45 protein-coding genes, 6 tRNA genes and 1 pseudogene are annotated in these 55,146 nt (G+C 68.7%); 25 read left to right on the top strand and 27 right to left on the bottom strand.

The window, feature by feature from the left end; all coding sequences use genetic code 11:
* Positions 1 to 181 precede the first annotated feature (181 nt).
* Positions 182 to 772, top strand: a pseudogene (locus ACZYZ3_RS15980) (HNH endonuclease); the annotation flags it as partial.
* Positions 773 to 1,136: 364 nt separating this feature from the next.
* On the opposite strand, the gene ACZYZ3_RS15985 reads toward ACZYZ3_RS15980, so the two are convergent.
* Together ACZYZ3_RS15985 and ACZYZ3_RS15990 are read right to left on the bottom strand one after the other, a co-directional pair.
* Entirely contained in the window at positions 1,137 to 1,985 is an 849-nt protein-coding gene (locus ACZYZ3_RS15985) for a cytochrome (protein ID WP_463964797.1), read from the bottom strand.
* A 106-nt stretch (positions 1,986 to 2,091) separates the two neighbouring features.
* Positions 2,092 to 2,163, bottom strand: a tRNA-Val gene (locus ACZYZ3_RS15990).
* A gap of 316 nt (positions 2,164 to 2,479) precedes the next feature.
* On the opposite strand from ACZYZ3_RS15990, the gene ACZYZ3_RS15995 reads away from it, so the two are divergent.
* The 6 genes from ACZYZ3_RS15995 (at position 2,480) to ACZYZ3_RS16020 (ending at position 3,550) form a co-directional block, all read left to right on the top strand.
* A tRNA-Gly gene (locus ACZYZ3_RS15995) sits at positions 2,480 to 2,552 on the top strand.
* Between the two features lie 45 nt (positions 2,553 to 2,597).
* Positions 2,598 to 2,668, top strand: a tRNA-Cys gene (locus tag ACZYZ3_RS16000).
* A gap of 39 nt (positions 2,669 to 2,707) precedes the next feature.
* Positions 2,708 to 2,782: transfer RNA gene (locus ACZYZ3_RS16005), tRNA-Val, on the top strand.
* Positions 2,783 to 2,838: 56 nt separating this feature from the next.
* Positions 2,839 to 2,911: transfer RNA gene (locus tag ACZYZ3_RS16010), tRNA-Gly, on the top strand.
* Positions 2,912 to 2,981: 70 nt separating this feature from the next.
* Positions 2,982 to 3,056 (top strand) — tRNA-Val (locus ACZYZ3_RS16015).
* A 224-nt stretch (positions 3,057 to 3,280) separates the two neighbouring features.
* Positions 3,281 to 3,550, top strand: coding sequence for an antitoxin (locus tag ACZYZ3_RS16020; RefSeq protein WP_463964798.1), 270 nt, complete (start codon positions 3,281 to 3,283; stop codon positions 3,548 to 3,550).
* Between the two features lie 199 nt (positions 3,551 to 3,749).
* On the opposite strand, the gene zapE is transcribed toward ACZYZ3_RS16020, so the two are convergent.
* Positions 3,750 to 4,787, bottom strand: coding sequence for a cell division protein ZapE (gene zapE / locus ACZYZ3_RS16025; protein WP_463964799.1), 1,038 nt, complete (start codon positions 4,785 to 4,787; stop codon positions 3,750 to 3,752).
* Between the two features lie 229 nt (positions 4,788 to 5,016).
* Between zapE and ACZYZ3_RS16030 the strand changes: the two genes are divergently transcribed.
* From ACZYZ3_RS16030 to ybaK, 3 genes are all read left to right on the top strand, one after another.
* Positions 5,017 to 5,934: a sulfurtransferase gene (locus tag ACZYZ3_RS16030; protein WP_463964800.1), complete on the top strand. Its 918-nt coding sequence runs from the start codon at positions 5,017 to 5,019 to the stop codon at positions 5,932 to 5,934.
* Positions 5,935 to 6,000: 66 nt separating this feature from the next.
* Positions 6,001 to 6,459, top strand: coding sequence for a SufE family protein (locus tag ACZYZ3_RS16035; RefSeq protein WP_463964836.1), 459 nt, complete (start codon positions 6,001 to 6,003; stop codon positions 6,457 to 6,459).
* 73 nt (positions 6,460 to 6,532) lie between these two features.
* Entirely contained in the window at positions 6,533 to 7,030 is a 498-nt protein-coding gene (ybaK, locus tag ACZYZ3_RS16040; RefSeq protein WP_463964801.1) for a Cys-tRNA(Pro) deacylase, read from the top strand.
* On the opposite strand, the gene ACZYZ3_RS16045 is transcribed toward ybaK, so the two are convergent.
* Positions 7,027 to 8,349, bottom strand: a complete 1,323-nt coding sequence (locus ACZYZ3_RS16045; RefSeq protein WP_463964802.1) for an alpha/beta hydrolase family protein — start codon at positions 8,347 to 8,349, stop codon at positions 7,027 to 7,029. The two genes, ybaK and ACZYZ3_RS16045, sit on opposite strands and share 4 nt — an antisense overlap.
* 119 nt (positions 8,350 to 8,468) lie before the next feature.
* Here ACZYZ3_RS16045 and ACZYZ3_RS16050 point away from each other — a divergent pair, with 119 nt between their 5' ends.
* The 7 genes from ACZYZ3_RS16050 to ACZYZ3_RS16080 all read left to right on the top strand — a co-directional run bounded on the left by ACZYZ3_RS16050 (position 8,469) and on the right by ACZYZ3_RS16080 (position 15,255).
* A complete protein-coding gene (locus tag ACZYZ3_RS16050) occupies positions 8,469 to 8,957 on the top strand; it encodes a hypothetical protein (RefSeq protein ID WP_463964803.1) in 489 nt (162 codons plus the stop codon).
* A 14-nt stretch (positions 8,958 to 8,971) separates the two neighbouring features.
* Positions 8,972 to 9,469: a peptide-methionine (R)-S-oxide reductase MsrB gene (gene msrB / locus ACZYZ3_RS16055; RefSeq protein ID WP_463964804.1), complete on the top strand. Its 498-nt coding sequence runs from the start codon at positions 8,972 to 8,974 to the stop codon at positions 9,467 to 9,469.
* A gap of 242 nt (positions 9,470 to 9,711) precedes the next feature.
* The gene (locus ACZYZ3_RS16060) at positions 9,712 to 11,142 is read left to right on the top strand and encodes a DUF6421 family protein (RefSeq protein ID WP_463964805.1); all 1,431 of its coding nucleotides are present in this window, start codon (positions 9,712 to 9,714) and stop codon (positions 11,140 to 11,142) included.
* On the top strand, positions 11,139 to 11,897 hold the full coding sequence (locus ACZYZ3_RS16065; RefSeq protein WP_463964806.1) for an SDR family NAD(P)-dependent oxidoreductase: 759 nt from the start codon (positions 11,139 to 11,141) through the stop codon (positions 11,895 to 11,897). Before ACZYZ3_RS16060 ends, ACZYZ3_RS16065 begins: the two co-directional genes overlap by 4 nt.
* Positions 11,898 to 11,953: 56 nt before the next feature.
* On the top strand, positions 11,954 to 13,042 hold the full coding sequence (locus ACZYZ3_RS16070) for a threonine aldolase family protein (RefSeq protein WP_463964837.1): 1,089 nt from the start codon (positions 11,954 to 11,956) through the stop codon (positions 13,040 to 13,042).
* A gap of 102 nt (positions 13,043 to 13,144) precedes the next feature.
* The gene (locus tag ACZYZ3_RS16075; RefSeq protein WP_463964838.1) at positions 13,145 to 13,795 is read left to right on the top strand and encodes a DUF3000 domain-containing protein; all 651 of its coding nucleotides are present in this window, start codon (positions 13,145 to 13,147) and stop codon (positions 13,793 to 13,795) included.
* 86 nt (positions 13,796 to 13,881) lie between these two features.
* The gene (locus ACZYZ3_RS16080; RefSeq protein WP_463964807.1) at positions 13,882 to 15,255 is read left to right on the top strand and encodes an HRDC domain-containing protein; all 1,374 of its coding nucleotides are present in this window, start codon (positions 13,882 to 13,884) and stop codon (positions 15,253 to 15,255) included.
* Between the two features lie 32 nt (positions 15,256 to 15,287).
* On the opposite strand, the gene ACZYZ3_RS16085 is transcribed toward ACZYZ3_RS16080, so the two are convergent.
* The gene (locus tag ACZYZ3_RS16085; protein WP_463964808.1) at positions 15,288 to 16,055 is read right to left on the bottom strand and encodes a hypothetical protein; all 768 of its coding nucleotides are present in this window, start codon (positions 16,053 to 16,055) and stop codon (positions 15,288 to 15,290) included.
* Between the two features lie 603 nt (positions 16,056 to 16,658).
* Between ACZYZ3_RS16085 and ACZYZ3_RS16090 the strand changes: the two genes are divergently transcribed.
* Both ACZYZ3_RS16090 and ACZYZ3_RS16095 read left to right on the top strand, forming a co-directional pair.
* Positions 16,659 to 17,972 carry a thiolase family protein gene (locus ACZYZ3_RS16090; protein ID WP_463964809.1) on the top strand — a complete coding sequence of 438 codons (1,314 nt, stop codon included), beginning with the start codon at positions 16,659 to 16,661 and terminating at the stop codon, positions 17,970 to 17,972.
* Positions 17,969 to 20,149, top strand: a complete 2,181-nt coding sequence (locus ACZYZ3_RS16095; protein ID WP_463964810.1) for a 3-hydroxyacyl-CoA dehydrogenase NAD-binding domain-containing protein — start codon at positions 17,969 to 17,971, stop codon at positions 20,147 to 20,149. Before ACZYZ3_RS16090 ends, ACZYZ3_RS16095 begins: the two co-directional genes overlap by 4 nt.
* A 231-nt stretch (positions 20,150 to 20,380) precedes the next feature.
* Here the strand turns inward: ACZYZ3_RS16095 and ACZYZ3_RS16100 are convergent, their stop codons facing one another.
* From ACZYZ3_RS16100 to ACZYZ3_RS16155, 12 genes are all read right to left on the bottom strand, one after another.
* The gene (locus ACZYZ3_RS16100) at positions 20,381 to 21,907 is read right to left on the bottom strand and encodes an ABC transporter ATP-binding protein (protein WP_463964811.1); all 1,527 of its coding nucleotides are present in this window, start codon (positions 21,905 to 21,907) and stop codon (positions 20,381 to 20,383) included.
* Positions 21,904 to 22,662: an energy-coupling factor transporter transmembrane component T gene (locus tag ACZYZ3_RS16105; RefSeq protein ID WP_463964812.1), complete on the bottom strand. Its 759-nt coding sequence runs from the start codon at positions 22,660 to 22,662 to the stop codon at positions 21,904 to 21,906. Before ACZYZ3_RS16105 ends, ACZYZ3_RS16100 begins: the two co-directional genes overlap by 4 nt.
* Before the next feature lie 18 nt (positions 22,663 to 22,680).
* Positions 22,681 to 23,535 carry an ECF transporter S component gene (locus tag ACZYZ3_RS16110; protein ID WP_463964813.1) on the bottom strand — a complete coding sequence of 285 codons (855 nt, stop codon included), beginning with the start codon at positions 23,533 to 23,535 and terminating at the stop codon, positions 22,681 to 22,683.
* Positions 23,536 to 23,597: 62 nt separating this feature from the next.
* Positions 23,598 to 24,629, bottom strand: coding sequence for a nucleoside hydrolase (locus tag ACZYZ3_RS16115; protein ID WP_463964839.1), 1,032 nt, complete (start codon positions 24,627 to 24,629; stop codon positions 23,598 to 23,600).
* A gap of 72 nt (positions 24,630 to 24,701) precedes the next feature.
* Complete coding sequence (locus ACZYZ3_RS16120; protein ID WP_463964814.1) at positions 24,702 to 25,679, bottom strand: aldo/keto reductase; 978 nt, start codon at positions 25,677 to 25,679, stop codon at positions 24,702 to 24,704.
* Positions 25,680 to 25,741: 62 nt separating this feature from the next.
* Positions 25,742 to 25,960 (bottom strand): helix-hairpin-helix domain-containing protein, encoded by a 219-nt coding sequence (locus ACZYZ3_RS16125; protein ID WP_463964815.1) that lies wholly within the window; start codon positions 25,958 to 25,960, stop codon positions 25,742 to 25,744.
* 67 nt (positions 25,961 to 26,027) lie between these two features.
* Positions 26,028 to 26,585: a hypothetical protein gene (locus tag ACZYZ3_RS16130; protein ID WP_463964816.1), complete on the bottom strand. Its 558-nt coding sequence runs from the start codon at positions 26,583 to 26,585 to the stop codon at positions 26,028 to 26,030.
* On the bottom strand, positions 26,582 to 27,133 hold the full coding sequence (locus ACZYZ3_RS16135) for a DUF402 domain-containing protein (protein WP_463964840.1): 552 nt from the start codon (positions 27,131 to 27,133) through the stop codon (positions 26,582 to 26,584). The genes ACZYZ3_RS16130 and ACZYZ3_RS16135 overlap by 4 nt, the downstream gene beginning before the upstream one ends.
* Before the next feature lie 2 nt (positions 27,134 to 27,135).
* Entirely contained in the window at positions 27,136 to 29,109 is a 1,974-nt protein-coding gene (gene dxs, locus ACZYZ3_RS16140) for a 1-deoxy-D-xylulose-5-phosphate synthase (protein WP_463964817.1), read from the bottom strand.
* A gap of 160 nt (positions 29,110 to 29,269) precedes the next feature.
* The gene (locus tag ACZYZ3_RS16145) at positions 29,270 to 32,083 is read right to left on the bottom strand and encodes an aconitate hydratase (protein WP_463964818.1); all 2,814 of its coding nucleotides are present in this window, start codon (positions 32,081 to 32,083) and stop codon (positions 29,270 to 29,272) included.
* Positions 32,084 to 32,255: 172 nt separating this feature from the next.
* Complete coding sequence (locus ACZYZ3_RS16150; protein ID WP_463964819.1) at positions 32,256 to 33,617, bottom strand: class I SAM-dependent RNA methyltransferase; 1,362 nt, start codon at positions 33,615 to 33,617, stop codon at positions 32,256 to 32,258.
* A complete protein-coding gene (locus ACZYZ3_RS16155) occupies positions 33,614 to 35,590 on the bottom strand; it encodes an APC family permease (protein ID WP_463964820.1) in 1,977 nt (658 codons plus the stop codon). The genes ACZYZ3_RS16150 and ACZYZ3_RS16155 overlap by 4 nt, the downstream gene beginning before the upstream one ends.
* Before the next feature lie 224 nt (positions 35,591 to 35,814).
* Here ACZYZ3_RS16155 and ACZYZ3_RS16160 point away from each other — a divergent pair, with 224 nt between their 5' ends.
* Together ACZYZ3_RS16160 and ACZYZ3_RS16165 are read left to right on the top strand one after the other, a co-directional pair.
* Positions 35,815 to 36,486, top strand: a complete 672-nt coding sequence (locus ACZYZ3_RS16160) for a potassium channel family protein (RefSeq protein WP_463964821.1) — start codon at positions 35,815 to 35,817, stop codon at positions 36,484 to 36,486.
* Positions 36,487 to 37,248, top strand: coding sequence for a potassium channel family protein (locus ACZYZ3_RS16165; RefSeq protein WP_463964822.1), 762 nt, complete (start codon positions 36,487 to 36,489; stop codon positions 37,246 to 37,248).
* Between the two features lie 70 nt (positions 37,249 to 37,318).
* Here the strand turns inward: ACZYZ3_RS16165 and ACZYZ3_RS16170 are convergent, their stop codons facing one another.
* The 4 genes from ACZYZ3_RS16170 to dut all read right to left on the bottom strand — a co-directional run bounded on the left by ACZYZ3_RS16170 (position 37,319) and on the right by dut (position 40,087).
* On the bottom strand, positions 37,319 to 38,251 hold the full coding sequence (locus ACZYZ3_RS16170; RefSeq protein WP_463964823.1) for a DUF3159 domain-containing protein: 933 nt from the start codon (positions 38,249 to 38,251) through the stop codon (positions 37,319 to 37,321).
* Complete coding sequence (locus tag ACZYZ3_RS16175; RefSeq protein WP_463964824.1) at positions 38,248 to 38,682, bottom strand: single stranded DNA-binding domain-containing protein; 435 nt, start codon at positions 38,680 to 38,682, stop codon at positions 38,248 to 38,250. The genes ACZYZ3_RS16170 and ACZYZ3_RS16175 overlap by 4 nt, the downstream gene beginning before the upstream one ends.
* Positions 38,675 to 39,412, bottom strand: a complete 738-nt coding sequence (locus tag ACZYZ3_RS16180; RefSeq protein WP_463964825.1) for a DUF3710 domain-containing protein — start codon at positions 39,410 to 39,412, stop codon at positions 38,675 to 38,677. The genes ACZYZ3_RS16175 and ACZYZ3_RS16180 overlap by 8 nt, the downstream gene beginning before the upstream one ends.
* Before the next feature lie 168 nt (positions 39,413 to 39,580).
* Entirely contained in the window at positions 39,581 to 40,087 is a 507-nt protein-coding gene (dut, locus tag ACZYZ3_RS16185; protein WP_463964841.1) for a dUTP diphosphatase, read from the bottom strand.
* Between the two features lie 157 nt (positions 40,088 to 40,244).
* Here dut and ACZYZ3_RS16190 point away from each other — a divergent pair, with 157 nt between their 5' ends.
* Positions 40,245 to 40,727, top strand: a complete 483-nt coding sequence (locus tag ACZYZ3_RS16190) for a DUF3093 domain-containing protein (RefSeq protein WP_463964826.1) — start codon at positions 40,245 to 40,247, stop codon at positions 40,725 to 40,727.
* Here ACZYZ3_RS16190 and ACZYZ3_RS16195 read toward each other — a convergent pair.
* Positions 40,724 to 41,023, bottom strand: coding sequence for a DUF4193 domain-containing protein (locus ACZYZ3_RS16195; protein WP_463964827.1), 300 nt, complete (start codon positions 41,021 to 41,023; stop codon positions 40,724 to 40,726). The two genes, ACZYZ3_RS16190 and ACZYZ3_RS16195, sit on opposite strands and share 4 nt — an antisense overlap.
* 356 nt (positions 41,024 to 41,379) lie before the next feature.
* On the opposite strand from ACZYZ3_RS16195, the gene sepH reads away from it, so the two are divergent.
* A complete protein-coding gene (gene sepH / locus ACZYZ3_RS16200; protein ID WP_463964828.1) occupies positions 41,380 to 42,729 on the top strand; it encodes a septation protein SepH in 1,350 nt (449 codons plus the stop codon).
* Positions 42,730 to 42,782: 53 nt separating this feature from the next.
* Here sepH and ACZYZ3_RS16205 read toward each other — a convergent pair whose 3' ends face one another.
* The 3 genes from ACZYZ3_RS16205 to ACZYZ3_RS16215 form a co-directional block, all read right to left on the bottom strand.
* Complete coding sequence (locus tag ACZYZ3_RS16205) at positions 42,783 to 43,994, bottom strand: alkaline phosphatase family protein (RefSeq protein ID WP_463964829.1); 1,212 nt, start codon at positions 43,992 to 43,994, stop codon at positions 42,783 to 42,785.
* Between the two features lie 16 nt (positions 43,995 to 44,010).
* Entirely contained in the window at positions 44,011 to 44,757 is a 747-nt protein-coding gene (locus ACZYZ3_RS16210) for a DUF5998 family protein (RefSeq protein ID WP_463964830.1), read from the bottom strand.
* 152 nt (positions 44,758 to 44,909) lie between these two features.
* Positions 44,910 to 47,600 carry a bifunctional acetate--CoA ligase family protein/GNAT family N-acetyltransferase gene (locus tag ACZYZ3_RS16215; RefSeq protein WP_463964831.1) on the bottom strand — a complete coding sequence of 897 codons (2,691 nt, stop codon included), beginning with the start codon at positions 47,598 to 47,600 and terminating at the stop codon, positions 44,910 to 44,912.
* A gap of 67 nt (positions 47,601 to 47,667) precedes the next feature.
* Between ACZYZ3_RS16215 and ACZYZ3_RS16220 the strand changes: the two genes are divergently transcribed.
* Both ACZYZ3_RS16220 and ACZYZ3_RS16225 read left to right on the top strand, forming a co-directional pair.
* Positions 47,668 to 50,190: a DNA gyrase/topoisomerase IV subunit A gene (locus ACZYZ3_RS16220; RefSeq protein WP_463964832.1), complete on the top strand. Its 2,523-nt coding sequence runs from the start codon at positions 47,668 to 47,670 to the stop codon at positions 50,188 to 50,190.
* Between the two features lie 694 nt (positions 50,191 to 50,884).
* A complete protein-coding gene (locus tag ACZYZ3_RS16225) occupies positions 50,885 to 51,403 on the top strand; it encodes a DinB family protein (protein ID WP_463964833.1) in 519 nt (172 codons plus the stop codon).
* Here ACZYZ3_RS16225 and ACZYZ3_RS16230 read toward each other — a convergent pair whose 3' ends face one another.
* Together ACZYZ3_RS16230 and cydC are read right to left on the bottom strand one after the other, a co-directional pair.
* Positions 51,404 to 52,396 (bottom strand): GNAT family N-acetyltransferase, encoded by a 993-nt coding sequence (locus ACZYZ3_RS16230; protein ID WP_463964834.1) that lies wholly within the window; start codon positions 52,394 to 52,396, stop codon positions 51,404 to 51,406.
* A 21-nt stretch (positions 52,397 to 52,417) separates the two neighbouring features.
* On the bottom strand, positions 52,418 to 55,146 hold a 2,729-nt coding region (gene cydC / locus ACZYZ3_RS16235), incomplete at its 5' end, for a thiol reductant ABC exporter subunit CydC (protein WP_463964835.1).

Genomic DNA, 55,146 nt, shown 5'->3' on the forward strand with positions numbered 1-55,146 from the left:
CGCGGCCGTCGGTGCGGGGTCCGCGGGCGGGCCTGCCGCGGCGGCGGCCACCCACTCCGCCGGAGCCGCCACCGAAGCCAGCCCCTGGGCCAGCGGCGGCAAAAACAGCGGGAATGCCAGCGTGGACGTCCCGCTGGACCTGCGTTCACGCCCGCAGAAACTCCTCGACGGCCTCGTCGGCGCCGCCAAGGCCGCTCTCGCCGCCGGCACCCTGCCCGCCGCCGGAGGACTCCGGCCCCAGGTCATGGTCACCATCGACTACCGCGACCTNAACGACGGACACGGCGACGCAGGCCTGCAGGGCGTCGCAGGCGGTCCCTCCCACCCCGGCCAGGCGATGGAGCACCCCGGAAACCTGCTCTTCACCGGACCCGTCACCGCCTCCACGGTCCGGAAGATCGCCTGCGACGCGGACATCATCCCGGTCCTGCTCGGCAGCGAGGCCCGGATCCTGGACATCGGCCGGACCTCACGGGTGTTCCCGCCGCACATCCGCAAAGCCCTCACCGCCCGCGACCAGGGCTGCGCGTTCCCCGGCTGCACCATCCCCGCGCCCTGGTGCGAAGCGCACCACACCACCTACTGGTCCCGCGGCGGAACGACCGGCACAGAAAACGGCGTGCTTCTCTGCTCCCACCACCACCACGTGATCCACAAGGAACACTGGACCATCCAGGTCCGCACCGGCATCCCCTGGTTCATCCCGCCACCCCACATCGACCCACGCCAAAAACCCCGACGCAACTACTACTTCCGCCCCATCCTGGTTTAGATGCACGGCTCAAGGCTGTTTCTTGCTCTATCTACTGCAGTATTGGCCTATGGCCCGCAAAGAAATCTTTACCTTTTCACTCGAAGTTGAACTCGATGATGTCGAGGCGGCTCAGCAGTTCAATGAGCTATGGGAGGGCCGAAGCCGTGTGGTTGATGGACCCGGGGTCTCACCTCCGGATGTGCGGGAGGTCGCGTCGAGGGCATCCGCAAGACTAGTCGCCCAGGCGTTTACTGCGCAGCGCACGGCAACCGGCCTCAGCCTTCGCTCGCTACGAGTCTTGGACTAGTCCCGGCGCGGCTGTTGAGACTTTGCGTGGCCGTAAATGGAGCTATCGCAGTGCAACCCTCAGGCCGAGTGAGTCCTATCGGGTAGCGGGCGGCGGTGCCAGCGGGAGCAGCGCCGGTCCGGCGGCTGTGGTGTCCGCGGACATTTCCCAGACACGCCGCAGGGCGCAGAACTTCCACCAGTGGTGCTTCAGGACTTCCGGGTTGGCGCGCAACGGGCGGACTTCGGTCTCACCGATCGCCACCGCCAGCAGGATCGGGGATTCGCCGTGCTGCCAAGCTTCCCACTCCCCTGCAACCGGGTCCACGAGGCTTTCCTCGGCCTTCATGCCGGCCACGAGCTGCATGACTACTTTGTCATCCAGCGGTTTGACGGTGCCGTCGCGGCTGGTGCCCTTGGTCTTGTAGTCGATGAGGCAGGTCCGGCCGTTGATCTTGGCAACAAGGTCCAGCGTGCCGGCGTAGCCGACGGTCTTGTTCCAGACGGTAATTTCCGGGGCGATCGGCTCCACCTGAAAAAGTTCCCACCACTCGTCGAAGCGGGCCGCGAACCCTTCCTCACCGTTGGCGGCGAGGGCTTCGCGCGTCTCCTTCATCTGGTGCGGGCGGCCCAGGGCACGCAAGGCAACCTGCTCGCAGTAGTTGTGCACCCGGTCTCCGCGCTTCGCCGCGTCGTCGCGGTAGGCCTCCGCCGCCTTGGCCGCGCGGCTCACGGCCTGGCGTACCTTGGCAGGGCTGCCGAGAATGCCGGGCAGCGTCGGATCCTGGGCAAGGCTGTTGGCGCCCATGTACCCAAACCATCCGTCCAGGCCGTGGGGCTGCTGGCCGATCACCGTGGTGATGGACGGCACGGAGAACTGCTCCGAGGTGGAGCGCGCATACATCCGGCCATAGTCCGTGGCGTGGGCAAGAAGTGGGGCGGTCATGGCAGGACTCTTTCACGGGGCTCTGACAGTGAGGCAAACAGCGGCCCCAATGCAATAACAACAATGGTCCGCCCCGCTCGGTGAGCGGAACGGACCATTTCTTGGGTGGGCGATACTGGGTTCGAACCAGTGACCTCTTCGGTGTGAACGAAGCGCGCTACCACTGCGCCAATCGCCCCAATGCCATTGAATGCTAGCCCACCCCGGCGGAATTTAGAAATCGGAGCACAGCGTTCCGCCAAAGTCCCCGAATGAGTCCTCCGCCCGGGGGCCTGCGGGCCCCAACAGGCGGCCGGGGCCGCGCCGAGCCACCCGGAAAACCAGGGCGAATTACAAGGCTGTAATTAGCAAGAACCGCTAGAACTCAACGATGCAGCGCTCCCCGCGTCCGCCGTCGTCGTCTCGATTTGTAAGTTCCCTGAACCTCCTATAGAGTTCTTACTCGTTGGAACGCGAGGAATTGCCGATTGCGGCGGGGAATTGCAGACAATATTGCGGACGTAGCTCAGCTGGTAGAGCACCACCTTGCCAAGGTGGATGTCGCGAGTTCGAATCTCGTCGTCCGCTCGCAGGACACTGTCACGGTAAGGTTCTTTGGAATCCTATCTACACGGTGGGTTGGCCGAGAGGCGAGGCAGCGGCCTGCAAAGCCGTATACACGGGTTCGAATCCCGTACCCACCTCGGTGAAAACCCTGGTTTCCGGTTTCGACTGGATGCAAGGGGCGATTGGCGCAGCGGTAGCGCGCTTCCCTGACACGGAAGAGGTCACTGGTTCGATCCCAGTATCGCCCACCAAAGCAAGGCAACTTGCTTGATGCAGTACCACCGGCACAGCCGGCAGGGACTAAAATGCGGACGTAGCTCAGCTGGTAGAGCACCACCTTGCCAAGGTGGATGTCGCGAGTTCGAATCTCGTCGTCCGCTCTCTTCATGACTACTCCACTCCGGATCCTTCCGGTTGCGGGCGATTGGNACTCCGGATCCTTCCGGTTGCGGGCGATTGGCGCAGCGGTAGCGCGCTTCCCTGACACGGAAGAGGTCACTGGTTCGATCCCAGTATCGCCCACCACGAGAGCAGCTCCCCAGGGGCTGCTCTTTTTTGCGCCCTGATGCCCCGGGTCGCGGCTGGGGATCCACCACGACCCGGGTCCTCCGCCGTGGGGCCGTTATACCCTGTGCCGCTGGCCCGGCATCTTTTACCCTGTGGGCGGACACCCTTGGCACTCCCGCCACCTCCCGCTAGGGTAGAAATCGCAAGGAGCGATCTGGCTCCGCGACCGAAGGGAGGTGCCCGTGGGTTTACTTGACGATCTAAAGGGCAAGGCTCAGAAAGTAATTGGTGGCAACGAACAAGCCATCAAGGACGGCATCGAAAAAGCCGGCGATTTCGTCGACTCCAAGACCGGCGGAAAGCACGCCGGTAAAATCGATTCCGTGCAGCGAGGCGCTTCCGACTTCGTGGACAAGGCGAACAACCGGCCGAATACGCCGCCGGTCGCCGAGCAGAATCCCGTCGCCGGGGAGCCCCCCGTTGCCGGGGAACCCCGCCAGCCAGGCCTCTGACCCAGATACGTCAGCGAGGTGCCGGTCCCGCCGAGAGGTGGCGCCGGCACCTCCGGCGTTTAACCGCACCTAGCGGCGCTTGATGGCGTCCAGGGCGTCCACGGGTGTTCACGGGCGCATAACCCAGCAACGCGGGGTCACCTCTGGCCCATCCAGCGCGCCAGGATGGGCCGTAGGTGACCCCGCGTTGCTTTAGGCGTCAGGAGGGTTCGTGGTTCTGGCCTTCGCGGGCCAGGGCGGTGAGTCTCGAGACGGCGCGGAAGTACTTCTTCATGTACCCCCCGGTCATCATTTCCTCGGTGAAGAGCTGGTCGAACGGCACACCGCTGGCCAGGATGGGCACGTCCTTGTCGTAAAGCCGGTCCGCGAGCACCACAAAGCGCAGCGCGACGGCCTGCTCGGTGATGGTGTGGACGTTTTTCCAGACCACGCCCTCGATCCCGTCGAGCATCTGCCGGTACCGGCTCGGGTGGACGCCGGCCAGGTGGTTGATCAGCGTGCTGAACTCGTCACGGGCCACCGTCTTGCCGTGGAACTCCTGCTGCATGTGGTGCGTCAGCTGGTCGTTCGGCAGCGGCAGCGGCGCGGCGGGCAGGCCGCGGTGGCGGAAGTCCTCGCCGTCGATCCGGACGACATCGAACTGGTCCGCCAGCACCTGGATCTCCCGGGCGAAGTCGACGGCGGCAAAGCGGCCGTCGCCGAGGGACCCCGGCAGGGTGTTGGAGGTGGCCGCGAGCTTGACGCCGGCGTCGGCCAGCTCGCGCATGAGCCGGGACATCAGCACCGTGTCGCCCGGATCATCGAGCTCGAATTCGTCGATGCAGACCAGTTTGTAGTGGCTCAGGGCCTCGACCGTCTTGCGGAAGGACAGCGCCCCGACCAGGTTGGTGTATTCGACGAAGGTGCCAAAGGCCTTCGGCCCCGGGGCGGCGTGCCACAGCGAGGCGAGCAGGTGGGTCTTGCCGACGCCGAAGCCGCCGTCGAGGTAGATCCCGGCGCGGGACAGGTCCTTCTTGCCGAAGAGGCGCTTGAAGAGCCCGTCGCCGTCGCGCGCACCGACGTTGTCCGCAAATCCCGACAGCGCCCTGACCGCGGCGGCCTGGCTCGGCTGCGCCGGATCCGGCCGGTAGCTGGAAAACGAAACTTCACCGAAGCGCGGCGACGGATAAAACCCGTTGAGGAGCTCATCCACTGAAACTGCCGGGGTGCGGGCGGCGAGCTGTTCAATCTGTACCAAGGTGGTCCGTTCTGCTGGTCTCTTGTCCCCAGAAAGAATACCGGCAATGCGCGGGCTGCCGGTCGGCAGCCGTGGGACGGGCGGGCAGGGCGTGACGAAGGCCATATTTCCGAGTGTGAACCCTGTGGGGCAATCCCGGCGGGGCGTGGCTAGTGTTGGGGGAAGGCCCGGCGCCGCGCTCGATCCTTCTGGCCCGGCCTCCTGACCGTTTCAGTGAAAGGCCATTCCAATGCCCTACCCCGTTGAACAGAACGAGAAGTTCGCCGCCTACGCACACCCCGAGCGGCTCGTGTCCACCGAGTGGCTGGCCGCCGCCATCGATTCCGGTGCCCTCGCCGACGGAAAGCTCGTCGTGGTCGAGTCCGACGAGGATGTGCTGCTCTACGAGATGGGGCACATCCCCGGCGCGGTCAAGATCGACTGGCACACGGACCTCAATGACGAGGTCACCCGCGACTACGTCGACGGCGCAGCGTTCGCCGCCCTGGCCGCGGCCAAGGGAATCTCCCGCGACAGCACCGTCGTCATCTATGGCGACAAGTCCAACTGGTGGGCGGCCTACGCCCTCTGGGTCTTCGAGCTCTTCGGCCATGAGGACGTCCGGCTGCTCGACGGCGGCCGGGACAAGTGGATCGCCGAAGGCCGCGCCCTCACGACGGACAAGCCCGCGATCACCCCCGGCGGGTACCCCGTCGTCGAGCGCAACGACGCCCCGATCCGCGCCTTCAAGGACGACGTGCTGGCCCACTTCGGCAAGCCGCTCATCGACGTCCGGTCCACCGAGGAATACACCGGCCAGCGCACGCACATGCCCGCCTACCCCGAGGAAGGCGCCCTGCGCGGCGGACATATCCCCACCGCGGCCTCCATTCCGTGGGCCCGGGCGGCCGCCGAGGACGGCACCTACCGGACCCGTCCCGAACTGGAAGCGCTGTACCTCGGCGAGGCCGGGCTGAAGGAAGGCGACGACGTCGTGGCGTACTGCCGCATCGGCGAGCGTTCCAGCCACACCTGGTTCGCGCTCAAGTACCTGCTGGGCTTCGAGACGGTCCGCAATTACGACGGTTCCTGGACCGAATGGGGCAACGCCGTCCGCGTCCCGATCGTCAAGGGCAGCGAACGCGGCACGGTCCCGGCCACCAAGTAGCCGCCGTCAATGGACGCTGCGACCGCGACCGGGACGCAATCGCTGCGGGTGCGTAAGCTGGAAGAGATGAATACTGCTGCCCTCCCCACCGCACTGGCGGAAATTGTTGATGACTTCCAGGCCGTCACCGAACCCGAACGGCTCCAGCTGCTGCTCGAGTTCTCCCGTGAACTCCCGGAGCTCCCGGACCGGCTTAGGGACCACCCGGAATTGATGGAGCAGGTGGTCGAGTGCCAGTCTCCGCTCTTCCTGACCATCGAAACGGAAAAGTCCGACGGCGGCGCTGCCGACAGCGTCCGGCTCTACTTCAAGGCACCGCCCGAAGCCCCCACCACCCGCGGCTTCGCCAGCGTGCTGCACGAGGGCCTCGACGGGCTGAGCCCGGCGGAGATCCTGGCCGTTCCGGACGACATGCCGGAGCTGCTGGGCCTCACCCGGGCCATCACTCCGCTGCGGATGCGCGGGATGACAGCGATGCTGGGCCGGATCAAGCGCAAGGTCGCTGCCCTTCCGCAGCAGCCCTGAGCCACACACGGCCACGCAGGCACCAGCTGACGCAGGCAACAGCCACACAGACACCCAGGGAAACACCGACCGAATGGCACGCAAAAAGGCGTCACAGGGAACCCCGGCCACCGCAACACTGGCGGACGCCGGGGTTCCCTTCGTCGCCCACCCCTACAGCCATGACCCGGCGGCGACCAGCTACGGGCTGGAGGCCGCGGAGGTGCTCGGCGTCGATCCGGCCCGGGTGTTCAAGACTCTGATGGTCGACGTCGACGGCCGGCTTGCCGTCGGCGTCGTGCCCGTGAGCGGGAACCTGGACCTCAAAGCGATGGCGGCCGCGCTGGGCGGCAGGAAGGCAACCATGGCCGACCCGGCGGCCGCCGAGCGCCGCACCGGTTATGTGCTCGGGGGCATCTCGCCGCTGGGACAGCGGCAGCCCTCCCCCACGGTGGTCGACGACAGCGCCCTCGGCCTGGACACCATCCTGGTGTCGGGCGGGCGGCGCGGACTGGACATCGAACTGAGCCCCGCCGAACTGATCCGGCTCACCGGGGCGCACACGGCGCGGATCGGCACCGGCAGGAATTAACCGGGCGCAGGGGCCTCGGGATCCTGCTGGCCCGGATTCGGGCGGGGCGCAATTTGCTGCCCCAGCCAGGCGGCGACCAGCCGTTCCCAGCGCTCCGGATCCACGTTCCATTCCTTGGTGTGCCGGGCGCGGTCGAACATCTCGAAGGTGACCATCTCCGGGTTCTTCTCGGCCAGGGCAGCGGACGGGCCGTAGGGGACATATTCGTCATCGACGCTGTGGATGATCAGCGTCGGCGTGCGCAGTTCCACCGCACGGGACACCCAGTCCATTGCTTTCAGGTCCACGGGCGCGGCGAGGCCGGTCAGCCGGCGGCCCAGCTTGTGGCTCATCATCAACTGCCCGTACCGGCCCACCGCCGACGGTATCCGGTTGAGCTCGGCGTGGTGTGCCAGCACGTTCACCCAGTTGATGACCGGGGCGTCGAGCACCATGGCCCGGATCAGATGGTGATACCGGGACAAGTCGGCGGTCTGGAGGCAGATAGCGCCGCCCATGGACCAGCCAAAGAGCACCACTTCACAAGCGCCCTGTTCCAGGGCAAAGCCGATGGCTGCCTCGACGTCGCGCCACTCCGTGGAACCCAGCCCGTAGCGTCCGTCCTGCGCCGAGGGCGCCAGGCCGTCATTGCGGTAGGTGATCAGCAGGCTGGACATGCCCAGTTCACGTGCCGTCCGGACCGCCCGCAGGCACTCCTGCCGGCTCGCACCGCGGCCGTGCACCATGATCGCCCAGATGCCGGACTCCTGCGGTGCCCGGACCAGCCAGGCCGGGGCAGTCCCGCCCTCGACCTCGATGTCCACGTCTTCCGACGGCAGGCCGATGCTGGCAGGGTCCGGGTAGGCGGCTCCGCTCCAGTAGCCGCGGCGCGTCGTGCTGAGGTCGCCGCTGTAGACGGACTCGACTTCGCGCTGCACCGTGCGCTCCGCCGGCGAATAGGACACGATCCGGCCGATCCGGGCATGACCCCGGCCGCCGTCGAAGAACAAACCGTAGACCCCCTCGACCGTCGCCTCGGGCGTGGCGGCGAGGATGACCTGCAGCCGGTGCCCGCCGCGGATCACCGCCAGGACCTCCTGGTCCTCTTCGCGGACCCGGGCGGGGGTGATCACGCGGTGGGCGAAATATAGGGCAAGGGCGGAGGACCCGGCGGCGAGCAGTCCGGCCGCGGCGCTGCCGCCGATGATGCCGCCCAGTGCCCATTTGGCACTGCCCGGGACCGAAACTTCGCCGGCGGAGTCCGCGACGGCACGGGCAGCCTTTCCACGGACGGTGGAGATCAGCTGCGGGTCCGGCACGAGGTGTGGGGAGGAAGCCATGGCACCATTCTTACCGAACTCACCGTCTGGAGTGGCATCCGGGGGCGTCAGGGACCACCGGCGCGGGCATACGGGCTCCAATCCGTGCGGGCCCAGCGGGGCGCGGCTAGGCTGGGGGCATGAGTGATCCAATCGTCATCCTGACAGAAGAGCCCCTGGGCGCGGACGACCGCGTCAATATCGAAACCCTGCTCGCCGGGGGTGATGCACCGCTGGTTGTCCTTGTCCCGGCCAGCACGGAGCGGCACCTCCTGGTGGATTTCCTGGAGAACCTCTCCCTGCTGGAAATCTCCAAGGCCTTCCGTGAACTGACGGCACACTCCGACCCTGCCGGGGAACGCGCCGAAGCCGCCGAAACGCTGGCCGTCTCCCTCGCGGCCCTGGCCGGGCTCGGCAGCGGCGTGACCGGCGAAATCGTCGAGGGCAAGGCCGTCGACAGCATGGTTGCCAGGGTCAAGGAACTCGGCGCCGGGCAGGCCGTGGTGATCACCCGCCCGCACGCCGTCGCGGATACGTTCCACACTGACTGGGCCACCAAGGCCCAGGACAAGCTGGGCCTGCCGGTCCTGCATCTGTACGCCGGATCGGGATTTATCGGGGACTCCTAAGCGTTATTGAGGCTATGAGCATCTTTAGTAACAGGCCAAAAGTCACGCCCGTCGCCGCCCCCGCCGGGTCCGCTACCGACAGCGCCACAGAACGCAGCACCGCGCCGGCTGAAAAGACGGACGAGCAGTGGCGCCAGGAGCTGACGCCCGAGGAGTACCGTGTGCTCCGCCAGGCGGGAACAGAGCGGCCCTATACCGGCGAGTACTGGGATACCCACACCGCCGGCGTCTACCAGTGCCGCGCCTGCGGCTCGGAACTCTTCACGAGCCAGGAGAAGTTCGACTCACACTGCGGCTGGCCCTCCTTCTGGGCACCGCTCGCGGACGGCACGGTCAGGTACATCCACGACCGCACCCTGGGAATGGAACGCGTCGAGGTCCGCTGCGCCAACTGCGATTCGCACCTGGGCCATGTCTTCGAGGGCGAGGGCTACGGAACCCCGACCGACCAGCGCTTCTGCATCAATTCCGTCTCCCTGAAGCTGGTCTCAACGGACGACACCAAACAATAGCCTCGCCCGGGCCGGGTTACCGGGCCTCCCGTCTGGGGCCGCAGACGGCGGCTCCGGCGGGGGTCCTCCGCAGGGTGGGGCAGCCCCTCGGCCGCTGGAGCTGGCCCGGGCCGCGCAGCCCACTTGCCACAGACCTTCTTATGCTCAGGCCTATTTTGCATTAGGGCTCCTGTTTGCTTGCTACGCTCGTTTTAATCACTGACGAGCGACGCTCCCAGTCAACAGAAAGGCGCCCGCTGACGATGACTACCACCGCTATCACCACCACTGCCCCGATCTCCGCCAGCTCCCCGGAATGGCTGGAGCTCAAGGCTGCCGCCACCGCGTTGCAGGCACTGCAGGTTCAGGACGGCTCCGTTCCGGACACCGCGAACCACGAGGCGGCCGCGGGGCATGTCCGCACGATCACGGCGGCCATCGAGGCCCTGGCCCCGGCCTTTCCGCACGACGCCGGCTACCTCGTCCTCCTCGTGACGGACTTCGGCCGCTGGGCCGACGGCGGCTTCGGCGTGCCTGACTTCCTGGACTCCCTGCAGGCGTTCCGGCCGCAGCAGCACCGGGTCAACGGCCTGCGGCACCTCGTGGTCTTCCCGATGTACACGCAGAACGGCAGCAGCAACCGCCTGGTCGAGGCCGTGCTGATCGAAGTCATCTGGCCCGAGTTCATCGCCGGCCTGGAGGAGGGCGAATACTCCAATAAGCTCTTCGTCCCGATCCGCTTCCTGGACTTCACCCCCGGCTACAACACCAACTCCGCGGTGCTGTTCCCGGAAACCGTCGCGGTCCGCCAAACCCCTACCTTCACCTGGGGCGCCATCTTCGCCGACCGCGAGGCGGCGCGCTTCCGCCGCGTGCTCCGCGCCGCCGCGGACATCACCTCGCTGCAGCTGCCGGCGGACGCCGCCGGCCTGCTCGAGGACCAGGAGCTGACCCAGGAAACCTTCGTCATGTGGGACCTCATCCACGACCGCACCCACATGCGCGGCGACCTGCCCTTCGACCCGTTCATGATCAAGCAGCGCATGCCCTACTTCCTCTACTCCCTCGAGGAACTGCGCTGCGACCTGACCGCTTTCCGCGAATCCGTGAAGATCGAAAAGGACGAGGACGCCGATCCCGAGGCACGCCGGCACGCCAAGCTGGTGCAGTACGCCGTCATCTTCGACCGGATCTTCCGCTTCGCGATCACCGGCGGCCGGGTCCGCAACTACGACGGTCTCGGCGGCCAGCTGCTGTTCGCGTGGATGCACCAGCACCACGTCCTGCACTGGACCGACAGCAAACTCAGCATCGACTGGGACGCGGCGGCCGACGTCGTGGTTGAACTCGGCACCCGGATCGAGGAGCTCTACTGGCGTTCCATCGACCGCCCCAAGATGGCGCACTGGCTGGCTGCCTACGAGCTGATCTCCAGCACCGTCACGCCCAACCCGGCCTCCGTCTGGGCCAAGGGTCCGGACGCGCTGCCGCTGGCAGGCCCGCCGCGCGGCCTCACCGACCAGGTGCTCGACGACGAGTTCCCGCTCTCGATGTTCTACGAGGCCCTCGAGAAGAAGATGCGCCCGGTCATCGAGTCCACGGCCGGGATCATCGGCACTTCCGACACGGGCTCCTCCACGGGCCCCGCCGGCACAGCAGCCGAGACGGCAATGACCGTCCTGAACGCCGGATGAGCACCGGACGCCCCCTGAATGTCGTGGTCACGGGCGGCAGCGGCCCTTCGGGGATCGCCGCCGCCCGCGCCCTGCGCCACGCCGGGCACACCGTCTTCACCGTGGGCTCGGACGGCCCCCGCATTGAGGCAGCTGCCGCGGAAGCCGGCAGCGGGGTCACGCCGCTGGTGTGCGACCTCGCGGACCTCGCGGAGGTCCGGTCGCTGCACGCCGCGGTGCAGGCCCGGCTGGCAGAAACGGGCGGGTCCGTTGACGGCGTCATCCACCTGGTAGGCGGCTGGCGCGGCGCGAAGGGCATCACGGACCAGAGCGACGAGGACTGGGAGTTCCTCGAACGCGGCGCCATCACCACGCTCCGGAACGTCACGCGGGTCTTCTACGACGACCTCGCGGCCTCGGACGCGGGGCGCTTCGCCATGGTCTCCTCCACAGCCGCGGGCAAGCCGACAGCGGGCGGCGCCAGCTACGCCGCCGCCAAGGCCGCCGCCGAGGCCTGGACCCTGGCCGTCGCCGACGGCTTCCGCCGCGGCCAGTCGGGCCAGAAGGAAAATCCCACGGAACAGCGCAGCGCTGCGGTGGTCTTCGTGGTGAAGGCACTCGTGGACGCGGCCATGCGGGCGGCGTCCCCGGAACGCAGCTTCCCCGGATTCACCGACGTGGACGAACTGGCTGCTGCCGCCGCCGGGCTCTTCACCTCCCCCGCGGCGGGGCTGAACGGCCGGCGCCTGCTGCTGGTCCCGGAACCCGGGCCCTGAGCCCGGACGCTGAACTTAGCCCCGGACGTCCCTAGACTGAAAGCGTGAGCAAACCGATGACAAGCACAGTTGAAACTTCCCCTGCCAGCACCGCAGTGCGGCTCCACGATCCCTCGGTCCGCGGCTTTGCCTCGGACAACTACTCGGGCGTCCACCCCGAGGTGCTGGCCGCCCTGGCCGCCGCCAACGAGGGCCACCAGGTCTCCTACGGCGAGGACGACTACACCGCCCGGCTGCAGCAGCTGATGGAGGAGCACTTCGGCGAAGGAATCGAATGCTTCCCGGTCTTCAACGGCACCGGCGCCAACGTGCTGTCGCTGCAGTCCCTTCTGCCGCGCTGGGGCGCCGTCGTCTGTGCGTCGACCGCCCACATCAATATGGACGAGAACGGCGCACCGGAGCGGATCGGCGGCATCAAACTGCTCCAGGTCCCTACGGCTGACGGCAAGCTCACCCCCGAGCTGATCGACAGGGAAGCCTGGGGCTGGGGCGACGAGCACCGCGCCCAGCCGCTGGCCGTGTCCATCACGCAGACCACCGAGCTCGGCACCTGCTACACCCCCGAGGAAGTCCGGGCCATCGCGGAGCATGTCCATTCCAAGGGCATGAAGCTGCACATGGACGGCGCCCGGCTGGCCAACGCCGCCGCGCACCTGAACGTGCCGCTGCGGGCCTTCACCCGCGACGCCGGCGTGGACATCCTCTCCTTCGGCGGCACGAAGAACGGCCTGCTCTTCGGCGAGGTCGTCGTGGCACTGAACCCCGCCGCAGCCCAGGGGCTGATCTACCTGCGCAAGATGAACATGCAGCTGGCCTCCAAGATGCGGTTCATGTCCGCCCAGTTCATCGCCCTGCTCGAGGGCGACCTGTGGCTGCGCTCCGCCTCGCACGCCAACGCAATGGCAGCCCGGCTGCGTGCCGGCGTCGAGTCCATCCCCGGCGTCGAGCTGAGCCAGAAGACCGAGTCGAACGGCGTTTTCGCGATCCTGCCGGCCGGTGTTGCGGACCGGCTGCGCGAGTCCTTCCGTTTCTACGACTGGAACGAGGCGGCCCGCGAGGTCCGCTGGATGTGTTCCTTCGACACCACCGAGGGAGACGTTGATTCCTTCATCGCTGCCATCAAGCGCGAACTCGCTGCCGGCTGACCCTGGCGGCAGGAGCGCCGCCGCCGCCCGGCCCGGTGAAAGCCGGACGGGGCAGCGGCGGCGAGCCTGCCGGGCTTGGGGGCGCCCCTTGCATAATCTTCCATTGTGAACGCACTCGACCAGGTTCCGGCAGATTTTCTCTTTGCCTTGGGAACCCTTCGGCAGGCACGGACCCGCAATGAGCTGCGCCTGGAGGAGATCCCCGCGCCCGCGCGGCTGGCCCCGTTCTCCGTCGCCCTCGGGGCGGAAGTTGTCGCCCCCGGCGAAAGGGCGCCCTCCGGTGCGGTCCACGGCCCCGCGGCGGCGGCCCTGGCCCGTGCGTCCGGTGGCGACGACATCGAGCTTGCCACCGGCCGCTTCATCCTGCTGCACGATCCCGACGGCTCCGCGGTCTGGGAGGGCGAGTTCCGGGTGGTCACTTACATCCGCGCCCAGCTGGAGCCGGAAATGGGCAACGACGAAATGCTCGGCTCCGTCGCGTGGGCCTGGCTCGTCGAAGCCCTCGAAAACCATGCCGCACCGTACCGCTCGGCAGGCGGCACTGCGACGCGGGTGCTGTCCGAAAGCTTCGGCACCCTCGCGGACCGGCCCAATTCCATCGACATCGAGCTCCGCGCATCCTGGACTCCGGCCACCCCCGACATCACCTCCCACCTTGAGGCCTGGTCGGACATGGTCTGTACCTTCGCGGGCCTTCCCCCACTGCCCGAAGGCGTCACGCCGCTGCCGCACTGGCGCCGCGGACCGGCCTGAGATGCGGCCCGCACCAACGGCGAACCTGCTGCGTTTTGGCGGATGCGCGGCCGCCTGCACTGTGTTGTCGCTAAACTGAAGTCATCATGACCCCTCATAATCCGGAAATCACCACCGCGGGCGCGGCCGCCAACACACTTCACACCAAGACCGAGGCGGCTGACACCACAGCCCACATCGCGGTGGACGGCTTCGACAGCCTGGTCCCCGAGATCATCGACCTCGATGTACCCCGCGACGGCGTGCCGCTCGTCATTGAAACACAGTCCGGCCTGGAGCGCTGCGCCGCGGCCCTCGCCGCTGGCCACGGCCCGGCCGGGGTGGACGCCGAGCGGGCCTCCGGTTTCCGGTACGGCCAGCGCGCCTTCCTGGTCCAGATCCGCCGGGAGGGCTCCGGCACCTGGCTGATCGATCCCGAACCCTTCGGTGACCTTGCCATCGTCAACGACGCCCTGCGCGGCGTCGAATGGATCCTGCACGCGGCCAGCCAGGACCTGCCCTGCCTGGCCGAACTGGGCATGTGGCCGGACAAACTCTTTGACACCGAGCTCGCCGCCCGCCTCGCCGGGCTTCCCCGCGTGGGACTCGCCGCCGTGATCGAACAACTCCTCGGCTTTGGCCTCGCGAAGGAACACTCCGCGGCCGACTGGTCCACCCGACCGCTGCCGGAACCCTGGCTGCGCTACGCGGCGCTCGACGTCGAGGTCCTGACCGAACTGCGCGAGGAACTCATTGAGCTCCTGGTCGCCGACGGCAAGCTGGACTTCGCCGAGCAGGAATTCGCCGCCATCCTCGAGGCCGGGCAGGCGCCGCCCCGCATCGACCCGTGGCGCAAGACATCCGGGCTGCACCAGATCCGCGACCGGCGCCAGCTGGCCGCGGTCCGCGAACTGTGGCTTGAGCGCGACTCACTGGCGCAGAAGCGCGACGTCGCTCCCGGCCGGCTCATCCCCGACTCAGCCCTCGTCGCCGCAGCCAAGGCCATGCCCGCCACCGTGCCCCAGCTGCTGGGCACCAAAGGCTTCCACGGCCGCGCGGCCCAGCGCGAGGCGCCGCGGTGGCTCCGCTGTATCAGCACCGCCCGGACCCTGGAGGAACTCCCTCCCCTGCACCTGCCCACCAATGCTCCCCCGCCCCCGCGGGTCTGGGCCGACCGGGACCCGGAGGCCGCCGCGAGGCTCGCCACCGCCCGGCCGCTGCTGCAGGCCAAGGCGGAGGAGCTGAACATGCCGGTGGAGAACCTGCTGACGCCGGATTACCTCCGCCGCGTCTCCTGGCGTCCGCCGGTCGAGCCCAGCGAGGAAGGCATCGCCGAGGAACTGGCGAACCTCGGGGCCCGCCAGTGGCAGATCGAACTCATCGCTCCCCTCATCGCCGATGCCTTCCAAAACCCGCAGCCACTGCCCGACAAGGCACCCAAAACCGCTGCACCTGCGGACGCAGCTGATTCTGCCCAGTAGTTCCTACATCAGGGCTCACTTGTGGCCGGCCTTCACCCGGCCCCGCCCGCTGAAGGTGAAACCGTGCCCGGCGGGGCTGAACCCGAAGCTGCTCCCTGGCCGCCGGACTTTGCGGTTGCAACTTCGGCTGGGGCCGTCTTGGCATAGTCGGTCGGGTTCACTTGGTAGGCGTGCTGGTCAAGAAACAGCGCCTCCTCGTTGACGTCCTGCAACTGGGCGTCGGTAAGCTGCTCGGCCTTAACGAGATCCAGGGTCTCCTGATTGGTGCCACCAACCGCTGTCACCTTCACCAGGCCTGTGCCTGCTGAATAGAACTTCTGCTGGTGGCCGACTTCGGGTTCCAGCGGATTGTGTTCATCGACGATCAGCACATCTTCGTAACACCCGGTGGGAACGCACACCCGCTGGTTCGCCTGGACGACGGCACCGCAATCCAGGAAGTTCACTGCGGGCGCGTGCGCCTGAACGTAGCTCGGGGTGCCGACCCGGGGCTCGCCCGGCATCGCTATTCCCGCTTGGGATCCGGAGAGTCCGCTAAGGAACGTGTTGGGGGCGCCGATGAATTCACCGTTTTCGAATTCTTCCGGATACTCGCCGAACAGCCAGACGTCCCCACTGTCCGTCTGGGCAAAGAAGGCCAGTTCGGATTCCACCAGTTCTCCGTCGGAATAGTCCCGGTCCCACATCACCTGCGTCTTTACACCGTCGATCACCTTTGTCAGTCCGGTCACCGAGTGCGTCACCACGCGCTCGGTGGTGCCTTCTGCAGTCACGACCGTCCCCGTCGTGGTGTACTGCATGCCGGGCGTCAGCGGGAACCACTTATTGTCAACCCTGGGCGACGTTTGGAAGGCGCCGCGGTCGAAGCTGAGGACGGTCCCCGGCCCGCAGAGGTCTGCGGCCACGGGAGTGCCCTCCGGTGTTCGGGTCGGCGTCGCCGTGGGGGATGCAGTATCCGCCGCCGACGGCGTGGCCGCAGCCCCCGAGGAGGTGGCCGGTGCCGGCCCGGCGCCTGGCGGGGAACACGAGGTCACGAAGGACATCGTGAGAAACAGCAGAAACGCGGAACCCAATGACGTTCGAAAGCGGGGCTGGAACATGTTGTGGCCTTTCACCGTTGCAGTTTTGTGGCTTCCAGAAGCTGTCCTGATTCAGCCTCCTGTCCTCAATCTGGGGCCGTGGCCGGAACCGGCGGGTGTAGGACCATATGATGGCCCTGTGGGGGCTGTTTGTGAAGACGATTGCCAAATTTGCCGGCCCGGGGGATCGGACGGGTGCCCGGTATTTTTCTTGCCAGAGATGTTACTGACCAGTAACATAGTGCTTGATGCCGCCCGGACGCGATTCGCCTGTGCCATTCGGCGGCCGCAATCCGGCACCCATGTCTCGATGAGGAGTAGCACGTGAGCCAGCCCCCCAGCAGCGGAAAGCACAGCAGCGCCAATCCCCGCACCATCCGCGACGTCGTCTTCGTCGACGGCGTCCGCACCCCGTTCGGCCGCGCCGGCGAGAAGGGCATCTACGCCGGAACCCGCGCCGACGACCTCGTGGTCAAATGCATCCGCGAACTGATGCGCCGTAACCCGTCCCTGCCTGCGGAACGGATCGACGAAGTGGCCATTGCGGCCACGACGCAGACCGGCGACCAGGGCCTGACCATCGGCCGCACCGCCGCCCTGCTGGCCGGACTGCCGCGGACGGTGCCGGGCTTTGCGATCGACCGGATGTGCGCCGGCGCCATGACGGCCGTGACCACCACGGCGAGCGGCATCGGCTTCGGCGCCTATGACGTCGTCATTGCCGGCGGCGTCGAACACATGGGAAACCACCCGATGGGCGCCGGCGCGGAGCCCAACCCGCGCTTTATGTCCGAGCGCATCGTGGACCCGGCGGCCCTGAACATGGGCAACACCGCCGAGAACCTGCACGACCGCTTTCCCGCCATCACCAAGGACCGCACAGACGCCTACGCCGTCGCTTCCCAGGACAAACTGGCGGCCGCCTACGCCAGGGACCAGATCCAGCCGGACCTGGTGCCCGTCGCCACGATGAAACCGGGCCGGGGCTGGACCGTGAACACGGTGGACGAGCCGCCGCGGCCGGGCACCTCGGTGGACGACCTCGCCGCGCTCAAGACCCCGTTCCGCGCCCACGGCCGGGTCACCGCCGGCAACGCCGCCGGACTCAACGACGGCGCCACCGCCGCACTGCTGGCCTCCGCGGACGCCGCCGAGGAACTGGGCCTGCCCGTCAAAATGCGCCTCGTCAGCTACGCCTTCGCCGGCGTCGAACCCGAAGTCATGGGCATCGGCCCGGTCCCGGCCACGGAAAAGGCCCTCAAAAACGCCGGGCTGGGCATCGCGGACATTGGCCTGTTCGAAATCAACGAGGCCTTCGCCGTCCAGGTGCTCAGCTTCCTGGACCACTTTGGCATCGCCGACGACGACCCCCGGGTCAACCGCTACGGCGGGGCGATCGCCGTCGGGCACCCCCTCGCGTCCTCCGGCGTGCGGCTGATGAACCAGCTGGCCCGCCAGTTCGAGGAGGACCCCACGGTCCGCTTCGGCATGACGACGATGTGCATCGGCCTGGGCATGGGCGCCACCGTGATCTGGGAGAACCCGCACCACGCCGCCTACGGCCTCGCCATTGACGAGACGACCGCCCCCGCCACCACTGGCACCGCCACCACCACCGAGACTGGAGCCGCAGCATGAGCGCCGCCGATTTCCGCAAGCTTGCCGACCTCTTCCCGAATGAGACTCTCACCCACTCCTACGTCCAGGACATCGAACTGCCGGCGGTGGACGGCAAAAGCCCCGGCACCTTCGCCCTGGTCACGCTGGACAACGGCCTGGACCACTCCAAGCCCACCACGCTGGGCCCCAATACCCTGATCGAGCTGGGCACCGTCCTGGAAGGACTCAGGGAACGTGCCGCCCGCGGCGAGATCGTCGGCGCCGGCGTCACCGGCAAGCCCTACTTCCTGATCGCCGGCGCGGACCTGTCCACGGTCAAGTCCATCAGCGGCCGCGAACACGGCCTCTGGATGGCCCAGCTTGGCCACGACGTGTACGCCACGCTGGCGGACCTGGGTGTGCCCAGCTTCGCCTTCATCAACGGCCTCGCCCTCGGCGGCGGGCTGGAGATCGCCCTGCAGTCCACCTACCGCACTGTCTCCACCGGCGCCGGCGCGCTGGCCCTGCCCGAGGCGTTTATCGGGCTCATCCCCGGCTGGGGCGGGGTGTACATCCTGCCGCGGCTGATCGGGCCGGAAAACGCCGTCAAGGTGATGATCGAGAACCCGCTGAGCAACAACCGGACGCTGACCGGGCCGCAGGCGTTCAAGCTGGGCATGGCGGATGCCATGTTCGAGCCCGCCGACTTCGTCGAGCAGTCCGTCGCCTGGGCCGCGCGAGTCATCGCCGGTGCGGTGACCCCGGACCGCGCCAACGCCGTCGATCCCTCCACCCCGGAGGTCGCGGCCCGCTGGGCCGGCGCCATCGCCGCGGGCCGGTCGTTCGTGGAGGCCAAAACCTCCAACGCCTCCCCCGCGCCGGCCAAGGTCCTCGAGGTGATGGAAGCAAACCGCACGCTGACGCAGGCACAGTCCGCGGAACTGGAATGCGAAACCCTTGCCGACCTGATGCAGACCGACGAGTTCCGCTCCACCGTGTACGCCTTCCTGGACCTCGTGCAGCGCCGGTCCAAGCGCCCCGCCGGCGCCCCGGACCGCAAGCTGGCCCGTCCGGTGACCAAGATCGGCGTCGTGGGCGCCGGCCTGATGGCCGGCCAGCTCGCCCTGCTCTTTGCCCGCCAGCTCAAGGTGCCCGTGGTGATGACGGACATCGACCAGGCCCGGGTGGACAGGGGCGTGGGCTACGTGCACGCCGAGGTGGACAAACTGCTGCAGAAGGGCCGGATCAGCCCGGACGCCGCCAACCGGACCCGGGCGCTCGTCACCGGATCGGTGTCCAAGGAAGCGTTTGCCGACGCCGACTTCGTCATCGAGGCGGTGTTTGAGGAGCTCAACGTCAAGAAGCAGGTCTTCAAGGAAGTCGAGGCGATCGTTTCCGCCGAATGCATCCTCGCCACCAACACCTCCTCGCTGTCCGTCACCGCCATGGCCGAAGACCTGGAGCATCCGGAGCGACTGGTGGGCTTCCACTTCTTCAACCCCGTGGCCGTGATGCCCCTGCTGGAAATCGTCCGCGCCCCCAGGACCGACGACGCCGTGCTGGCCACCGCGTTCGAGCTCGCCAAGGGCCTCAAGAAGTCCGCCGTGCTCGTCAAAGACGCCCCGGCGTTTGTGGTCAACCGCCTCCTGCTGCGCCTCATGGGCGAAGTCACCGCCGCGTTCGACGAGGGCACCCCGGCCGAGGTGGCGGACAACGCGCTGCGCCCGATGGGCCTGCCGATGACGCCGTTCGTCCTCGGCGCCATGGTGGGGCTGCCCGTCGCGCAGCACGTCCAGGAATCCCTGCACACGGCATTCCCCGACCGCTTCACCGTCTCGGCGAACCTGCAGAAACTGATCGACAACGGCGTGAAGTCCATCTGGGCCTTGCAGAACGGGGCACCGCAAAAGGGACCGGACGGAAAGCCGTTCATCCCCGCCGAGACGCTGGCACTGATGTCCTTCGGCGAGACTCCGTCCACCGGCGCGGAGGTGCTGCGCCGCACGCAGGATGCCCTGGCCGAGGAAATCGGCCTGATGCTCGACGAAGGCGTGGTCGCCGGCCCGGAGGATATCGACCTCTGCATGATCCTCGGGGCGGGCTGGCCGATGTTCCTCGGCGGCATCACCCCGTACCTGGACCGGGTCGGAGCCTCCGAACGCGTCAACGGCAGGAAGTTCCTGGCGCCCGGCGTGGCGTCCGAACCGGCCGCGTGAGCCGCAACTGACCCGGACCTGTCCGGCACACCGGCGCCGCCGTCCGCACTGATAAGCCAGTGCGGACGGCGGCGCAGCCGTGAGGTATCCCACCCGAGAACCAGCCAGATTCCGGACGAAAGGCCAGGACGGCCGGTACCGCCGTGATGGTGGCGCTGCCTGCCGGGGCGCCCCTGGACCCATGCTCGGGTCCCCGGCGGTAACCCGGTAGGGCCCCAAGCGCCCAGCCGGTCAAACGTCCCGCAGGGACCCGCTGTCGAGCGCGAGGACGCGGTGCGCGGCGGCCCGGGCGTAGGCGGCATCGTGGGTGACCAGGAGGACGGCGGCGCCCCGCGCCGCCACGGCAGCCACGGCCCGGTCCAGCCGGTCGAGACCATGCCGGTCCAGGCCGACGGTCGGCTCGTCCAGGCCGAGCACGGCCGGGCTGCGGGCCAGGACGGCGGCCAGGGCGAGCAGCCGTTGCGCGGAGGCGGGCAGCTCCGCCGGGTGCGACCGGGCGGCCCCGGACAGCCCGACGGCCTCAAGCGCCCCGTACGCCCGGGCGCCCGCGTCGCTGCCATGCAGCCGCCGGAGACCGAAGCTGACCTCCCGCAGCACCGTCCGCTCGAACAGCTGGTCGCCGGGATGCTGGAAGAGCAGGCCGACCGAAGCGGCGATGCGGCCGGTCGGGATCCCTGCGATGCTGCGTCCCTGGACGCGCACGTCCCCCGTGTGCGGCCGCAGCAGTCCGTTGAGGTGGCGCAGCAGGGTGGACTTGCCGGCCCCGTTCGGGCCGGTGATCGCCACGATCTCCCCCGGCCGCACCGTGAGCCCCAGGTCGCGCAGCAGCGGCTCCCCCGGGGCATCGCCGGACCCCGGGTAGCCGAACCCGAGGCCCTCCAGTTCCAGCACCGGAGCGGCTCCCGGTTCCGGTGCGCAGGCCCGGACAGCGCGCACGGTGTGGGTAACCGTTGGCATCACTGTCCCGGTCCGGGCCAGTTCCTCGGACCGGATCAGATCCCGGGGCGGGCCGCTTGCGGTGACGGTGCCGCCGTCGAGGACGATCCAGTGCCCGGCGGAGCGGGCGAGCCCGTCGGCGGACTGGCTCAACACCACGACGGCGGTCCCGGCTCCGGTGAGCCGGTTGATGAGGTCCCGGACCTGGATGATGCCCGCAGCGTCCAGGGAGGCGAGCGGTTCATCAAGGACCAGTACCCCGGGATCCTCGATGACGGCGCAGGCCATGGCCAGCCGGCGCAGTTCCCCGCCGGAGAGGGTGGCGGGATCCCGGTCCAGGAGTGCTGTGAGCCCGGTCCGCTCCGCCACGCGCGCCACGGCGCGGAGCATGTCCGGCCGCGGGGTGCCGCGGTTCTCCAGGCCGAAGGCGAGTTCCTCGGCCACGGTGGAGCGGACCGTGGAGAGCATGGCGGCCGCATCCTGGGGGACGTAGCCGACCCGGGTGGACCAGACGGAGGGATTGATCCGGGGGTCGTCCTCGCGGCCCCGGAACGCCAGCGATTCCCCGGCCAGGGTGAGCGACCCGATGAGTGTTCCGGCCTGTCCGGGCCGGTGCCAGCCGGCCAGCAGCTTGCCCAGGGTGGTCTTGCCGCTCCCGGAACCGCCGAGGACAGCCGTCAGGACGCCCGGACGGACATTGACATTGATGTCGCGCAGGACGGGGGTGGTCCCGCCGTGGAAGCTGAAGCTGCCGATCCGGGCGGCAAGCGCGGCGGCGGGGGTGGCGGGAACCGCGGTGGCGGGGGGGTTCTTGGCGGTCACATGGGCCCCGCGGCCGGCCAGGAGGCCCCGAGCCGGAGTGTCACGGCTGCGGCGGTGAGCAGCAGCAGTGCGGTGCGGAGCCGGCGCTGGGCGGGCGGGTCGGGGACCTCGCGGTAGCTGGTCCGGGGGCCCGGGGCGCCGATGCCGCGGGCCTCGAGGGCCTGGGCACGGCTGCCGGAATCCTCGATGAGGCCCAGCACCAGCGGGACCATCTGCAGCCGGACGGCTGCGAGCCTCGACAGCACGCCGCCGCGGAGCACCAGGCCGCGCGCCTCCTGTGCTGCCCTGATGCGCTCCAGCCGGCCAGCCATGGCCGGCAACAGGGTGAGGGCGGAGGCCAGGACGAAGCCGAACTGAGGCGGCAGCCCCCGCGCGGCCAGTGCCGCGACGAGATCGGGGGCGCTTACGGTGAAGGAGAAGAGCAGCAGCACCAGCACGCAGGCGCCCGTGCGGGTGCCGGACTCCCCGGCGAAGGCCAGGCCTTCCGCCGTTACCCTGGCCGGCCCCCAGGCCGCCAGGACGGTGCGGCCCTCCGGAAAGAACAGCCCGTGCAGCATCAGCAGGGACAAGCCCAGGGGAAGCAGCACCGCCGCGGCTGCCACCAGCACCCGCCGTCCGGCGCCGGCACGCAGGGCCAGCAGGACGGCCGCGAGGGCCACCGCGAGCGACAGCGGCCAGGTGCCCGCCGCCGTCGTGACCACGGCGGTGCAGCCGGCTGCCGTCAGCGACGTCAGCGGATGGAGGGTGGAGGGCATGCGCATGGGGTGCCGGCCTCAGGCGTCGGAAGTTTCCGGCCCCGTGCCGGCGAGCACCCGGTAGCGCCGCACGAAGGGGAACTGGAAGGTGGTGCGGCGCGGCAGGGCGTAGACCAGCAGCGCGGCGATCGCGAAGACGATGGCCTTGTCCATCGGGTCCGAGATCAGCGCCTGCTTGGTGATGGCCGCCAGCAGGGAGTCGCCCACGGCGCGGAAGACGCTGACGACCGCTCCGGTGCCGAGGCCCGCGGTGCCGCCAAAGACGAAGGCCGCGACCGGGGCGGAGACGACGCCGGCGAGGATGCCGGTGACGAAGCCGGCCACCGGTGCCAGGTAGAAGCGGCGGAACAGCCCGCCGCGGGCGGCCAGTCCGGCGAGGAAGCCGATCAGCGCCGCCCCGGCGGCGAAGGGCAGCACGGTCGGGTTGAAGAAGGACCAGACGATGCTGCTCAGCGCGCCCGTGGCGGCTCCCGCCGCCGGGCCGGCGAGGACGGCGATCAGGACGGTGCCGATGGCGTCGAAGTAGAACGGGAGCCCGGTGCTGCCCATGAGCTGGCCCAGGACGACGTTCAGGACGAGCGCCACCGGCATCAGCACCAGGGTGGACGTGGGCAGCACCGGGAGTGCCGCGGCGATCAGCAGGACCGCGCCGAGCAGGAACCCGCCGAGTGCCACGAGCGCGGAGAAGCTGGCCGGTCCGTTGGCGATGTCCGCAGGCTGGGTGAGGACAAGGAAGACGTAGGTCGCCGCGATCGCGGCGGCGCCGGCGAGCTCCAGCAGGCGGCGGTTGCGCCGTCCTTTGGCTGTGCCGGCGGCGCAGTCGGCACCGGGGCCGGTTCCGGTGGCAGGGAGGATCAGGGACGGCTGTGGCATGGGGATGGTCCTTCGGTGGGGGCTGCAACATCCGCCTATGTCACCTCGGCGCAGCTACCATCCTAGCCAGTGGCGGCCGGCCCGGAGGACATGCATCGCCGCGCCAGCGCGCCCACGGAGGAAATCAGCTCCTCGAAGCAGTGCTCCGGGTCGTTGGAGGCGACGATCCGGGCGTTGGGCGGCAGGCCCCACAGCCCGCGGAAGTCCGCCACCGTGGTGCCGATCAGCAGGGGCGAGCGGGTCTCCACGTCGACGGTGGCCAGGCGGGTGGTGAACGGGGTCCGTACGACGGCGGCGCAGGCCGCGAACGCGTCATGCATGTGGGCCACGTAGCCCTGGTCGTAGCGCCGGTGGAACTCCATGTAGAACCGGATCGCATCCGACAGGCAGGCCACGAGCGGGCTGGCTGAGGCGCTGCGGAGCCCTTCGGGCTGCTCCGGGAGAACCAGTTCGGGCCCGGCCCCGGCGGCCTCGCCGAGGCGCCGGAGGTGCTCCGGCAGCATCTCGATCCGCTCCGTGGTCTCCAGCGCGCACACCACCGGCAGCTTGTCCTCCGGCAGGCCGCGGTAGGCGGCGAAGACTTCCCGGGCCGCGTGCGGGTCCACCGAGACGTTCCATTCCGCCGTCGGCGTCGTGTTGCCCTGGTAGTAGAAGCTCCCGCCCATGATCACGAGGTCCTTGAGCAGCATCGGCAGCTCCGGTTCGCGGCGCAGTGCCAGGGCGAAGTTGGTCAGCGGCCCGGTGACCAGCCCGGTGATCTCCCCCGGGTGCGCCCGGACTTCGTCCACCCAGACGTCGACGGCGTGGCGCGGCGAGATCTGCTGGGCGGGCGCCGGGAGCTCAGCGTGGCCGATCCCCTGCGGCCCGTGGGTCTCCTCGGTGGTGACCAGCGGGATTTCCAGCGGAACCTCGGCGCCGATCGCCACCTCGACGCCCGGCCGGCCGCAAAGCTGAAGCAGCGCCAGGGTGTTGAGCGCGACCTGGCGGGCACCAACGTTCCCGGCCGTGCAGGTGATGGCCTGCAGGTGGACCTCCGGCCGGGACAGCAGGTAGACGAGGGCCAGGGCGTCGTCGATTCCGGTGTCGACGTCCATCAGGATGGTGTGCGCCGGTGCGGGCACACCGGAACGGGACCCGGCGGCGGCCCCCGGTGACAGCGGGTCCATCTAGAACAGCGCGACCTTCGGCGTCCGCGGGAAGATGTCGCCCAGTTCGTCACGTTCAGCGGCGCTGGGAATCCAGGCCACGGCAGCGGCGTTCTGCCGGACCTGTTCGGGCCGGGTGGCGCCGGCGATGACGCTGCTGACCGAGGGCTGGGCCGCGAGCCAGGAGAACGCCACCTGGATCTCCGTCAGGCCGCGCTCGGCGGCGAAGGCGCTGAAGGCAGCCAGCTGGTCCCAGTCGGCGTCGTGGACCAGATTGGTGCGGGTGTGGCTGAGCCGTGAGCCCTCGGGCGCGGTGTCCTTGGCGTACTTGCCGGTCAGCAGGCCGTTGGCGAGCGGGAAGTACGGCAGCACGCCCAGTCCGTAGGCCTCGGCGGCGGGCGTGACCTCGAGCTCGGCGCGGCGGTCCAGCAGGCTGTAGTGGCTCTGGCTGGAGATAAAGCGTGCTCCCCCGCGGGCGCGGGCCACGAACTCGGCCTCGGCGATCTGCCAGCCGGCGCGGTTGGAGTGGCCGATGTAGCGGACCTTGCCGCTGGTGACGAGCTCGTCGAGAGCGGCGAGGGTCTCCTCGATCGGGGTCAGCGGGTCGGGGGTGTGGAACTGGTAGAGGTCGATCCAGTCCGTCCCGAGCCGGCGCAGCGAGGCCTCCGCTGCGGTGATGATGTAGCGGCGGGAGCCGCGGGCACCAAAGTCGTTGCCGTTGGTCCCGCGCATGTCCAGTCCGAACTTCGTGGCGACGACGGCGTCGCCGCGGCGGCCTTTCAAGGCCTTGCCCAGCATCGTCTCGCTGAGGCCCGGCTCCCGGCCGTAGCTGTCGGCCACGTCGAAGAGGGTAATCCCGGCGTCCAGGGCCGCATGCACGACGGCGTCGGTCCCCTCCTGCGACTCAGTCACCGTATTGGACCGGCCCAGATTGTTGCAGCCAAGCCCTACGACCGAGACGGTCAGTCCGGAATTTCCTACGCGGCGGTATTCAGTCATGGGGTTCAGCCTATAACGGCCGGCAGCGGCCCCCTGGAAGGACCGGCACTGCCGGCCCGTCGCTACCCTGCAGGCAGTTCCAGCCCGCGTTCGTCCAGGGCATCCTCGAGCTGGGCGAGGGTCCGGGGGCAGATGCCGTGCATCCCGGCGAGGGCACGGCCCCCCAGCGCCACCACCTGCTCAAGGCTCTCGACGCCGGCGTGGGCGAGGGCCCGGCGGGCGGGAGCCGCGATCCCCCGCGGCAGCGGGGTACGGCCAGGTTCAACGGATTTCGGCGCCATGATGCATGCCTTCCAGTCGATGTCCCCCAAAACTGATGTGGATCGTGCCGGTGGAGCTTCCCCGGAACTACAGGGTGAAGCTGTTGGCCGGCTTCGGAGAGTGCTTGAGCTTGAAGGAGGTCTCGCGGAAGGCTGCGGCACCGATGCTCAGTTTGGTGAAGTCCAGGTCCTCGCCGCGGATGCAGACCTTGATCGCGTTGACGGCCTTGTTGACGTCCGGAGTGAGAATGAAGATGTTCAACTTGGCATCCGAGAATTCCGAGCGGTCCACTACGCCGAGGCCGCGCCAGGCCAGGTGGCTGATCAGGGCGTCCTTGGCCTTTTCCTCAAGGTAGCGGTCGCGGTCCGTGCCGTCCTTGGTTTTCAGGGCGTATTGGGCGACAACCCAGGACTGCTCCTCCTCGGGGATCTCGGCGAAGCCGTCCTCGGCGCACTGCACGGCAAAGGCATCCATCAGGCCCTCCGCAGCGGCGGCGTCGGCGACGTCGGTCTCATCGGTTTTGCTCTGGTGCCCGACGACTCCGTGGTTCATCACGAACTGGCTGTAATCCTCGTCGAACCAGCCCTCCCTGAACTCGAGGACCCCGTCGTCGTTGCGTTTGTAAACCCGGATAATTCCGCTCATGCCCGTCCTCTCCTGAACCATTCGCGGTCTGCGCCGTCGAAGGGTGGCTGTTGTGCCTTGACGGCCTGGTAAAGCTGGTTCGACGCGGCGCTGATCCGGTCCACCACGTCTGCGGGGTAGTCCATCTCGATCCGGTGTTCGGCAAACTCGTCCTGATCGTCCACGTACACCCCGCGGTCCGCGGTCCGGATCACGTCAAGGTCCATGTCGATCAGGTGGAACTCGGTGACTCCGGGCCGGATCGTGTTCCAGCCGTGGCCGGTCGCCAGGTCGACGTAGACCTGGACGCCGGCGGGATGCGCCTCGTCGTAGAACGTGGCCACGTACTCCCCGGTGCGCGGGACGAGCAGCACGGCGTCGGATTCGGCGTAGAACGCCGCGCCCGGGCGGGCGCAGAACTCATTGGTTCCCTGGAAGATCCACCAGCCGTGGTCGTCCTCGCCGAGGTAGGTGCCGGGCACCACCCAGTGGGCCTTACCGTTCCATTTCCGGTTCCGGGACACCACCAGGTCGCCCGGCACCAGTCCCTCGGGAATCCTCACAGAGATCCTCACAGGATGGGCAGGCTGCCCGTGCTGGGTTGTTCCTGGCCCGGAAGGGGCCGCGCGAAGGGCACCTTGGTCCCCAGGACCTGCGCCACGACGTCGTGGGTGACCTGCTGGGCGGTCAAACCGACCCGTTCGAGCACCTGGCTGCGGGTTCCGTGGACGAGGAACTCCACCGGAAGGCCGACCTCGTTCAGCGCGGTGTCCACCCCGGCGGCCCGCATTTCCTGGCGGATCCGGGACCCGACGCCGCCGGCACGGACCCCGTCCTCGATGCAGATGACGAGCCGGTGGTGGGAGGCGAGGGCGATGATCGATTTCCGGACCGGGAGCAGCCAGCGGGGATCCACGACCGTGGAGCTGATGCCCTGCGCGCCGAGCCGGTTGGAGACATCCAAAGCGAGTTCGGACATGGCGCCGACGCTGACGATCAGCACGTCGTTGTCGCTGGACCCGGCCGGGCGGCGGGCCAGCACATCCACGCCGTCACTGAGCCGCTCGATGGCCTCGACCTCGGCGCCCACGGTGCCCTTGGAGTAGCGGATCACGCTGGGGGCGTCCTCGATGGCGACGGCTTCGCGGAGTTCCTCGCGCAGCCGGCTCGCGTCGCGCGGCGCCGCAAGGTGCAGGCCGGGAACGATTTGGACCATGGCCATGTCCCACATGCCGTGGTGGCTGGCGCCGTCGGGCCCGGTAACGCCGGCCCGGTCCAGGACGATCGTGACGCCGGCCTTGTGCAGGGCGACGTCCATCAGGAGCTGGTCGAAGGCGCGGTTCAGGAACGTCGCGTAGACGGCGACTACGGGGTGCAGCCCGCCGAACGCCATACCGGCGGCGGAGGTGAGGGCATGCTGTTCGGCGATGCCGACGTCGAACACCCGTTCCGGGTGCCGGGCGGCGAACTTGTGCAGCCCGACGGGTATCAGCATGGCCCCCGTGATGCCGACGATGTCCTTGCGCTCGTCCGCGATGTCGGCGATCTCGTCGGCGAAGACAGCGGTCCAGGACTTTGCCCCGCCGACCTCCGTCGGCTCGCCAGTTTCCGGGTCGATGATCCCGACGGCGTGGAACTGGTCCGCTTCATGGGCGCGGGCGGGCGCGTAGCCGTGGCCCTTCTCGGTCATGGCGTGCACGATCACGGGACCGGCGTAGTTCCTGGCGGTGGCAAGGGCGTGTTCCATGGCCTGGAGGTTGTGGCCGTCCACGGGTCCGATGTACTTCATCCCGAGGTCCTCGAACATGCCCTGCGGTGCCCACCAGTCCTTGACGCCCTTCTTCATGGCGTGCAGGCTGCGGTAGGTGAACTGGCCCGCGGGTCCGCCGTTCTGCAGCTTTTTCCGCCACCAGTCCAGGGTGCCTTCGTAGGCCGGCGCGGCGCGGAAGGAATCGATGGTGGGGCGCAGCGAGGCGAGGTAGTCCGCTAATCCGCCGACCGTCGGGGCGTAGGAGCGGCCGTTGTCGTTCACGACAATCACGACACGGCGCTTCTTGTCCGCGGCGATGTTGTTCAGAGCCTCCCAGGCCATGCCGCCGGTCAGGGCGCCGTCACCCACGACGGCGATGACGTAGCGGTCGCCGTCGCCGGTCAGCTGGCGGGCGCGGGAGATCCCGTCCGCCCAGGAGAGCGAGGAGGAAGCGTGCGAGCTTTCGACGATGTCGTGCACGGATTCGGCGCGGTCCGGGTAGCCGGACATTCCGCCCTGCTGGCGCAGGGTGCTGAAGTCCTGGCGTCCGGTGAGGAGCTTGTGCACGTAGGACTGGTGGCCGGTATCGAAGACGATGCTGTCGCGGGGGGAATCAAAGATCCGGTGGACCGCGATAGTGAGTTCGACGACGCCGAGGTTCGGGCCCAGGTGCCCGCCCGTCTGGGAGACGTTGCCGATCAGGAATTCCCTGACCTCAGCTGCCAGCTGATCCAGCTGCGCCTCTGACAACTTGCTCAGGTCCTGCGGACTCCGGATGGTCTCCAAGATTCCCAACGGCCCCTCCTTCGGGTGGTAGACATGCCTTTTAACTCTAACGCCTCCGGAGAAGCCTTGGTGCCGGAATGCGCTGGGCGCGAAAAAGCCCCGGCCGGTCAGGGACCGGCCGGGGCTTTCGCACCTGGCAACTGTTCCCCCCTGCGGGAGGAGCGCTTTGCTAGTTGGCGGAGATCTGCCGCAGGACGTACTGCAGGATGCCGCCGTTGCGGTAGTAGTCAGCCTCGCCCGGGGTATCGATGCGCAGGACCGCATCGAAGGACGTGACGGTGCCGTCTTCGGCCGTGGCGGTGACCTTGAGCGTCTTCGGCGTGGTGCCTTCGTTGAGGGCGGTGACGCCTTCAACGGCGAAGGTTTCCGTGCCGGTCAGCCCGAGGCTGGCAGCGTTCTGGCCGGCCGGGTACTGCAGGGGCAGGACGCCCATGCCGATCAGGTTGGAGCGGTGGATGCGCTCGTAGCTTTCGGCCACGACAGCCTTGATGCCCAGGAGTGCGGTGCCCTTTGCTGCCCAGTCACGGGACGAGCCGGAGCCGTATTCCTTGCCGGCCAGGACAACCAGCGGGATGCCGGCGGTCTCGTAGTTCTGCGCGGCGTCGTAGACATAGGCCTGCGGGCCGTCGGCCTGGGTGAAGTCGCGGGTGAAGCCACCCTCGACGCCGTCCAGGATCTGGTTCCTGATCCGGATGTTCGCGAACGTTCCGCGGATCATGACCTCGTGGTTGCCACGCCGTGAGCCGTAGGAGTTGAAGTCCTTGCGCGCCACACCGTTGGCCAGCAGGTACTGCCCGGCCGGGGTGTCCGACTTGAACGATCCTGCCGGGGAGATGTGGTCCGTGGTGACGGAGTCGCCCAGCATCAGCAGCACCCGGGCGCCGGTGATGTCCGTGACGGGTTCCGGCTGTGCCTTCATGCCATCGAAGTACGGGGGCTTCCGGACGTACGTGGACTTCGGATCCCAGGCGAAGGTGTCGCCGGCCGGGGTGGAGAGTGCCTTCCAGCGGTCGTCGCCTTCGAAGACGCCCTCGTAGCCGCGGGCGAACATTTCCTTGTCAATCGAGGAATCGATGACCTGCTGGACCTCGACCGGGTTCGGCCAGATGTCCTTCAGGAAGACGTCGTTGCCGGCCTCGTCCTGTCCCAGGGCGTCGGTCTCGAAATCGAAGTCCATGGTTCCGGCCAGGGCGTAAGCGATGACCAGCGGCGGGGAGGCCAGGTAGTTCATCTTCACGTCCGGGTTGATCCGGCCTTCGAAGTTGCGGTTACCGGAGAGCACGGCGGTGACGGAAAGGTCGTTGGCCTGGATGGCCTCGGAGATTTCAGCGTCGAGCGGGCCGGAGTTGCCGATGCAGGTCGCGCAGCCGTAACCGACGATGTAGAAACCGAGCTTCTCCAGATACGGGGTCAGGCCCGACTTGTTGTAGTAGTCGGTGACGACCTTGGACCCGGGAGCCACGGAGGTCTTGACCCACGGCTTCGAGGTCAGGCCCTTGTCGACGGCGTTGCGGGCCAGCAGTGCGGCGGCCAGCATCACGGACGGGTTGGACGTGTTGGTGCAGGACGTGATCGAGGCGATCGACACTGCGCCGTGGTCCAGCTCGAACTCGCGGCCGTCCGCGGTCTTGACGCTGACCGGGTTGGACTGGCGGCCGTTGGCCGCCGGACCGTGGGCGTGCGGGGCCTCGTCCGTGAGGTGGCTCGCGGAGCCCGTGAAGGACGGCGCGTCGGAAGCGGGGAAGCTTTCGTCGATTGCCTCGTCCACGCTTCCGCCGGCCAGCTCTTCCTTCACGTAGTTGCGCAGGTCCTGGCGGAACTGGTCCTTGGACTCGGTGAGGATGATGCGGTCCTGCGGGCGCTTCGGGCCGGAAATCGACGGAACAACCGTCGACAGGTCCAGCTCGAGGTACTCGGAGAACTTGATCTCCTTGGAAGGATCGTGCCAGAGGCCCTGTTCCTTCGCGTAGGACTCCACGAGGGCAACGTTCTCGTCCGAGCGGCCGGTGAGGCGCAGGTAGTCGAGGGTGACGTCGTCGATCGGGAACATGGCGGCCGTGGAGCCGAACTCCGGGCTCATGTTGCCGATGGTGGCGCGGTTGGCCAGCGGCACAGCCGCGACGCCTTCGCCGTAGAACTCCACGAACTTGCCGACCACACCGTGCTTACGCAGCTGCTCGGTGATGGTCAGGACGACATCGGTGGCGGTTGCGCCGGCCGGGATGGACCCGGTCAGCTTGAAGCCCACGACGCGCGGGATCAGCATGGAGACGGGCTGGCCAAGCATGGCCGCCTCGGCTTCGATGCCGCCGACGCCCCAGCCCAGCACACCCAGGCCGTTGACCATGGTGGTGTGCGAATCCGTGCCGACGCAGGTGTCCGGGTAAGCCCGGACGACGCCGTCAATTTCGCGGGTCATGACGGTGCGGGCCAGGTACTCGATGTTGACCTGGTGCACGATGCCGGTTCCCGGCGGGACGACCTTGAAGTCATCGAAGGCTGTCTGGCCCCACCGCAGGAACTGGTACCGCTCGCCGTTGCGCTGGTACTCGATCTCCATATTGCGCTCCAGTGCGCCGGTGTTGCCGGAGAAATCGATCTGCACGGAGTGGTCGATCACCATTTCGGCAGGAGCCAGCGGGTTGACCCGCTTAGGGTCACCGCCGAGTTCCTTGACTGCTTCACGCATGGTGGCAAGGTCCACAACGCAGGGCACGCCAGTGAAGTCCTGCATGATCACGCGCGCCGGCGTGAACTGGATTTCAGTGTCGGGCTCGGCGCTGGGGTCCCAGCCGGCCAGTGCTCGGACGTGATCGGCCGTAATGTTGGCGCCGTCCTCGGTCCTCAACAGGTTTTCAAGCAATACCTTGAGGCTGAACGGAAGGTTTTCTGCACCTTCAACGGAGTTCAACCGGAAAATTTCGTATTCGGTACCGGCTACATTAAGTTTGCCTTTTGAACCGAAGCTGTCCACAATGCTCATCGCAGGACTCCTCTCGCAACAGTTTTATCTTTGTCGCGCCGCAGACCCCCTGCTAGTTAGGTTGGCCTAACTAGCGCGCCGGCCTTATTCGCACAAGGACCAGTACAGGGTGCAGGAGGTCAGCCGTGATTACGGAGCGCGACGTCGGACTACCCGGCCCATCCTAGTGGCCTCAGCCCCGGGGAGTCAGCAGCGCCACAGTCTCCATGTGGTGGGTGTGCGGATACAGGTCGAAGGCCCGCAGCCGCGCCAGCTCCCAGCCGGACTGCTGGAAGTAGCCCACATCGCGGGCAAAGGACGCCGGATCGCAGGACACATAGGCCACCGCCCGGGTACCCGCCCCGACCAACTGGTTCACGACGGCCTTGCCGGCACCGGCCCGGGGCGGGTCCAGCAGGATGGCGTCAAAGTTGCGAGCTTTCTCGCGCAGGACACGTTCCACCCGGCCCTGGACGATCTCCACCTGGGTCGCGTCATGGAGGTTTTTGCGGGCGTCCCGGCTGCTGCCGGGTGATCCTTCCACGGACAGCACGGACCCGGTGACACCCACGGCGTCCGCGAGCGGCGCGGTGAACAGCCCCGCCCCGGCGTACAGGTCCGCCACCACGGCGCCCGGTTCCAGGAAGCCGCCGTCGTGCAGGAATCCGGTCACAGCCCCCGCCAGGGTGTCCGGGCCGTCCCGGTGGATCTGCCAGAAACCGTCGCCGGTGACACGGAAGTCGTGGCCGGACGCGGTCTCCTGGACGTAGGTGCGTCCGCGCAGCCGCAGCACTTCGCCCTTGACCGGATCGAAGCTCGCGACCGAGACGTCCTCGGGCAGCTGGGCGAGGACTGCGCTGAGCCGCTTGGCGCGCGTTCCCGGGGCCGGAACCAGGAGCACCAGCGGGCGGGAGCCGTTGGCCGGGGCGGCGACTTCAATGCGGTCGATGCCCTGCAGGTCGATGTCCCAGAGCCGGAGGGCGTTGATGGCGTCCGAGGCCAGGGGCATCTCCCGGACCGGAAGGACCTGGTCGGAGCGGTGCGCGTGCATGCCGAGCTTTCCGGCTGGGGTCACGGCGAAGCCGGCGCGGGTGCGCCAGGCGAGGCCGGTCCTCGCTTCGGTTCCGGCTTCCCCCACGGCCTCCACCGTCACTCCCTCCCCCACATGCGTGAGATCCACGCCGGCGAGGCGGCGCAGCTGTTCAGCCAGCACCTCGGCCTTGAGGCTGCGCTGGCGCCCCAGGGAGATGTGGCCCAGTTCGGCGCCTCCCACGGGCGGGTGGCGGTGCGACCAGGAGCGCACGGAATCGGCCAGGTCCCAGAAGTGCTCCACCCGGTCGGGGGAAGACTCCAGCACCTCCACGACGTCGCCGCGCCAGAACTTGGCGTCCGGGCCGGACTCCGTGAGCCGGACCCGGACCTTCTCGCCGGGGATGCCGTGGCGGACGAAGACCACACGCCCCTCATGCCGGGCCACGCAGTGCCCGCCGTGGGCGACCGGCCCGATGTCGACGATCAGTTCGGTGTGGGGTTGCGTCTGGGTGTCGGGGCTCATTGGATGTCCTGCAGTCTCTTCGCTTCTTCGGATGATTTCAGCTGCCACGGCACACTGGCCACCATGACGCCCGGCTCGAAGTGCAGCCGGGCCTTAATGCGCAGTGCGGTCTGGTTGTGCACCAGTTGCTCCCACCACTTACCCACGACGTACTCGGGGATGTAGACGACGATAAGGTCGCGGGGCGAATCGCGCCGCATGTTCTTGATGTACTCCATGATGGGCGTCACCGTTTCGCGGAACGGACTGGCCAGCACCGTCAACGGTACCGGGATTTCCAGCTTCTCCCAGTCCGCGATGGTCTGCTCTGTCTCCTCGCTGCTGATGTCCACGGTGACGGCATCCAGCCGGGAGGGCCGCGATGCGCGGGCGTAGGCCAGGGCCCGCAGCACGGGTTTGCGGACATGCGAGACGAGCAGCACCGCGTGCACCCGGGTGGGCAGGGCCCGCGGCGAGGAGTCCTCGTCCACGGCGAGTTCCTTGGCCACGTTGTCGTAGTGCGCCCGGATGCTCCACATGATCAGGAACAGCACGAACATGGCCAGCAGCGCGATCCAGGCACCCTGCTGAAACTTGGTGATCAGGACGATCAGCAGGACCGTGGCGGTCATGCCGAAGCCGATGCCGTTGATGGTGCGCGACTTGAGCATCCGCCGCTTCACCGCGGGGTCCTTGGCGAGTTTAAGCGCCCGGCCCCAGTGCCGGACCATCCCAAGCTGGCTGATGGTGAAGGAGATGAAGACGCCCACGATGTAGAGCTGGATGAGCTTGGTGACGTCCGCATTGAAGGCGATGATCAGCACCAGGGCGCCGGCGGCCAGCGCCAGGACGCCGTTGCTAAAGGCCAGCCGGTCCCCGCGGGTGCGCAGCTGGCGGGGCAGGTAACCGTCCTGGGCCAGGATCGAGCCGAGCACCGGGAAACCGTTGAAGGCCGTGTTGGAGGCGAAGACGAGGATTACGCCGGTCGCGGCGACCACGATGAAGAAGGGGATGGTCGCGGCGCCGAAGATCGTCTGGGCGATCTGGCTGATCGCAGGACTCTGGATATAGTCCTCGGGCAGCAGCTCGCCGTTCAGCAGGAACTCGGTCGCCGGGTCCAGCACGATGTGCACCTTGGTGGCGTTTGCAAGGTAGATGATCCCGGCAAGCATGGAAGCGGCTATCACGCCGAGCAGGAGCAGGGTGGTGGCCGCGTTTTTGCTCTTCGGCTTCTGGAAGTTCGGCACACCGTTGCTGATCGCCTCAATGCCGGTCAGCGCTGCGGCACCGGAGGAGAAGGCCCGGAGCAGCAGGAACGCGCCGGCGAGGCCGACCAGGCCCTCGTCGAAGCCCGGCGCGGGAACAATCGTGAACGCCGCCGAGGGCGCCTCGCCCAGCTGCCCGGTGGCGGCCTGGAAGACGCCGATGGCGGTCATGCCGAGGATGGAGGCCATGAAGATGTAGGTCGGCAGGGCGAACACGGTGCCGGCTTCCTTGATGCCGCGCAGGTTCACGAGGGACAGGACCACGACCCCGATCGTCGCGATGGTGGCCTGCTGGCCATGCAGGGAAGGCACCGCGGTGGTCAGGTACGTTGCGGCGGAGGACATCGACACGGCGACGGTCAGCACGTAATCGACCAGCAGCGCGGAGGCGACGGTGAGCCCCGCATATTTGCCAAGGTTCTCGTTGGCGATCTCGTAATCGCCGCCGCCGGAGGGGTAGGCATGGACGTTCTGGCGGTAGGAGGCGACGACGGTCAGCAGCACCACCATGACGGCCAGACCCACCCAGGGCGAGAACGCCACGGCGCTGACGCCGGCCAGCGCCAGCGTCAGGAGGATTTCGTCCGGCGCGTACGCCACGGAGGACAGCGCGTCGGAGGCGAAAACGGGCAGGGCGATCCGCTTCGGAAGCAGGGTGTGAGCCAGGTTGTCGTTCCGGAACGGCCTGCCTACCAGCACCCGCTTCACGGCATTGAATATTGTCGGCACCACACAAAGCTAGTCCGATTCGGACGCGATGTCATGACGGCGACGATCCCCGCCGTCCGGGCGGCTCCCGCCGGGCAGCATGGCGGGCACCAGAGCCTGCTGTCGGGCCTGCGCCCGGTCCGCTGCCGGGCGGGTCGCTGCCGCGCCCGCGGGGCTGGCTGCCCGGGCCGCGGTGGCCGGTAGAGTTTTACCCAGCAGCAGTACAGGAGCAACAGGAGGCACGGTTGGCGCACTTCGTGATTATGGGTTGTGGCCGCGTGGGGGCAACCCTCGCGCACACACTCGAGGACGCGGGCCATTCCGTGGCCATCATCGATCAGGACGACCGCGCCTTCCGGCGGCTCCGCACGGGCTTCACCGGCCGCAAGGTGACGGGCGTCGGCTTTGACCGGGAGACCCTCAAGCAGGCCGGCGTCGCGGATGCCTATGCCTTCGCCGCCGTCTCGAGCGGCGACAACTCCAACATCCTGGCCACCCGAGTGGCCCGCGAGACCTTCCATGTCCCCCATGTGGTCGCCAGGATCTACGACCCGGGCCGCGCCGAGATCTACCAGCGCCTTGGCATCCCCACGGTCGCCGCCGTGCGCTGGAGCGCGGACCAGGTGCTCCGCCGGATCCTGCCCGAACAGCACCTCGCCGGCGACTTCCGGGACCCCTCCGGCCGGCTTGTGCTCGCCGAGGTGGATCTGAACCCTGACTGGATCGGCCACCCGGTCACCGCGATCGAGAAGGCCGCCGGGATCCGCGTCGCCTACCTGACCCGGTTCGGCGAGGGCATGCTGCCCGCCGCCGCCACCCTCTACCAGGATGGCGACACCGTGCACGCCATGCTGGGTGTGGACCGCAGCACCGAAGTCGCCCACATTCTTGCCAAGTCCCCCGCCAAGGAGTTTTAAGTGAAAGTCGTCATTGTCGGGGCGGGAAGCGTCGGTTCCTCGATCGCACGCGAACTGCTGGCCCACAAACACGAGATCCTGCTGATCGACCTGAAACCAGAGGTGATCGGGCGCAGCGGCCTGCGCGGCGCACACTGGCTGGTCGGCGACGCCTGCGAGCTGAGCACACTCCAGGACGCGAAACTTGAGGACGCCGACGTCGTGGTCTCCGCGACCGGTGACGACAAGGTCAACCTGGTGGTCTCGCTGCTGGCGAAGACCGAGTTCGGCGTCGGACGGACTGTGGGCCGGGTCAACAACCCCAAAAATGACTGGATGTTCGACGACTCCTGGGGCGTCGACGTCGCGGTCAATACCCCGCAGCTGATGACCGCCCTGGTCGAGGAGGCCGTGGAGATCGGCGACCTCGTCCGCCTGCTGACCCTGCAGACTGGTGTGTCATCGCTGGTGGAGTTCACGGTCCCCCACGATTCGCATGTGGTTGGCCTGACAGTGGGCGACATCGAGTGGCCGGAGGATTCGACCCTGGTGGCGATCCTGCGGGACCAGGCGCCGATCACGCCGAGCCGTGATGACGTGATTGACGGCGGGGACGAGCTGTTCTTCGTGACCACGATCGCGGCCGAGGATGAGCTGCGTGCCCTGCTCTCGCCGGAGTCGCAGGATGAGGACGGGCAGGTCACCGGGCAGCACCCCGTCACCACCTCAGCTCCGCACGGGAACGAGAACCCGCTGCCGGAAAACGACGGCTTCGACGGCTAGCCCGGTTGCGCCATCAGTCCGGGAGGTTCTGCACGCTGAAAACGGCGTTTACTGATAGCTCAACCGGCGGCTAGGCCGCTGGTGTGGCGGTTGGGGTCGGCCGGGTCAGCAGCCAGGCGACCCAGATGCCCAGGATGTACAGCGGTGGGCCCATCAGCAGCCGCGTCGTGGCGAGGGCCGCGAAGCCGGACTCGCCCATGAAGTACAGCGGAACCTGGACCAGCAGCCGCAGGGCCAGCACCGCGATGATCACCCAGGTACCGATCTGGTAGGCCGTGACCCGCGCCGGTTCCTTGCGCCAGTCCAGGCCCTCGTTCCGGATGAACCCGAAGATCAGCCCGGCAAAGGGCCAGCGCACGGCAATCGAGATGGTCATCGCCACGATGTAGGCGAAGTTGGTGAAGAACCCCGGGACGTAGAAGTCCTCGGCCTTGCCCGTGCTGTTGGCCAGCCACGCGGAGATCCCGACGCCGACAATCCCCGCCAGTGCCTGCGTCAGCGGTTTGCGCTGGCCCAGCCGGACGAGGGTGAAGGCCGCGGCCACGGTCAGCGCCGCGATCAGCGCCAGGGGCAGCTCACGCGTGATCGTGAAGGCGACCAGGAAGACCAGGCCCGGGAGGATGCTTTCGGCAATGCCCTGGGCCCCGCCGGCGCTCTTGAGCACGTCGATGTTGCCGTTGCCGGAACGGTGCAGTCCGGCCTTGGCCGCGTAGCCCTCGGCGAGCTGCGCCACGGTCGGCTGGGCCGCTGCGGGTTCCCGGACCGGTCCCGGCTGGGCTGCGCCGGGCTGGACTGGTCCCGGCCGGGCTGCGCCGGGCTGGACTGGTCCCGGCCGGGCTGCGCCGGGCTGGGCTGGTCCCGGCTGGGCTGCGCCGGGCTGGACTGGTCCCGGCTGGGCTGCGCCGGGCTGGACTGGTCCCGGCCGGGCTGCGCCGGGCTGGACTGGTCCCGGCCGGGCTGCGCCGGGCTGGACAACGGGCTCGGGCTTCTCGGGCACGGTCATTGTTCCTCCTGGCGGGCGACTATTTCGTAGCGGGGATTGAACATGGTCGGCAGGCCGTCGCGCACGGTGACCATGCCCTGCAGCCGGAGTTCGGTGCCGGCGTCGATCCCGGAGATCCGGCGCCGCCCGAGCCAGACAACCCGGAGCCGGTCCTTCGGGACGGCGGGCCGCTGCCGCCGCGGCCCGGCGGCAGGCTGGGCGGCAGGCTGGGCGGCGGGCTGGGCGGCTGCAGCGGACCCTCCGGGGACCGCTTTGGCGCCGCGGGTTTTGGGCGCATCGTGGTCGACGACGACCGCAGTGAAGGCGGCCACGTTGCTCGCCGGTGCGTAGGTGACCGACTCGATGTACCCCTGGCACAGCACGCGGCCACGGTCCGGCAACCCCCTCACGGAGATGGAGGAGGCCGGGTCCTGGCGGGGGGCGTCAGCCAATCTGGGTAGTCTCCGGTCCACGTTCCGGCTGCCCGAGGTCCGGGGCGGACTGCGGTGCGGGCACGGCGTTTTCCTTCGGCAGGCGGAGCTGCAGCAGGTCGCGCGGCGGCATGGGGTTCTCACCGCGTACCACCACGATCTGCCGGAACAGCCCCTCGAGGCCTGCGGCGGCGTCGCGGTCCACCGCGGCCTCGCCGCCGAAGACGCCGCGGAGGAACCAGCGCGGACCGTCGACGCCGATGAAGCGGGCCACGCGGTAGCCGTGGCTTCCGTCGGCGCCGCTGGCGGGGAGCTTGGCGAGCAGTTCGCTGCCGAACCCGCCCTGGACCTCCTCGACCTGGCCGCCCTGGCTGCCCACCGACTGGCCGATCTGCTCGCGGATTTCCTCCCACAGGCCCTCGGAGCGGGGAGCCGCGAAGGCCTGGAGCTGGAGGCTGGAGCCGTTCAGGTCCATGGTGACGGCGACGACCCGCTGGGTCGCTTCCTCGACCTCGAGCCGGAGCTGCAGGCCTTCGGCGGGAGCAATCAGGAGCGCCCCGAGGTCGACGTAGCCGTCCTGGTCCTCGATTTCAGACACGTCGAAAGGACCTGTGGCGCCGCGGCCTCTAGCAGACGTCCCGGCGGACGTCCCGGCGGAGTCGTCGGCGGAGGCGTCAGTGACAGCCTCCTGGGTTTCCCCGGAATCTGTCAGCTGTTCCTGCTTGGCTTTCCTGCCACGCCCAAAAACCATGGGGTTGTCTCCTTAGTTGTGATTCCGTGCCGCCGGCGTCGCCCCACGTCCGCACGGCGCCGGCTGTCTGATTCTGCACTCAGGGCAGAGACAGCGGCCGGCTGGTGCGTCCTGCCAATGGGTCCCGCTCATAAGTCACTGCAATACTGCGGTCTGGCCGGCTTTGGGTCAGACCGGCGCGCCGAAGCCGCCGGTGGATCCGAAGCCTCCGCCGCCGCGGACCGAGCCGCTGAGGTCCTGGACCGGCAGGAACGTGGCGTACTCCACGCGCTGAATAACCATTTGTGCAATTCTATCGCCGCGCTTGAGTTCAATCGCGTGGTCGCGGTCAGTATTGAGCAGCGTCACCGAAATTTCTCCGCGGTAGCCGGCGTCGACGGTGCCCGGGGCGTTCACGACTGTCAGTCCGTGCTTGGTCGCGAGCCCTGACCGCGGGTGGATCAGGGCCACGAAGCCGTCGGGGAGGGCAATGGCCACACCGGTGGACACCAGCCGGCGCTCCCCCGGTTCCAGCACCACGTCCTCGCGGGCGCGGAGGTCCGCTCCGGCGTCGCCCGGGTGCGCATACGACGGCGGCTCCAGGCCGTCGTCGAGCATCTTCAGCTGCACCGTCAGGGTGGGGGTCCCGAACCCTGCCGCTGGCTGTTTTTCTGGATGTTCTTCCGGTGCTGCCATTTCGGCGGCGCCCAGTGCAGTCGTTTCTTTAGTCACAGTTCCTCACTCTAACGCCCGCCGGGAAGATAGGCCTAGCCGCGGCCGGCAGGCGCGGAACCCAACCCCCCGCTTCTGCCGCCGAGGTGAAATAGCCCGGGAAAAGTGGAAAGCTGGGCTTATGCCCGAATCCAGTGCAGCCGTGCCTGCCCCCAAGACCCCCAGCGACACCGCCGTTATGTTCAGCGAGAAGCTCTGGCCGAACTTCTGGATCTGGCTGATGTCTGCGGGACTGTCGGGCGCCGGGATCCTGGTGTTTGCCCCCATCAGCATGACCGCCGGGCTTACCGCCGCCGTCGTCCTGTTCACGATCATCACCGTGCTGCTGGTCCTCTCGACCCCCTCCATTACGGTCACCGGCTCCACCCTGCGCGTTGGCCGGGCCGCAATCGAACGCCGCTTCGTAGGCGCCGCGTCCGCGTTCCGGGGCACGGAGGCGACGGCGGAACGCGGAACCCGGCTCAACGGCCTTGCGTTCATGTGCATCCGCGGCTGGATCGATCCGGTGGTCCGGATTGAAATCACAGATCCCTCGGACCGCACCCCTTACTGGCTCACGTCCACCCGGCACCCCGACAAACTGATCGCCGTGCTGAACTCCTAGCCCTCGCAGTCCTTGCAGTACTTGAGGCCGTCCTTTTCGCGGGCAACCTGCGAACGGTGGCGGACGAGGAAACAGGAGGCACAGGTGAATTCGTCGGCCTGGGCCGGCATCACCCGGACCAGCAATTCCTCCCCGGACAAGTCCGCGCCGGGCAGTTCGTAGCCTTCCGCAAGGTCCGCTTCGTCTACATCGACCACTGCGGAAGGCTTTTCCGCACGCCGCGCTTTCAACGCCTCGAGGGAGTCCTCGCTGAGGTCCTCCTCAGTCTTGCGTGGCGCATCGTAGTCTGTCGCCATTATTTGTTGCTCACACTCCGCAGTCGCTCGGTTGGTTCGCCAGGCCCGAAGGTTCCCCAAGGGCGGTAGCCCTGGGCCCCCGGATCGGTTCTCCGATGTCAACGCCGGGCACGCGGTTTTTGTGCCCGATGTCGCGTCATTTTTGCTTAAGTGCCCGTTGAAAGCCAGAGTCGTCTGGTCCGGGCCAGGGCCCCCGGGCTGCGGCATCCCGGACCCGGAGGGCGCCCGACCCGCCGGGCGGCCAAAAAGTGGCTGAAATTCGCGGAAATTGACGGCGCGCCCTCCGTCCTCACCGGAATTCGGCCGCATCAGTGGCAGAGTTTCGATTGTTATTAATGCCAGGGTGGAGGATTTGTATGCAGGATCTACGGCTTGTAGGCGTCCACGACGACGGGAAGCATCTCCTGTTGAGCGGCGCCGGCGGCGAGATGTTCCAGCTGCCAATCGATGAAGCACTTCGGGTGGCAGCCAGCCGGACGACAGCCAAGGCTGCCTCCGGTGCGGTCGCGGCGCCCATTGCCATGTCTCCGCGCGATATCCAGGCGCGGATCCGCAGCGGCTCGACGGCGGCGGAGGTGGCGGAGCTCTCCGGGATTCCACTCGCGAAGGTCCAGCGCTACGAGGGTCCGGTACTCGCCGAGCGCGAGCACGTCGCCCGGCAGGCCCGCAAGGTGGAGGTCGCCGCCCCCGCCCCCGGCCACGACGTGTACCGCTCCGTATTCGGTGACCAGCCGGCCTCGCTCGGCGAGATGGTGGACCACCGGCTCAGCGCGCACGGCATTGATGCCGCCACCGTGGAGTGGGACTCGTGGCGGCGCCCGGACGGGAGCTGGAACGTGGTGGCCCGCTTCGAGGCGAAGCCCGGCGGCCCGGCGGGCATCGGCGAGGAACCACCGGCCATGTGGACCTTCAGCCCGGCCCGCAAATCCCTGCAGAACGCCAACCGCTGGGCCCAGCAGCTCAGCGAACTCGAGCCCCTCGACGGTCCCGTTCCGGCACGCCGGCTCACTGCCGTCTCGGACCGGCCCTTTGATTTTGAAACCGACGCCGACGCTGCCGCCCGCACGGCCACCGCCCAGCTCCAGGTGGTCCAGCAGCTCCAGCTGCAGCAGGAACAGGAATCCGACGGGCTGCTCGACATGCTCCGCTCCCGCCGCGGGCAGCGCCTCGGAGTGGACGAGGACGCCGACGACGCCCTCGCGACGCTGCTGACCAACAGTGTTCCCGCGGCCCACCCGAGGCCCTCCGAAGTCCTGCCCGAGCCACCGGCCGAGCCGGAACCGGCCGTAACTGGAACGGGCGGGCCGGAAATACCGGACGCAGCGGACACGGAACCCCGGCCGGCCGCCGGTCCCTGGGAACGCCGCCGCGACGGCAGGCCCTCGATCATGTCAAGGCTCAGCCTGGCCCCCCGCCAGGAGGATGCACCGGACGACGCCCTGAAACTGCATGACGGCGTCAGCACCGACACCCGGGAAATCACCATCTCGTCCTCGCAGCTGCGGCCCGCCGGCCAGCAGGGACCCACCTCCAGCCCGGGGCTGGACGAACTGCTGGGCGGCGGAACCTCGCGGCGCCAGCAGCGTGACCCCGCCGGCGCCCGGGATGACCGCGACGCGGAGCAGCCCGAACGCCAGCCGGCGAAGCCGAAGCGCTCCAGCATTCCAAGCTGGGATGACATCGTCTTCGGAGCCCGCGGGGACTAGCAGTCAGCACGGATTCACGGCGCGGCGACGCGCTTCAGGGCCTCCACGCGCATTCAGGCGCGGGGGGCCCTTTTTCCGTCGGCCTGGAAACACAACAGCGGGACTTCGCGTTCGGCTCTTGTCAGCGAACCGTGCTGGCCCACCACTTCAAGAGCTGTGGGCCGGACCCGGCGGGTGTCATAGAAGGCCAGGGGATCCCTGGCCGCGATCATCACGTCGCCGATCCGAGGGACGACCTCGGCCCGGACCGCACCAAAGAGACCCGCTGCGATGGCGTCCTCCCGGGTGAAGGCCCAGATACGGTCGCCGAACCGTGCCCGCCAGGCTTCCAGCAGCCCTACCCGGCCGGACTCGCCTTCCGACTGCTCCAGATAAAGGTGGACCATTCGCGGTTCGCCCGCGGTATGGCGGACACCCGCCACGAGGGCAGGGTCGGCCGCGTAGTCGATCCGTTGGGATTCCGGCACGTCCAGCATGCCGTGGTCTGCTGTGAGCAGGATGGTGGTGCCTGCCGGCAGGGTCGCGCTGAGCCGTTTCACCGTCGCGTCGAGTTCCTCGAGCTGGTGTTCCCACTGCGGCGACTGGCAGCCGTGGCGGTGTCCGGCCTTGTCCAGTTCGTTGACGTAGAAGTACATCAGCGACCCTCCGGACCCGGCCATCGTCTCGGCGGCGGCCGCGGTCCTGGCATGCGAGGTAGTCGCCGTGACGTAACGGCCGCCCCGGAGCGCGGCCCGGGTCATGGCCGAATCGCTGAACTGCGGGAGGCTGACGGTGGTGACATCCACGTGCTCCGCGGCCCGCTGGAAGACGGTGGGGAACGGCTGCCACTGCTCCGGATCGACGCCGGCGTCCCAGCCGCCCAGCATGTTGACCACCCGGTCCTGGTCCGGATCCAGCACGTCGTAGCCCACCATGCCGTGCTGCCCGGCCGCGAGTCCGGTGCCGAAGCTGGCCAGGGACGCTGCCGTGGTGGACGGAAACGCCGAATCCAGGGAGACCGGCACCTGCCCCTGGCCGGACTGCATCACGGCGCGCAGGAACGGCGTGTGCGCCGACTTCTGCTTGAGCAGGTTACGGCCCAGCCCGTCGGCCAGCACGACGCAGATGCGTTTGGCCGCGGGCAGGTTCAGGTGGTTTTCGAAGCCGGGAACACCCACACTCGCCGCGGCGCTCGTAAGCACCTCGGCGATCGAGCGTTCGCCGAAGGCCGGGCCTGCGGGCAGGCTCTGCGGGAGAGTCTGGGCGGTGGACAGCGGCTCAGGCATGCGGACCGGTGTCATCTCAGCGCTGGTGGCCGCGGCTGGCGCGGCTTCCGAAAACACCCATCCGCGGGCGCGGCGGCAGTCCGGGGCCGGTGTGCGGCACGGGCGCGGTGGAACCGGTGTTGACGGCACGGAGGGCACGGGCGAACAGCTTGGCGTCCTGGACAGCCTGCAGCCCGTCGGCTTCGGCGCTGATCCGGATGACGATGTCCTCCTGCGCGATGGTGCCGCTGTAGCCGTGGTCTGCCTCGCACTGCGGGTCACCGCAGCTGGCCGGACCCATGTCGAGGCGCTGGCCGCCGGACCAGGCGATGGACAGTGTCAGTTCGCGGACCGGATCCGAGGACTTGTAGTCCTGGGGCTGGGCGAACACGTAGCTGAGCACCACGGAGCGGATCTGTGTCACGGGCACGGATTCCGTGGAGACCTGCGCGACGGTCTGCTCCCCCGCCTCGTCAAGCTGCTGGTCGTCCACGTGGGTGATGACCAGCATGTCCTCGGTCAGGACCAGCACCGTGATGTGACGGCGGACCTCGGCGCGGTCGAAGTGTGTCTCCAGGTGCACCAGGTGGGCCACGCAGTCGCGCCCGTCGAGGGCGTCGGCGACGACGTCGGCCACGAGCCGGGGGTAGAAGCCGGCCTGCTGGAGGGCACCTTCCAGGCTTTGACCCTGCGCGCTGTGGTCATGCAGGCCGTGGTGGTTCGCGCCGCCCGGGCGTCCGGAGACGGTCGCCTGGGGCTTGGGTGTCGGAGACTGAAAGCTCATGGTCTCCATTTTCACAGATCGGCTGGGGACATGCTAACCATTGCCGTCGGGAGGCTCTCCCGCCGCCGGGTTGCAGCCTCCCGCCGCCGGGCTGCGGCCGCCCCGTACCTGCCCCGCAGCGGAGCCGCCCCGCCCCGCCGCACGTCCGGGCGTCAGCTGCGCATGGCGCGGCGGGCGCTGTCGGTGCGCTGGGCGGCGTTGGCGATCCGGACGTCGACCGCGAGGATCGACGCCCCCTCCGGCCCGGCGAGCACGGGGTTGAAGTCGATGATGGCGATTTCCGGATGGTCGTCCTTGAGCCTGGTCAGCCGGGCGGCAAGGTCCTCCAGGACCCGGGCGTCCACCGCCGGCAGGCCCTGGTAGCCGAAGAGCTTCCGCGAGGCCCGGGGCGCCCGGATGAAGTCATGCAGGTCCGAGCCGGAGAGCGGCGGCACCCGGTGGGCCCAGTCGTCCAGCAGGTTAACGGCGTCACCGGCCAGGCCGAAGGACACCACCGGGCCCAGCAGCGGATCCTCGATGGCACGGAAGGTGCAGGCCTGCCCCACCGGGGCCATGGTCTGAACTTCCAGCGACGGCGAGCCGTAGCGTTCCAGAGACTTGCGCATTTCCAGCACATTCCGCCGCAGCGACTCCGCATCCTGGATATCCAGGCGCACCCCGCCGAGGTCCAGCCGGTGCCGCAGGGCGGGGTCGGTGGTCTTCAGCGCCACCGGCCAGCCCAGCCGGTCCGCGGCGGCGACGGCCTCGTCGGCGGTGTCAAAGCCGACCGACGGGACCACCCGGATGCCGTAGCGGGCCAGCAGGCCCGCGGCCGTCTCGGCGTCCAGCCGGACCAGCTGCTCGCCGCCCACCGGGTCCAGCAGCCGCTCCAGCTCCTCGTGGGTGCCCTCCGGGTCGCAGCCCTCGGGCTCCACAAACAGGCCCTGGTCCCGGTCCAGCCACTGGGCGTAGCGGACCACGGATCCCAGCGCAGCCACTGCCGCGCCGGGGTTGGAGTAACAGGGAACAACCGTCGGCCCTTCCTCGTCGCCGACCATTCCTTCGACGTAGATGGACGGGTCCAGCAGCCCGCTGAACGCCGCCACCACGGGTTTGCCGGCCGCCACCGAACATTCGGCGAGCACTCCGGCGATCTTCTCGACGGTAAGGCCGTGGGCCGGCAGCAGCGCGACCACCACGGCGTGGACAGTGTCCGCGGTGAGGACTTCCTGCAGGCTGCGCCGCAGCGCGGGCAGCGCCACGGACATCCCGGCGTCCAGGTCGACGTCGGTGACAATCCGCACCACACCGAGTCCATGTGCCACCGCGCTATCCGCGACGACCTTGCCGAGCGCCATGGAGTTGCTGAAGACAGCGATCCCCTGGCCCTTCGGCAGGGGCTGGCTAGAGACGATCTGGGCGACGTCCATGAGCTGTTCGACGGTCTCGACTTGGATCACCCCGGCCTGACGCATCATCGCGTCGAGTGCCTCCGGCGGGGCCTGGGTGGTGCGGACGGCGTGGCCGGGAGGCAGCCCGAGGCCCATCGCGCCGGACTTCGCCACGATGACCGGTTTGGTCCTGGCGAGGCGCCGGGCAAGGCGGGAAAACTTGCGCGGGTTGCCGATCGATTCGAGGTAGAGCCCGACGGCGGTGGTGTCGGCGTCGTCCTCCCAGTACTGCATCATGTCGTTGCCGGAGACGTCGGCGCGGTTCCCGGCCGAGAGGAAGGTGGAGATCCCGACGCGGCGCCGGCTGGAGGCCGCGTAGAGCGAGACGCCGATCGCTGCTGACTGGCTGAACAGCCCCAGGCCGCCGCGGCGGCCCAGCGTGGGCGCCATCGAGGCGTTCAGGGACACGGCGGGGTTCGTGTTCATGATGCCCAGCGAGGCCGGGCCGATCACGCGCATGCCGTTGGCGCGGGCCTGCCGGACGAGTTCGCGCTGGCGGATGAGGCCGCGTTCGCCGTCGTCCGCGTACCCGGCGGTGGCCACCACGATCCCCTTGACCCCGGCGGCGCCGCATTCCTCCACCACCTTGGGGACCTCGGCGTACGGGACGGCGATGATCGCGAGCTTGACCGGCCCGGGCACTTCGGAGAGCCTGGAGAAGGAAAGCATGCCGGCGAGTTCGAAGGCTTCCGGGTTGATCGCGTAGACCGGGCCGGTGAAACCGCCCTCAATGATGTGTTCCAGCAGCTGGTAGCCCACGGTGCCCCATTTCCGGCTGGCCCCGATGACGGCGACGGAGGACGGGGCGAGCAGTTCCTGGATGCTGCGGGCCTCGGCGCGGTGCTCCCGGGATTCCATCACGGCACGGGACTTGTCCGTGGGGTCGATGTTGAATTCGAGGCTGACCACACCGTCGTCGAAGTGGCGTTTGACGTCGTAGCCGGCGTCGGAGAACACCATGAGCATCTTGCGGTTTTCCGGGAGCACCTCGGCACTGAATTTCCGGATCCCGTTTTCGCGGGCGGCGGCGGCGAGGTGTTCAAGCAGGATGGACCCGATGCCCCGGCCCTGGTGCGCGTCGGAGATGTTGAACGCGACTTCGGCTTCCTCGGGGTCGTCCAGCCGGTCGTAGCGGCCGATGCCCATGATGACGCCGCCGATGGTGATCACGAGGGCCACCCGGTCCTTGTAGTCCACCTCCGTGAACCGTTTGAGTTCCTTGGCGGAGAGTTTGGACTTGAATGCGAAGAACCGCATGTAGATGGACTTCTGCGACTGCCCCACATGAAAGGCCTGCACCGCGTCCGCGTCGGACGGGTGGATCGGGCGCAGATGGGCCGTCCCGCCGTCGCGCAGCACAACATCTGCTTCCCAATACTCCGGATATACGCCGTCCTCGGGCTGATCCACCATAGGCTTAGCCTAGTCATAAACCTACGCAGCTTTCGTTCTGCAACGCTCAGAAGGACCCACCAGCCTCATGGCCCGCCGCCAAACCCCGTCCCCGGCAGGGGAAGCCAGCCAGGATTTCGTAGAAAACATCGTCGATATCGACGTCACCTCCGAAATGGAAGGCTCGTTCCTTGAGTACGCCTATTCGGTGATCTACTCGCGGGCACTTCCGGATGCCCGGGACGGCCTGAAACCCGTGCAGCGGCGCATCCTGTACATGATGAGCGAGATGGGCCTGCGGCCCGACCGCGGCCACGTCAAGAGCGCCCGTGTGGTGGGCGAGGTCATGGGCAAGTTGCACCCGCACGGCGACACCGCGATCTACGACGCGATGGTGCGCATGGCGCAGGACTTCTCGCTGCGGCTGCCGCTCATCGACGGCCACGGCAACTTCGGCTCGCTCGACGACGGCCCGGCCGCCCCGCGGTACACCGAGGCCCGCCTCGCGGCCGCGGCCCTGACCCTGACGGACCACCTCGACGAGGACGTCGTCGACTTCGTCCCCAACTACGACAACCAGTTGACCCAGCCGGACGTACTTCCGGCGGCGTTCCCGAACCTGCTGGTCAACGGCGCCACCGGCATCGCCGTCGGCATGGCCACAAACATGGCCCCGCACAATTTGGTGGAAGTGATCGCCGCGGCCCGGCACCTGATCGAACACCCGGACGCCACCCTCGAGGACATCATGAGGTTCGTCCCCGGCCCGGACCTGCCCACCGGCGGCCGGATCGTGGGCCTGGACGGCATCCGCGACGCCTACGCCACCGGCCGCGGCTCCTTCAAGACCCGCGCCAAGGTCGAGGTCGAACAGCTTTCGGCCCGCCGCACCGGGCTGGTCGTTACGGAACTGCCGTACATGGTGGGGCCGGAAAAGGTGATCGAGAAGATCAAGGACGCCGTCAACGGCAAAAAGCTCGCCGGCATCAGCGACATCGTGGACCTCACGGACCGCAAGCACGGCCTGCGCCTCGTGATCGAACTGAAGAACGGCTTCAACCCGAACGCCGTGCTGCAGCAGCTGTTCCGCTACTCGCCGATGGAGGATTCCTTCGGCATCAACAACGTCACCCTCGTCGACGGGCAGCCGCAGACCCTCGGGCTGCTGCAGCTGCTGACCGTCTATGTGGAGCACCGCATCACCGTGGTGCGCCGGCGCACCGCCTTCCGCCTCGGCAAAAAGAAGGACCGCCTGCACCTGGTCGAGGGCCTCCTCATCGCAATCGTGGACATCGACGAGGTCATCCAGATCATCCGTTCCTCGGACGAGCCGGCCGCGGCCAGGACCCGGCTGATGTCCATCTACGACCTCTCCGAGATTCAGGCCAACTACATCCTGGAGCTCAGGCTCCGGCAGCTGACCAAGTACTCGCGGATCGAACTCGAGAAGGAGCAGGAGGAACTGCGCCGGGAGATCGCCGAACTCGAAGCCATCCTCGGCTCCAGCGAGCGGCTCCGTGCCCTGGTGTCTTCCGAGCTGGCCGAGATCGCCGAGAAATACGGCACGCCGCGCCGGACCGTGCTGCTCGAATCCGAGGCCGTCTCCCCCACCGTCGCCGCCGCCCTGGCCGCCGCGCCCGGAGCCAAGGGCAAGGCCAATCCGCTGGCCCTGGAAATCGCAGACGATCCCTGCTGGGCGATCCTGACCGCCTCCGGCCAGATCGCGCGCACCGCCAACCAGGACAGCCTCGCCGAGTCCGGCCCGCGGACCCGGCACGATGTGTTCACCTCCGTGATGAAGACCTCAGCCCGGGGCGAGATTGCCGCCGTCACCTCGCAGGGCCGCATGCTCCGGCTTCAGGTGATGGACATGCCCGTGCTGCCGCCGACCCAGGGCACCCCGAACATGGCCGGCGGTGTGCCGGCCAAGGACTTCATCACCCTGCTCAAGGGCGAATCGCTGGTGGCGTTCGCGCCGCTGGATGAGGTCCTGGCGATCGGCACGGCCCAGGGTGTGGTCAAGCGGGTCCAGCCCGACTACCCGCTGAACCGCGAGGACTGGGAAGCCATCGCGCTCAAGGACAAGGACACCGTAGTGGGTGTCGCCCCCGCGGGTTCGGACGACGTCGACCTCGTCTTCGTAACGCGGCAGTCGCAGCTGCTGCGCTTCCCTTCCTCGGCGGTCCGACCGCAGGGCCGGACCGCCGGCGGCATGGCCGGCATCAAGCTGGCTGCCGGTGACCAGGTGATGTTCTTCGGCGCCGCCAGCCCGGCCGACACCGACGCCGTCGTGGTCACCATCGCCGGCACGGAAGGGGCGCTCCCGGGTACCGCTCCCGGAGCCGCCAAGGTCACTGCCCTGAGCGAATACCCAGCCAAGGGACGCGCGACCGCCGGGGTCCGGGCGCACCGGTTCCTCAAGGGCGAGGACAGCCTGCTGCTCGCGTGGGCCGGCCACGGCCCCGCGAAGGCGTCCTCCCAGGCCGGGGTGGCCCGATCCCTGCCCGGGGAACACGGCCGCCGCGACGGGTCCGGGATTCCGCTCTCCCAGGCCATCGACGCGATCGGTCCGAGCATGTCCTGGCGGCCGGCCACCGAAGCGGAAGCCTAGGCCCGCCGGGGTTATGGCCGTCGCACAGTCTTCCGGCACGCCCGGGAACCCGCCACGCCCGCCGCTCACCCTTGCCACCCGTGCCGCTATCGCTCACCCATTCACCACAGGTGGCCGCTACCAGGCCCCCGCCTTTGCGGCCATTCGTGCTGAACGGCCGGGGTTGCGCAGGTGCAGGCACGGAATCAGGCGAAGCAATGGTGTCGGGCCCAATGGGGAATCTTCGACTTCGACTTCGAGGTGAGGTGAGGTGAGGTGCCACCGGCGGCATGGACTGCAGAAGTAGACTCCCGTGGGCGACTTACGTCGCCGCGCAGATGACACCTTTGTTTTGCCGAAGGGCGGGCTCTGCAGACAGGAACGTCTGATAAGGGTTTTCCGGGCAGTCGGACATGGTTTAGGGTCCTTAATTGCGGCGAACCCGGCGTGCTTTATCTCACTCCCCGCTCAAGGGTGCACACCTCTGTCGATGTTTGGCCCACGCCTGGTGTCGAAGGCTAATATCCTCTGGGTTCCACTTGCTGCGCAGCCCCGCATTTGTTGGATCGCAGGAGCGCCCCTTTGGTCTGAAAGTGCTTCGGACTAATCCATCCCCCAAGAAACCACTACTTTCGGAAAAGTCCAGTGTCAGCCTGTGTTGGCGGTGCGCACGCGCCCCGCGTTTGCTCCGGGAAAATGCGTTTAGACTGCAGGCATGCCTATCATCGCGGACAACAAGGACTGGACCTGGGTGCTTGAGCGTCCCTGTCCGGAGTGCGGTTTCGACGTCCTGGCGTGCACACCGGCCACCGCGCCCGGGCAACTGGCCAGCATGCTGCCGCGCTGGCGCGCCGCGCTGCGGCGTCCGGACGCGGCCGAACGCCCGAACGGGGACACGTGGTCCGTGCTGGAGTACGCCTGCCATGTCCGGGACGTCTTCAGCCTGTTCGACTACCGGCTGGACCTGATGCTCCGCGAGGAGGACGCCCGGTTCGGTGACTGGGACCAGGACGTGACCGCAGTCGAGAAGGACTACGCGAACGCCGACCCGGCCGAGGTCAGCGCGGAACTGACCGCGGAGGGCGAGCAGATAGCCGCTTCGTTCGCACGGGTCCCGGAGGACCAGTGGGGCCGCACGGGCACCCGCAGCAACGGCACGGAGTTCACCGTGCTGACGTTCTCGCAGTACTTCCTGCACGACGTCGTCCACCATCTCCACGATGTGGACGGGTAGCTACAGTTCCTTGTCCCAGGCCATGCTCGTGTTGACGGCGACGTAGCCCATCTTGGCGTAGAGGGCCAGGGCCCCGGTGGGGTTCTCCGAATCGACGTCGAGCGAGGCCTTGTCCATTCCGGCCGCGGCGAAGCGGCGCATCGCGTCGGCCAGGAGCGCCTGCGCCACCCCGCGGCCGCGGAACTCGCGCCGCACGCCCAGCAGGTCCGTGTAGCCCTCCTTGTAGCCGCGCGCCCCGGCGCTGACGGCGTCATGGCTGGCGAGCTGGTAGCCTGCCACCCTTCCGGTGGACTGCTCCACGACGACGGCGCTCAGGTCCGGCCGGGCCAGCGGATCGTTCACCACGAAGCCCCAGCCCTCCTCGTCCCGCGGCTCGCTGCCCCAGTGGTCCCGGAACGCCTCGTTGTGAGCGAGCCGCACCGGCTCGTGCAGCTCCGGCCCGAAGCCCACGAGTTCCAGCCCCTCGCCCAGCACCGCCTCGGGAAGACCGTCCGCCAGGGGCCGGTGCATCTCGTTGTAGTAGCGGACGATCCGGTAGCCGGCATCCCCGAACAGGGCGGCCTGGTGCGTGTGCTGCTGCTCCATATGGAGCCGAAGCCTGGGGGTGGAACCCTGCACCGCGTCCTCGGCAAAACGCTGCCGGGTCCTCGCCTCCATCCAGCCCAGCAACCCGGTGCCGATTCCGTGTCCCTGCCACGCCGGGTCGACGCAGCCGTACCCGATCGCCTTCTCGCCGTCCGGGTTTTTGGTGATCCGGCCATAGGCCCGGGCCGCTCCCCGCGCGTCGAAGCCGAGAACTGTGTTCGCGGCGGCCGGGTTCGTCCGTGATTCGAGGACCTGTTCCAGGTCGGCGCGGCGCTCATACCAGACGGGCCGTTCGACGGCGGCGGTCCGGGCGATCAGTGCCGCCCAGTCGTCCAGGTCCGCGGTGCCGGCAGCCCGCCACTGAAGGCCGGGGTCCAGGCTGGCCAGGGGGTCGGCGAATCCGTTCATGGCAACAGGCTAGCCGCCGGCCTACCCCCGCGCCAGCAACGGTGTTGGCGCCTGGGACACGGCAGCATACCTTGCCGCCGCCCGGTCTAGGTCCAGCCGGCTGTCGTCCGCGGCGATGTCGTCCGGATTGTGGGTCACCAGGACCACGGTGCGGTCCCGCAGTCCGTGCCGGAGCTCGGCCAGCATCGCCCGGCCGGACTCCGCATCCAGGTGGGCTGTGGGTTCATCGAGCAGGATCACGTCCGCACCGGTCAGGAGCGTTCGGGCGACGGCGAGGCGCTGGCGTTCGCCTCCGCTGAGGAAGGCTCCGCCGGGTCCGATCCGGGTGTCAAGGCCGTGCTCCAGCCGCCCGATCAGCGGTCCGAGGCCCACCGCGGCCAGGGCGTCCTGCAACCGCGGTTCCGGCTCTCCCCCGCGCCGGCTCTCCGGGAGCCCCAGCAGCAGGTTGCCGCGGATGGTCGAATCGAAGAGGTGCGCCTCCTGCGGGCACCAGGCGGCACGCCCGCCCAGCAGGATCTGGCCGCTGGCGGCCGGGAGGAAGCCCAGGACGACGGCGAGCAGGGTGGACTTACCGGAGCCGGAGGTCCCGGTAACGGCGAGCCAGCGCCCGGGTTCCGCCGTGGCGCTGAGCCCGGTGAAGACCGGCGGCCCGCCGGGCCAGGCGGCCGCGAGGTCCCGGATCTCGATCCCGTGCCTGTCTCCGGGCCGGCCGGCGACCCGGACCAGGCCGCCGGACGCGTCGGTGTCGCCGTCGTCCAGGACGCCCGCGGCGCCGATGCGCTCCAGCACGGCCCGCAGCGCCGGATATTGCCGGACCGCCGTCGTGATGGCCGCGTAGGGCTCGACGAGCGCGAGCTGGAGCAGCACCACAACAGCAACGGTGGAGGCCTCAACGGCTCCGCTGAGGGCCAGCGGAGCTGCCAGCACGGCGCTGGCCAGGGCGGCGGTGCCGCAGGCCAGCACCGTCAGGCCCTGGCCGAGCCCTTCGGCCCACGCCGAGCGCTGGGAGGCTGCCGTGGCAGAGCGGTCTGCGCGGGCGATGGCCGCGAGTACCGGCGCCGAGACGCCATTGGCGTGGAGTTCGGCGCGGGCGTCGAGTGCGGCCGCCACCTGGCGGAGGACCCCGGAGCGCAGCCGCTGCTCGGTGCCGGCGGACATCCGGTCCGCTGCCAGCGCCAGGGCGGGGGCCGCCACGAGGCTCAGCACCGCGGCGGCAATCACGGCAGGGAGCGCGGCCGGCAGGAGCAGTGCGATGCCGGCGACGGCTGCAGCGGCGACGGCCACGGCGGTGAGCGGTGGCAGGACCACCCGGGGCAGGAGCTCCCGGACCGTGTCGACGTCGTCCACCACGGTGCCCAGGACGTTGCCGCCCTGCAGCAGCCGGCGCAGCGAGAGGGCGCGCCGGCTCAGCGACTCCCAGAGCCGGCCGCGGAGCCGGGTCAGGGCCGCAAAGACGGCGTCGTGCAGCAGGAGGCGCTCAAGATAGCGCAGCGCGGCCCGGCCGATGCCGAAGAAGCGCACGCCCACGATCGCGGTAAGCAGGTACAGGATGGGCGGCTGCTCACTGGCGCGGATGATCAGCCAGCCGGAGAGCCCGGCGAGGGCAACGGCGAACAGCGCCGCCAGGGTGCCGACGGCGCCGGCCGCGGCGAACTTGGCTCCTACGGGTGCGAGCAGCCGGCGGAGCCGGGTTGCCGTGGCACCGGGCGGGGTGCGTCCGGCCGGTCCGGAGTGCCGCCCGCGGGGATCCTTTTTGTCGGACGGCTGGGGTCCGGACTGCCCGGGTCCGGACTGCCCGGGTCCGGGCTGTCCGACGGCGGCCGGCTGGCGTTCAAGCCGGGGTTCAAGCAGTGCGGCTGCGGCGGCGGTGGCCGCATCGGCAGCCGGCGCTGCCGGGGCAAACGCTGTGGGGGCAATTGCTGTGGCGGCAAACGCTGTGGGGGCAAACGCTGTGGCGGCGGATGCTGTGGCGGCGGATGTCGCGGCGCCGTGCGCCGCCGTGGCCCCGGGTGCCACGGCCACGAGATCGTCGGCGAGTTCCCGGGTCAGCCGGTCGTGGGCCACCAGCAGGACGGTGACCTTTCCGCGGAGCGCGGCGATGGCACGGCTCACGGCGGTGGCGGATTCCCGGTCCAGGTGGGCGGTGGGCTCATCCAGCAGCAGCACCCGTGCGCCGGCTTCGATCCTCGCCAGGCCGCGGGCCAGTGCGACGCGGCGCAACTCCCCCGGGCTGAGTTCGGCGGGATGCTTCGCGGCCAGGTGCTCCGCGGCGCAGGCAGCCAGGCAGCGCAGGGCCGCGGCGTGCTCCGGATCGCCGCCGGCACCGTCCGCCGCAACTCCCGGCGCGGATCCCAGATACAGCCGGATCTCCTCCAGCACGGTGGGGGCCACCATCACGGGATGCTGCGGCACCCAGGCGAGGTCCGCGGCCGTGAATCCTTCGAGGCGTCCGGTGACGGTGGTTTCCTGGTCCGTGCCGCCGCCGGTCCCGATGGTGCCGGCCAGCACCCCGAGGACGCTACTCTTGCCGGCGCCGCTGGGCCCGTCGAGGGCGGTGATGCGCCCCGGCGCTGCCGTGAAGGTCAGGGGCCCGACGGCGGCGTCCGGCCGGCCGCCGTAGCGGACGGTCAGCCCGGCCACGCTCAGGGCAGGCGGACGGCCGGGTCGGGCGCCACCCCCGGCGGAGGCGGCCGCCGCCCCGGTTGCGGCGGCAAGGGAGGCGGCGTCCGCCCCGGTTGCGGCGGCAAGGG

It is taken from the genome of Pseudarthrobacter linnaei (assembly GCF_055412825.1).

What these genes read in the sequence shown, in the direction of transcription:
- ACZYZ3_RS15985 (WP_463964797.1), bottom strand. Translation starts at nt 1,985, where the DNA reads ATGACCGCCCCACTTCTTGCCCACGCCACGGACTATGGCCGGATGTAT.
- ACZYZ3_RS16030 (WP_463964800.1), top strand. Translation starts at nt 5,017, where the DNA reads ATGCCCTACCCCGTTGAACAGAACGAGAAGTTCGCCGCCTACGCACAC.
- ACZYZ3_RS16035 (WP_463964836.1), top strand. Translation starts at nt 6,001, where the DNA reads ATGAATACTGCTGCCCTCCCCACCGCACTGGCGGAAATTGTTGATGAC.
- ybaK (WP_463964801.1), top strand. Translation starts at nt 6,533, where the DNA reads ATGGCACGCAAAAAGGCGTCACAGGGAACCCCGGCCACCGCAACACTG.
- ACZYZ3_RS16045 (WP_463964802.1), bottom strand. Translation starts at nt 8,349, where the DNA reads ATGGCTTCCTCCCCACACCTCGTGCCGGACCCGCAGCTGATCTCCACC.
- ACZYZ3_RS16050 (WP_463964803.1), top strand. Translation starts at nt 8,469, where the DNA reads ATGAGTGATCCAATCGTCATCCTGACAGAAGAGCCCCTGGGCGCGGAC.
- msrB (WP_463964804.1), top strand. Translation starts at nt 8,972, where the DNA reads ATGAGCATCTTTAGTAACAGGCCAAAAGTCACGCCCGTCGCCGCCCCC.
- ACZYZ3_RS16060 (WP_463964805.1), top strand. Translation starts at nt 9,712, where the DNA reads ATGACTACCACCGCTATCACCACCACTGCCCCGATCTCCGCCAGCTCC.
- ACZYZ3_RS16065 (WP_463964806.1), top strand. Translation starts at nt 11,139, where the DNA reads ATGAGCACCGGACGCCCCCTGAATGTCGTGGTCACGGGCGGCAGCGGC.
- ACZYZ3_RS16070 (WP_463964837.1), top strand. Translation starts at nt 11,954, where the DNA reads ATGACAAGCACAGTTGAAACTTCCCCTGCCAGCACCGCAGTGCGGCTC.
- ACZYZ3_RS16080 (WP_463964807.1), top strand. Translation starts at nt 13,882, where the DNA reads ATGACCCCTCATAATCCGGAAATCACCACCGCGGGCGCGGCCGCCAAC.
- ACZYZ3_RS16085 (WP_463964808.1), bottom strand. Translation starts at nt 16,055, where the DNA reads ATGCAGTACACCACGACGGGGACGGTCGTGACTGCAGAAGGCACCACC.
- ACZYZ3_RS16095 (WP_463964810.1), top strand. Translation starts at nt 17,969, where the DNA reads ATGAGCGCCGCCGATTTCCGCAAGCTTGCCGACCTCTTCCCGAATGAG.
- ACZYZ3_RS16105 (WP_463964812.1), bottom strand. Translation starts at nt 22,662, where the DNA reads ATGCCCTCCACCCTCCATCCGCTGACGTCGCTGACGGCAGCCGGCTGC.
- ACZYZ3_RS16110 (WP_463964813.1), bottom strand. Translation starts at nt 23,535, where the DNA reads ATGCCACAGCCGTCCCTGATCCTCCCTGCCACCGGAACCGGCCCCGGT.
- ACZYZ3_RS16115 (WP_463964839.1), bottom strand. Translation starts at nt 24,629, where the DNA reads ATGGACGTCGACACCGGAATCGACGACGCCCTGGCCCTCGTCTACCTG.
- ACZYZ3_RS16120 (WP_463964814.1), bottom strand. Translation starts at nt 25,679, where the DNA reads ATGACTGAATACCGCCGCGTAGGAAATTCCGGACTGACCGTCTCGGTC.
- ACZYZ3_RS16125 (WP_463964815.1), bottom strand. Translation starts at nt 25,960, where the DNA reads ATGGCGCCGAAATCCGTTGAACCTGGCCGTACCCCGCTGCCGCGGGGG.
- ACZYZ3_RS16130 (WP_463964816.1), bottom strand. Translation starts at nt 26,585, where the DNA reads ATGAGCGGAATTATCCGGGTTTACAAACGCAACGACGACGGGGTCCTC.
- ACZYZ3_RS16145 (WP_463964818.1), bottom strand. Translation starts at nt 32,083, where the DNA reads ATGAGCATTGTGGACAGCTTCGGTTCAAAAGGCAAACTTAATGTAGCC.
- ACZYZ3_RS16150 (WP_463964819.1), bottom strand. Translation starts at nt 33,617, where the DNA reads ATGAGCCCCGACACCCAGACGCAACCCCACACCGAACTGATCGTCGAC.
- ACZYZ3_RS16170 (WP_463964823.1), bottom strand. Translation starts at nt 38,251, where the DNA reads ATGACCGTGCCCGAGAAGCCCGAGCCCGTTGTCCAGCCCGGCGCAGCC.
- ACZYZ3_RS16180 (WP_463964825.1), bottom strand. Translation starts at nt 39,412, where the DNA reads ATGGTTTTTGGGCGTGGCAGGAAAGCCAAGCAGGAACAGCTGACAGAT.
- dut (WP_463964841.1), bottom strand. Translation starts at nt 40,087, where the DNA reads ATGGCAGCACCGGAAGAACATCCAGAAAAACAGCCAGCGGCAGGGTTC.
- ACZYZ3_RS16190 (WP_463964826.1), top strand. Translation starts at nt 40,245, where the DNA reads ATGCCCGAATCCAGTGCAGCCGTGCCTGCCCCCAAGACCCCCAGCGAC.
- ACZYZ3_RS16195 (WP_463964827.1), bottom strand. Translation starts at nt 41,023, where the DNA reads ATGGCGACAGACTACGATGCGCCACGCAAGACTGAGGAGGACCTCAGC.
- sepH (WP_463964828.1), top strand. Translation starts at nt 41,380, where the DNA reads ATGCAGGATCTACGGCTTGTAGGCGTCCACGACGACGGGAAGCATCTC.
- ACZYZ3_RS16205 (WP_463964829.1), bottom strand. Translation starts at nt 43,994, where the DNA reads ATGCCTGAGCCGCTGTCCACCGCCCAGACTCTCCCGCAGAGCCTGCCC.
- ACZYZ3_RS16210 (WP_463964830.1), bottom strand. Translation starts at nt 44,757, where the DNA reads ATGAGCTTTCAGTCTCCGACACCCAAGCCCCAGGCGACCGTCTCCGGA.
- ACZYZ3_RS16215 (WP_463964831.1), bottom strand. Translation starts at nt 47,600, where the DNA reads ATGGTGGATCAGCCCGAGGACGGCGTATATCCGGAGTATTGGGAAGCA.
- ACZYZ3_RS16220 (WP_463964832.1), top strand. Translation starts at nt 47,668, where the DNA reads ATGGCCCGCCGCCAAACCCCGTCCCCGGCAGGGGAAGCCAGCCAGGAT.
- ACZYZ3_RS16225 (WP_463964833.1), top strand. Translation starts at nt 50,885, where the DNA reads ATGCCTATCATCGCGGACAACAAGGACTGGACCTGGGTGCTTGAGCGT.
- ACZYZ3_RS16230 (WP_463964834.1), bottom strand. Translation starts at nt 52,396, where the DNA reads ATGAACGGATTCGCCGACCCCCTGGCCAGCCTGGACCCCGGCCTTCAG.